Annotated in this window: 62 protein-coding genes, 1 pseudogene and 1 other annotated feature (2 of these 64 running past the window's edge); of the genes and pseudogenes, 16 read left to right on the plus strand and 47 right to left on the minus strand. The window is 37.1% G+C overall.

The genetic code is table 11. The features are described from left to right. Nucleotides 1–699: the beginning of a UDP-N-acetylmuramoyl-L-alanyl-D-glutamate--2,6-diaminopimelate ligase gene (locus tag FC748_RS13545; protein ID WP_024362274.1), read on the minus strand. 768 nt of this gene lie to the left of the window's left edge; only the first 699 of its 1467 coding nucleotides appear in the window; it begins with the start codon at nt 697–699; its stop codon lies off the left edge, out of view. A gap of 278 nt (nt 700–977) precedes the next feature. Here FC748_RS13545 and FC748_RS13550 point away from each other — a divergent pair, with 278 nt between their 5' ends. Beyond that, a complete protein-coding gene (locus FC748_RS13550; protein WP_193768764.1) occupies nt 978–2555 on the plus strand; it encodes a two-component system sensor histidine kinase NtrB in 1578 nt (525 codons plus the stop codon). Nucleotides 2556–2597: 42 nt separating this feature from the next. Here FC748_RS13550 and FC748_RS13555 read toward each other — a convergent pair whose 3' ends face one another. Continuing rightward, the gene (locus tag FC748_RS13555) at nt 2598–3986 is read right to left on the minus strand and encodes an aldehyde dehydrogenase (protein WP_108029454.1); all 1389 of its coding nucleotides are present in this window, start codon (nt 3984–3986) and stop codon (nt 2598–2600) included. Nucleotides 3987–4208: 222 nt separating this feature from the next. On the opposite strand from FC748_RS13555, the gene FC748_RS22115 reads away from it, so the two are divergent. Then, nucleotides 4209–4373, plus strand: a complete 165-nt coding sequence (locus FC748_RS22115; protein WP_162832713.1) for a hypothetical protein — start codon at nt 4209–4211, stop codon at nt 4371–4373. Nucleotides 4374–4435: 62 nt separating this feature from the next. Here FC748_RS22115 and ssuE read toward each other — a convergent pair whose 3' ends face one another. The 6 genes from ssuE to FC748_RS13585 all read right to left on the minus strand — a co-directional run bounded on the left by ssuE (nt 4436) and on the right by FC748_RS13585 (nt 11932). Then, nucleotides 4436–4969, minus strand: a complete 534-nt coding sequence (ssuE, locus tag FC748_RS13560) for an NADPH-dependent FMN reductase (RefSeq protein ID WP_024362277.1) — start codon at nt 4967–4969, stop codon at nt 4436–4438. Between the two features lie 268 nt (nt 4970–5237). Then, entirely contained in the window at nt 5238–6629 is a 1392-nt protein-coding gene (lpdA, locus tag FC748_RS13565) for a dihydrolipoyl dehydrogenase (RefSeq protein ID WP_108029453.1), read from the minus strand. Between the two features lie 111 nt (nt 6630–6740). Further along, nucleotides 6741–7940, minus strand: coding sequence for a polysaccharide deacetylase family protein (locus FC748_RS13570; RefSeq protein ID WP_108029452.1), 1200 nt, complete (start codon nt 7938–7940; stop codon nt 6741–6743). A 176-nt stretch (nt 7941–8116) separates the two neighbouring features. Next, nucleotides 8117–10183 (minus strand): catalase, encoded by a 2067-nt coding sequence (locus FC748_RS13575; RefSeq protein ID WP_108029451.1) that lies wholly within the window; start codon nt 10181–10183, stop codon nt 8117–8119. A gap of 153 nt (nt 10184–10336) precedes the next feature. Next, on the minus strand, nt 10337–11395 hold the full coding sequence (locus FC748_RS13580) for an acyl-CoA dehydrogenase family protein (protein WP_108029450.1): 1059 nt from the start codon (nt 11393–11395) through the stop codon (nt 10337–10339). Nucleotides 11396–11413: 18 nt separating this feature from the next. Continuing rightward, nucleotides 11414–11932 (minus strand): DUF4242 domain-containing protein, encoded by a 519-nt coding sequence (locus FC748_RS13585; RefSeq protein ID WP_108029449.1) that lies wholly within the window; start codon nt 11930–11932, stop codon nt 11414–11416. Nucleotides 11933–12057: 125 nt separating this feature from the next. Between FC748_RS13585 and FC748_RS13590 the strand changes: the two genes are divergently transcribed. Continuing rightward, nucleotides 12058–12498 (plus strand): winged helix-turn-helix transcriptional regulator, encoded by a 441-nt coding sequence (locus FC748_RS13590; protein ID WP_025218694.1) that lies wholly within the window; start codon nt 12058–12060, stop codon nt 12496–12498. 38 nt (nt 12499–12536) lie between these two features. On the opposite strand, the gene FC748_RS13595 is transcribed toward FC748_RS13590, so the two are convergent. The 16 genes and pseudogenes from FC748_RS13595 to FC748_RS22510 all read right to left on the minus strand — a co-directional run. Beyond that, complete coding sequence (locus FC748_RS13595) at nt 12537–13292, minus strand: ABC transporter permease (protein WP_038509438.1); 756 nt, start codon at nt 13290–13292, stop codon at nt 12537–12539. 13 nt (nt 13293–13305) lie between these two features. Beyond that, nucleotides 13306–14259 carry an ABC transporter substrate-binding protein gene (locus tag FC748_RS13600; protein WP_108029448.1) on the minus strand — a complete coding sequence of 318 codons (954 nt, stop codon included), beginning with the start codon at nt 14257–14259 and terminating at the stop codon, nt 13306–13308. 15 nt (nt 14260–14274) lie between these two features. Next, a complete protein-coding gene (locus FC748_RS13605; RefSeq protein ID WP_024362565.1) occupies nt 14275–15045 on the minus strand; it encodes an ABC transporter ATP-binding protein in 771 nt (256 codons plus the stop codon). A 457-nt stretch (nt 15046–15502) separates the two neighbouring features. Further along, nucleotides 15503–16078 carry an RloB family protein gene (locus FC748_RS13610; protein ID WP_024362564.1) on the minus strand — a complete coding sequence of 192 codons (576 nt, stop codon included), beginning with the start codon at nt 16076–16078 and terminating at the stop codon, nt 15503–15505. Continuing rightward, nucleotides 16075–17352, minus strand: coding sequence for an AAA family ATPase (locus FC748_RS13615; RefSeq protein ID WP_024362563.1), 1278 nt, complete (start codon nt 17350–17352; stop codon nt 16075–16077). The genes FC748_RS13610 and FC748_RS13615 overlap by 4 nt, the downstream gene beginning before the upstream one ends. 213 nt (nt 17353–17565) lie before the next feature. Beyond that, complete coding sequence (locus tag FC748_RS13620; RefSeq protein WP_024362562.1) at nt 17566–18492, minus strand: NAD-dependent epimerase/dehydratase family protein; 927 nt, start codon at nt 18490–18492, stop codon at nt 17566–17568. Nucleotides 18493–18807: 315 nt separating this feature from the next. Next, entirely contained in the window at nt 18808–19335 is a 528-nt protein-coding gene (locus FC748_RS13625; RefSeq protein WP_024362561.1) for a YceI family protein, read from the minus strand. 282 nt (nt 19336–19617) lie between these two features. Beyond that, a complete protein-coding gene (srtB, locus tag FC748_RS13630; protein WP_108029447.1) occupies nt 19618–20394 on the minus strand; it encodes a class B sortase in 777 nt (258 codons plus the stop codon). A gap of 12 nt (nt 20395–20406) precedes the next feature. Next, nucleotides 20407–21177 (minus strand): ABC transporter ATP-binding protein, encoded by a 771-nt coding sequence (locus FC748_RS13635; protein WP_108029446.1) that lies wholly within the window; start codon nt 21175–21177, stop codon nt 20407–20409. 6 nt (nt 21178–21183) lie between these two features. After that, nucleotides 21184–22149 (minus strand): FecCD family ABC transporter permease, encoded by a 966-nt coding sequence (locus tag FC748_RS13640; RefSeq protein WP_025218688.1) that lies wholly within the window; start codon nt 22147–22149, stop codon nt 21184–21186. A 153-nt stretch (nt 22150–22302) separates the two neighbouring features. Continuing rightward, nucleotides 22303–23208, minus strand: a complete 906-nt coding sequence (isdE, locus tag FC748_RS13645; RefSeq protein WP_420798344.1) for a heme ABC transporter substrate-binding protein IsdE — start codon at nt 23206–23208, stop codon at nt 22303–22305. Between the two features lie 29 nt (nt 23209–23237). After that, on the minus strand, nt 23238–24485 hold the full coding sequence (locus FC748_RS13650; RefSeq protein WP_167492677.1) for an NEAT domain-containing protein: 1248 nt from the start codon (nt 24483–24485) through the stop codon (nt 23238–23240). An 84-nt stretch (nt 24486–24569) separates the two neighbouring features. Further along, entirely contained in the window at nt 24570–26093 is a 1524-nt protein-coding gene (locus tag FC748_RS13655; protein ID WP_024362555.1) for an NEAT domain-containing protein, read from the minus strand. Next, complete coding sequence (gene isdC, locus FC748_RS13660) at nt 26093–26689, minus strand: heme uptake protein IsdC (protein WP_238600108.1); 597 nt, start codon at nt 26687–26689, stop codon at nt 26093–26095. The genes FC748_RS13655 and isdC overlap by 1 nt, the downstream gene beginning before the upstream one ends. Before the next feature lie 271 nt (nt 26690–26960). Next, complete coding sequence (locus tag FC748_RS22505) at nt 26961–27308, minus strand: manganese efflux pump (RefSeq protein ID WP_304364566.1); 348 nt, start codon at nt 27306–27308, stop codon at nt 26961–26963. Continuing rightward, nucleotides 27306–27539: pseudogene (locus FC748_RS22510) on the minus strand (manganese efflux pump); the annotation flags it as partial. The gene FC748_RS22505 and the pseudogene FC748_RS22510, both read right to left, overlap by 3 nt. Before the next feature lie 51 nt (nt 27540–27590). Here FC748_RS22510 and FC748_RS22120 point away from each other — a divergent pair. Next, on the plus strand, nt 27591–27743 hold the full coding sequence (locus tag FC748_RS22120) for a hypothetical protein (RefSeq protein WP_167492678.1): 153 nt from the start codon (nt 27591–27593) through the stop codon (nt 27741–27743). A 142-nt stretch (nt 27744–27885) separates the two neighbouring features. Here FC748_RS22120 and FC748_RS13670 read toward each other — a convergent pair whose 3' ends face one another. Both FC748_RS13670 and FC748_RS13675 read right to left on the minus strand, forming a co-directional pair. Next, a complete protein-coding gene (locus FC748_RS13670; protein WP_038509431.1) occupies nt 27886–28707 on the minus strand; it encodes a thermonuclease family protein in 822 nt (273 codons plus the stop codon). Between the two features lie 490 nt (nt 28708–29197). After that, nucleotides 29198–29779, minus strand: coding sequence for a phosphatidylglycerophosphatase A family protein (locus FC748_RS13675; protein WP_024362550.1), 582 nt, complete (start codon nt 29777–29779; stop codon nt 29198–29200). A gap of 112 nt (nt 29780–29891) precedes the next feature. Between FC748_RS13675 and FC748_RS13680 the strand changes: the two genes are divergently transcribed. The 3 genes from FC748_RS13680 (at nt 29892) to FC748_RS13690 (ending at nt 31642) form a co-directional block, all read left to right on the plus strand. Next, nucleotides 29892–30611 (plus strand): alpha/beta hydrolase, encoded by a 720-nt coding sequence (locus FC748_RS13680; protein ID WP_025218681.1) that lies wholly within the window; start codon nt 29892–29894, stop codon nt 30609–30611. A gap of 83 nt (nt 30612–30694) precedes the next feature. Then, nucleotides 30695–31210 (plus strand): YjcG family protein, encoded by a 516-nt coding sequence (locus FC748_RS13685; RefSeq protein WP_108029443.1) that lies wholly within the window; start codon nt 30695–30697, stop codon nt 31208–31210. A gap of 3 nt (nt 31211–31213) precedes the next feature. Further along, complete coding sequence (locus tag FC748_RS13690; RefSeq protein WP_024362547.1) at nt 31214–31642, plus strand: GNAT family N-acetyltransferase; 429 nt, start codon at nt 31214–31216, stop codon at nt 31640–31642. Between the two features lie 114 nt (nt 31643–31756). Here the strand turns inward: FC748_RS13690 and FC748_RS13695 are convergent, their stop codons facing one another. The 6 genes from FC748_RS13695 to FC748_RS13715 form a co-directional block, all read right to left on the minus strand. Then, nucleotides 31757–32005, minus strand: a complete 249-nt coding sequence (locus tag FC748_RS13695; protein WP_024362546.1) for a stage VI sporulation protein F — start codon at nt 32003–32005, stop codon at nt 31757–31759. Nucleotides 32006–32195: 190 nt separating this feature from the next. Continuing rightward, on the minus strand, nt 32196–32363 hold the full coding sequence (locus tag FC748_RS22435; protein WP_080653321.1) for a YjcZ family sporulation protein: 168 nt from the start codon (nt 32361–32363) through the stop codon (nt 32196–32198). Nucleotides 32364–32427: 64 nt separating this feature from the next. Then, a complete protein-coding gene (gene spoVAE / locus FC748_RS22125) occupies nt 32428–32787 on the minus strand; it encodes a stage V sporulation protein AE (protein WP_374116275.1) in 360 nt (119 codons plus the stop codon). A gap of 15 nt (nt 32788–32802) precedes the next feature. Beyond that, entirely contained in the window at nt 32803–33798 is a 996-nt protein-coding gene (locus FC748_RS13705) for a stage V sporulation protein AD (RefSeq protein WP_024362544.1), read from the minus strand. Then, on the minus strand, nt 33792–34247 hold the full coding sequence (spoVAC, locus tag FC748_RS13710) for a stage V sporulation protein AC (protein ID WP_024362543.1): 456 nt from the start codon (nt 34245–34247) through the stop codon (nt 33792–33794). The genes FC748_RS13705 and spoVAC overlap by 7 nt, the downstream gene beginning before the upstream one ends. Then, nucleotides 34247–34651: a YhcN/YlaJ family sporulation lipoprotein gene (locus tag FC748_RS13715; RefSeq protein ID WP_227665410.1), complete on the minus strand. Its 405-nt coding sequence runs from the start codon at nt 34649–34651 to the stop codon at nt 34247–34249. The genes spoVAC and FC748_RS13715 overlap by 1 nt, the downstream gene beginning before the upstream one ends. Nucleotides 34652–34786: 135 nt before the next feature. Here FC748_RS13715 and FC748_RS13720 point away from each other — a divergent pair, with 135 nt between their 5' ends. Then, nucleotides 34787–35311: a CotY/CotZ family spore coat protein gene (locus FC748_RS13720; protein WP_024362541.1), complete on the plus strand. Its 525-nt coding sequence runs from the start codon at nt 34787–34789 to the stop codon at nt 35309–35311. 65 nt (nt 35312–35376) lie between these two features. On the opposite strand, the gene FC748_RS13725 is transcribed toward FC748_RS13720, so the two are convergent. From FC748_RS13725 to FC748_RS13750, 6 genes are all read right to left on the minus strand, one after another. Beyond that, nucleotides 35377–35802 (minus strand): hypothetical protein, encoded by a 426-nt coding sequence (locus FC748_RS13725; RefSeq protein WP_108029442.1) that lies wholly within the window; start codon nt 35800–35802, stop codon nt 35377–35379. A gap of 53 nt (nt 35803–35855) precedes the next feature. Beyond that, a complete protein-coding gene (gene mgtE, locus FC748_RS13730; RefSeq protein ID WP_024362539.1) occupies nt 35856–37232 on the minus strand; it encodes a magnesium transporter in 1377 nt (458 codons plus the stop codon). A 226-nt stretch (nt 37233–37458) separates the two neighbouring features. Continuing rightward, nucleotides 37459–38385: an RluA family pseudouridine synthase gene (locus FC748_RS13735; RefSeq protein WP_024362538.1), complete on the minus strand. Its 927-nt coding sequence runs from the start codon at nt 38383–38385 to the stop codon at nt 37459–37461. After that, nucleotides 38360–39154 carry an NAD kinase gene (locus FC748_RS13740; RefSeq protein ID WP_024362537.1) on the minus strand — a complete coding sequence of 265 codons (795 nt, stop codon included), beginning with the start codon at nt 39152–39154 and terminating at the stop codon, nt 38360–38362. The genes FC748_RS13735 and FC748_RS13740 overlap by 26 nt, the downstream gene beginning before the upstream one ends. Continuing rightward, a complete protein-coding gene (gene yjbM / locus FC748_RS13745; protein WP_024362536.1) occupies nt 39151–39822 on the minus strand; it encodes a GTP diphosphokinase in 672 nt (223 codons plus the stop codon). Before yjbM ends, FC748_RS13740 begins: the two co-directional genes overlap by 4 nt. A 63-nt stretch (nt 39823–39885) precedes the next feature. Next, complete coding sequence (locus FC748_RS13750) at nt 39886–40269, minus strand: UPF0738 family protein (RefSeq protein WP_024362535.1); 384 nt, start codon at nt 40267–40269, stop codon at nt 39886–39888. Between the two features lie 294 nt (nt 40270–40563). Between FC748_RS13750 and FC748_RS13755 the strand changes: the two genes are divergently transcribed. The 4 genes from FC748_RS13755 to FC748_RS13770 all read left to right on the plus strand — a co-directional run bounded on the left by FC748_RS13755 (nt 40564) and on the right by FC748_RS13770 (nt 43441). Beyond that, a complete protein-coding gene (locus tag FC748_RS13755; RefSeq protein ID WP_108029441.1) occupies nt 40564–41154 on the plus strand; it encodes a CYTH domain-containing protein in 591 nt (196 codons plus the stop codon). Between the two features lie 33 nt (nt 41155–41187). Then, complete coding sequence (locus FC748_RS13760; protein WP_108029440.1) at nt 41188–41979, plus strand: lytic transglycosylase domain-containing protein; 792 nt, start codon at nt 41188–41190, stop codon at nt 41977–41979. Between the two features lie 252 nt (nt 41980–42231). Beyond that, nucleotides 42232–42639, plus strand: coding sequence for a globin domain-containing protein (locus FC748_RS13765; protein ID WP_024362532.1), 408 nt, complete (start codon nt 42232–42234; stop codon nt 42637–42639). After that, nucleotides 42632–43441, plus strand: coding sequence for a DsbA family protein (locus tag FC748_RS13770; RefSeq protein ID WP_024362531.1), 810 nt, complete (start codon nt 42632–42634; stop codon nt 43439–43441). Before FC748_RS13765 ends, FC748_RS13770 begins: the two co-directional genes overlap by 8 nt. A 615-nt stretch (nt 43442–44056) precedes the next feature. Here the strand turns inward: FC748_RS13770 and pepF are convergent. The 4 genes from pepF to spxA all read right to left on the minus strand — a co-directional run bounded on the left by pepF (nt 44057) and on the right by spxA (nt 48822). Continuing rightward, nucleotides 44057–45874: an oligoendopeptidase F gene (pepF, locus tag FC748_RS13775; RefSeq protein WP_024362530.1), complete on the minus strand. Its 1818-nt coding sequence runs from the start codon at nt 45872–45874 to the stop codon at nt 44057–44059. A 144-nt stretch (nt 45875–46018) separates the two neighbouring features. Next, the gene (locus FC748_RS13780; RefSeq protein WP_108029439.1) at nt 46019–47137 is read right to left on the minus strand and encodes a competence protein CoiA; all 1119 of its coding nucleotides are present in this window, start codon (nt 47135–47137) and stop codon (nt 46019–46021) included. A gap of 188 nt (nt 47138–47325) precedes the next feature. Next, nucleotides 47326–47994 carry an adaptor protein MecA gene (gene mecA / locus FC748_RS13785; RefSeq protein WP_024362528.1) on the minus strand — a complete coding sequence of 223 codons (669 nt, stop codon included), beginning with the start codon at nt 47992–47994 and terminating at the stop codon, nt 47326–47328. Nucleotides 47995–48426: 432 nt separating this feature from the next. Continuing rightward, nucleotides 48427–48822 (minus strand): transcriptional regulator SpxA, encoded by a 396-nt coding sequence (gene spxA / locus FC748_RS13790; RefSeq protein WP_024362527.1) that lies wholly within the window; start codon nt 48820–48822, stop codon nt 48427–48429. Nucleotides 48823–49373: 551 nt separating this feature from the next. After that, nucleotides 49374–49605 (plus strand) — a binding site (T-box leader). Nucleotides 49606–49670: 65 nt separating this feature from the next. Between spxA and trpS the strand changes: the two genes are divergently transcribed. Together trpS and FC748_RS13800 are read left to right on the plus strand one after the other, a co-directional pair. Further along, nucleotides 49671–50660, plus strand: a complete 990-nt coding sequence (gene trpS, locus FC748_RS13795; RefSeq protein WP_024362526.1) for a tryptophan--tRNA ligase — start codon at nt 49671–49673, stop codon at nt 50658–50660. Between the two features lie 15 nt (nt 50661–50675). After that, nucleotides 50676–50984, plus strand: a complete 309-nt coding sequence (locus tag FC748_RS13800) for an immunity protein CdiI family protein (RefSeq protein ID WP_024362525.1) — start codon at nt 50676–50678, stop codon at nt 50982–50984. Here the strand turns inward: FC748_RS13800 and FC748_RS13805 are convergent. From FC748_RS13805 to FC748_RS13815, 3 genes are all read right to left on the minus strand, one after another. Continuing rightward, nucleotides 50968–51198, minus strand: coding sequence for a YuzI family membrane protein (locus FC748_RS13805; protein ID WP_024362524.1), 231 nt, complete (start codon nt 51196–51198; stop codon nt 50968–50970). The two genes, FC748_RS13800 and FC748_RS13805, sit on opposite strands and share 17 nt — an antisense overlap. A 97-nt stretch (nt 51199–51295) precedes the next feature. Further along, the gene (gene fabF / locus FC748_RS13810; protein ID WP_024362523.1) at nt 51296–52537 is read right to left on the minus strand and encodes a beta-ketoacyl-ACP synthase II; all 1242 of its coding nucleotides are present in this window, start codon (nt 52535–52537) and stop codon (nt 51296–51298) included. 30 nt (nt 52538–52567) lie between these two features. Continuing rightward, nucleotides 52568–53506, minus strand: coding sequence for a beta-ketoacyl-ACP synthase III (locus FC748_RS13815; RefSeq protein WP_024362522.1), 939 nt, complete (start codon nt 53504–53506; stop codon nt 52568–52570). Nucleotides 53507–53926: 420 nt separating this feature from the next. Here FC748_RS13815 and FC748_RS13820 point away from each other — a divergent pair, with 420 nt between their 5' ends. Further along, complete coding sequence (locus tag FC748_RS13820) at nt 53927–54121, plus strand: YjzD family protein (protein WP_024362521.1); 195 nt, start codon at nt 53927–53929, stop codon at nt 54119–54121. 54 nt (nt 54122–54175) lie between these two features. Here the strand turns inward: FC748_RS13820 and FC748_RS13825 are convergent, their stop codons facing one another. Next, nucleotides 54176–56302, minus strand: coding sequence for an ATP-dependent Clp protease ATP-binding subunit (locus tag FC748_RS13825; RefSeq protein WP_080653320.1), 2127 nt, complete (start codon nt 56300–56302; stop codon nt 54176–54178). Nucleotides 56303–56558: 256 nt separating this feature from the next. Between FC748_RS13825 and FC748_RS13830 the strand changes: the two genes are divergently transcribed. Next, a complete protein-coding gene (locus tag FC748_RS13830) occupies nt 56559–57254 on the plus strand; it encodes a Crp/Fnr family transcriptional regulator (protein WP_024362520.1) in 696 nt (231 codons plus the stop codon). Between the two features lie 192 nt (nt 57255–57446). On the opposite strand, the gene FC748_RS13835 is transcribed toward FC748_RS13830, so the two are convergent. Next, a protein-coding gene (locus FC748_RS13835; RefSeq protein WP_024362519.1) for a metal-sulfur cluster assembly factor crosses the window boundary here: on the minus strand, nt 57447–57671 show its 3' portion. Its footprint extends 84 nt past the window's final position; only the last 225 of its 309 coding nucleotides appear in the window; its start codon lies beyond the right edge, outside the window; the stop codon is at nt 57447–57449.

Raw genomic sequence — 57671 nt, forward strand, 5'->3', positions numbered from 1 at the left:
ATTTTTTTCTAAATCTTGTCCAAGTTGAGAGAATAATAAGCCTTTTGCATTCCCATATTCCTCCATCGTACCATGGAAATCAAGATGATCATGTGTAAGATTTGTAAAAATAGCAACATCATAATCGACACCTGCCAAACGGCCCAGTGCTAATCCATGTGATGATACCTCCATTGTCATTAAACGACAGCCTTCCATTTTCGCACGAAAAATCATTTGTTGTGTCGATAATGCATCGCTCGTAGTATTTGCAGATTCATATAAAATACCATTTAAATTAAAGCCTATAGTACCTGATAGTGCAGATTTCTCGCCCATGCCGTGCATAATATTTTGAATAATACCTGTTACAGATGTTTTACCATTTGTCCCTGTTACACCAATCATTGTCATATCCTTTGAAGGATAGTCAAAAAACTTAGCAGCCAACAAACCGACTGCACGATCTGTATCCTTCACAATAACTTGTGCAATTGCGTCTGCTAATGGTAGTTCACGTTCCGTAACAACAATTGTTGCACCACCCTCAACAGCTTTTTGTGCATAATTATGGCCATCTACTGTGTAACCTTTAATACAAACAAACATGCTGTTCGGCTGCACACTTCGAGAATCAATCACAATATCCGTCACTTGGTCTGGTAACACGCCAATTATTTTTTTCAAAGGTAATGCACTTAACAATTCCTCTGCATACATTTCATAGTCCTCCAATCAATCTCAACACTCATTCATTATTTCTTGTTTTTTCGACAAAAAATAACAATATGAATACCCCCACTAATCTAATGAATTTATTTTACTACTTATTCGCCTAGAAATGAAATGCCTCCTGTAACGTTTTTTAAATGAAAACGCTATCATTCATAAAATCAAGCTGAATTTTCCCTATCTTATCAAAAATCGGCATTTATCGACAACAATGAATCATGTATTATGAGAATATCCTAAAAATTGAGGTGCTAAATTTGCAACAAATGGAATTATTACGTATGCGTAATGAAATTGTCTTGCTATTTTATGTGACAGCGATTTTTGCCTATGGCGTGCTCATTATGCTAAATATTTATAGTAGCCTCGAGGTACTAATTGGTATAATGCTCCTTTTGCTTTTACCGTTATTAGCCGGAAAAGTTTTTAACATTAAACCAGTAGCTATGCAGTGGGTAATCATCATATCAGGGAATATGGCTATTCTATATCCTAATATCATTAGCTTTTCCTTACCTAATTTTATTTCCTTTATTTTCTTTATATTATTAATGACGATTTATCAATCGATAAAACTAAATACCCTTATTAGTATTATTTCTTTACTGGAAATTATAGCACTATCTTTTTATCACCGTATTTCTACTGATTCCATTGGGCATTTTCAGTATATTGAAACCTTTGTTTTCGTTATAGTGTTACTTACAATTATCGGCTGGATTCAATCGCGACATTTACAACACTTTTGGTATCGACTCAATGAAATAAACTCTCAAAAAAAACAAGAGTTGCTGTCTCAAGAAGCCTATTTGCATTTATTTTTTCAGCATGCAAATGATTGCATCGCGGTTTTTAGTTTAGATAATCGTATTATCGATGTAAACCCTGCCTTTGAAGAAGTATACGGTTGGACAAGAGCCGAATGTGTTGGCAAAACCATCCCACTCGTTCCTCCAGAAAATGTTTTAGAGGCGGAACAACGCTATGCAAGTTTATTAGAAGGAAAAAGCTTTAAGCTGATAGAAACACAGGATATGCGAAAAGATGGTACGGTTTTTGATGTAGAAATTTCACTTTCACCTATTTATGATCGTACAAACAAAATGATTGCGGTCTCTGCTATTTCACGTGATATATCTTATAAAAAGGTCAATGAACAACTTTTACTACAATCCGAAAAGCTAAAACTGGCAGGTGAGATTGCTGCTGGCGTGGCACATGAAATCCGCAATCCAATGGCCGTTATCTCTGGTTTTGTGCAAATGATGAGTACGGAAAAAGACTCCACTTGTTACGCGTATACGGAAATCATTCAATCTGAAATCGAGCGGATTAACTTAATTATTGGTGAATTTTTAGTGTTGTCAAAACCTCATGTCGAACAATTAAAAGTTGTATCAATTGATGAAGTCATCAATAACATTAGCCAATTGTTTCACCTTGAATTTCAAAAACATAACATCACTTTTTCAATGCATATCGTTAGTGATAATAATCGAATACTGGCTAATGAAAATCAGCTGAAACAAGTATTCATCAATATTATTAAAAATGCCATTGAAGCGATTGAGGCACATACAGCAAATGGAGAAATTATTATTTACATTGCCAAAGATGCTGAAGGGTTGAATATGGTGACGATTACAGATAATGGAGTTGGGATGTCAGAGGCATTGATTAAACGTGTATATGAGCCCTTTTATACTACCAAATCCACAGGGACTGGGCTTGGTATGCTCATTACAAACAAGATTATTCAAGAACATGGTGGAACCATTGCAATTGAAAGTAAAATTAACTGTGGAACAACGATTAAAATAAAACTGCCACAAGCAGAAAACTAAAAAGTAGGAGGTGTCTAAAGTCGATAGACACCTCCTACTTTTTTACTTCATGATCGTACGAATAAGCTTAACCTTTTGTTTATATGGCGGAAAAAGAACATTCGTTTCGAGCTTTGATGATTTTTTTAATATTGATTTTGGATGTGTAAAATTTTCAAAACTTGCCTTGCCATGATATGCATTCACCCCCGAAGGACCAACTCCTCCAAATGGCAAATGCTGATTTCCTACATGAGTTACCGTATCATTTATACAGCCTCCTCCAAATGGCAATTCTTCTAAAAAGTATTGAATCGCTTTTTCATGTTCCGAGAAAAAATATGCCGCTAAAGGCTTAGGAAGTTGACGAATTTGATGAATAGCAAGACGCAAATCATCATATACCATAACAGGTAAAATCGGTCCAAAAAGCTCATCTTGCATTGAGGGACTTGACCACTTTACATATTCAATAATGGTTGGCTCAATATATAAGTCATCACGGTCTGTTCGACCACCATATGTAATTGTGTCTCGTTCCTCTACTAAAATTTGTTGAAGTCGATCAAATTGTCTTAAATTCACAATGCGACCGTAATCAGGGCTTTTGAGTGCATTTTTTCCATAGAAAGAACGAATCGTATCCTTGAACAACTTCATAAATCGGTCATAAACGTCTTTATGGACAAGTAAATAGTCTGGCGCTACACAGGTTTGACCAGTATTTGTGAATTTCCCCCATGCTATACGTTTAGCAGCCACTTCCAAATTAGCCGTTTGGTCAACAATTGCTGGGCTTTTGCCCCCAAGTTCAAGCGCAATCGGCGTTAATCGTTCAGCTGCGGCTTTTGCCACTACTTTACCGACAGCTACACTGCCAGTAAAGAATATATAGTCAAATGAAGCGTGAATCAGTGCATTCACTTCGTCTTTCTCTCCTTCTACAACACGAATATAGGAAGGCTCGAATGTTTCTTCAATTATTTTCTTTACAATATTGGCGGTATGCACAGACGTTTCCGATGGTTTTACAATAGCCGTATTGCCGCCAATAATTGCGCCAATGAGCGGCTCTATAACAAGCTGAAATGGGTAATTAAAAGGCCCGATAATTAATGTGACGCCATACGGTTCTCGAACAATAAAACTTTTTCCCATTTGAAGTTGAATCGGTGTTTTAACTGTTTCAGGCTTCATCCATTCTTCCAGATTTTTCACCATATAAGAAATACTTTCAAGGACAATACCTATTTCTGTTGCATATGCCTCAAACTCGCTTTTTCTTAAGTCTAAATACAACGCATTCAAAATATCTTTTTCATACTTTAAAATAGATTTTTTTAGTTTCAATAATTGTTGTTTGCGAAACTTTACATCTTTTGTAGCGCGAGAAAAATAAAATTGGCGCTGCTCTGTAATCATATTTTCAACATCTTGTGGCGTAAAATTCATAAAAAAACACCCCTTTTTTTAAAATGCGATACATAGTTCTGTCTTTTTTGAAACAAACTATCTTTGACTATACGATACAACATTTAAGGTCAAAAATCCTCTTTCTGAAATAGGTGGTGCTGTAAAAAAACAGAAATAGTAACTAAGGATGCCATGTTTTATTTTGAGAATCTCGGGAAATATACAATTACATATTAAACATCGAAACGGGGGCGTAGATAAATGACAACGACAACAGGAACTTGGTGGGAATCCATTTTTTCAGGAGCATTATCGCACGGTATATGTGAAGAGAAATTATTGTTATTACAAGATGAGGCTTTCTTATATCTTTCTACAACACCGGCGGATAAAGACTCGTTATTGGAAGAACCGGAAATAAATTAATAACACAAGGGCATAGCAAAACGTGTTAGATTGATGGCAATCAATCTAACACGTTTTTATTGTTAATTAATCGCAACAATGTTTTGTAATTTATTAAGTTCAGCTTCTAGTCGATTATTTGCATCATCTTCAATGGCAAAGTTCCCATTCTCTAGACGAATAATTTGTTTGTCGACAATATATACGGAATGGGCAATATTAATAGCACCTAATACTGCCAAGATAGGTTTAAGAGCATATTCTAACGCTAGTAAATGGCCAATAGAGCCTCCCACTGCTATTGGTAAAACTGTTTTCCCAACCAATGCTTTTTGTGGCAATAAATCTAAATAGGTTTTTAAGATGCCTGTATAAGATGCTTTATAAATCGGTGTTAAAATGACTACAATATCTGCCTCCTCAACCTTTTTATTTTCTGCTATAATGTCATCGTTTGCATAGTTTGCTGTTATTAACGCATCCGCAGGCAGCTCATGTACATAATTTGTGTGTAGTGCTACACTGTGCGCGGTAAAAAAACGTTCAACCTTTTCTTGAATGGCCGTTACACGTGAATTCCTTGTATTGCTACCATTTATAATCACTACATTTGTCATATAGAACACTCCCTTTATCGTGTTTGTAATCAATTAAATCAAAGCTCCGCAATGGACATTGCACTAAAACAAAGAGGCTTCTATTTACAGTCAACAGGAAAATTGCTGTGTAAATGGAAGCCTCTAGATATCTAGTCAGCATAATTTAATACCGAGTAATCTTATAAATTTAATTTAACATAATATTTTATAAAGTCAATAAACTTTATAGGAATTTAGAAAATAATAAAGAGTTGCCACAACTAACATGTGGCAACTCTTTATTATTTTATTGATGTATCGCTTTGCCAAATACAGCTTTTGCGGCATCACCAATATGCTCTGATACTGTTGGATGAGGAAATATCATGTCTGCCAATACTTTTACTGTACCTCCAGCATTTTTCGTTGCTAAAATGGCGTTGAGCATTTCAGTTGCACCATCAGCTACCACACACGCTCCTAAAATATGTCCATCCTCTTTCGTTGCAATAAGCTTAACAAAACCTTCTTCATTGCCCTCCATCAACGCTTTTGAGTTCGTGTTAATCGGTAGTTTTGTCACTGTATACGCTTGTTCAACTTGATCTTCTAGCAAGCCGAATGTCGCAATTTCAGGCTGTGTATAGACGCAACGAGGAATTAGTGCTTGGTCAATCAACGTGCGTTTTGCCCCTAAAATATGGTCTACAACATAGATACCCTCTGCACTAGCAGCATGAGCTAGCTGGTAGCCTCCAACTAAGTCACCTATGGCATAAATATGTGGTTGACTCGTTTCATAATGTTTATTTACAGCAATTAATCGACCATCAAAACCAAGTCCAAGCTGCTGGGCAATTTCCGTATTTGGGCGACGCCCCGTGGCAAATAATAAGTGCTCGTATGTATAAATGCCTTTAGATGTATGAATTTCATTTCCATTAAAATGCTCAAATTGGAAATCGGTAATAAGTTCAATACCGAGTTTTTTCATCTTTTCTCGAATTATTGGTCGAGCATCAGGTTCTTCTGTCTGTAAAATATCTTCACTATGATTCAACATTCTTACTTTCGTCCCGAGTGGTGCCAAGCTAAATGCCATTTCCACTGCAATAACACCACCACCGATAATCGTTAGCTGTTGTGGAAGTTCTTCTATATCGAAAAAAGTATCCGTTGTATAATAAGTGGCGCTTTCCAACCCTTTAAATGGTGGCACAAATGGCTTACTACCAGTTGCTAAAATAATGTCCTTTGCTAAAAAGGTCTCTTGATTAACCGTTACCGTTAAATCGGCAGCAACCGTCGCCTCACCACGATAAAATGTAATGTGATTGCTCACGATAAAGTGTTCAATATTTTCTAAAAGCTCTTGGATAACAGCATTTTTACGCTGCATTAAGCGTGGGAAATTCACATTCAAAGCTGGCGTTTCAATGCCCCAATCATTGCCTCGTTGTATCTCCTGCACGAGCTTACTATGTTCTAACATAATTTTCGAAGGAATACAGCCAACATTATAGCAAGCTCCTCCCACTTTATGACGCTCTACTAAAGCTACTTTCATCCCACTTTTAGCTGCATGGATGGCTGCAACGTATCCCCCTGGACCTGCACCAATAATTGCAATATCAAATTGTTTCACTTTTTTCACCTCATTTACCACCTTAACATTTACAAAATTTGAATGCAATGACATATAAGGCCACGTGTGTTACCCGCGAAATATGGTGCAATACCCGCGATTCAAGACGGTTTATCCGCGAAATACTGTACTTTACCCGCGATGCAAGGCGAGTTACCCGCGATTCTATTTATTAAAATTAATCCAGAAAACTTCTTTACTTCCGTCTTGCTTTATAAGAATTGTTTTAACAGAATATCCTCCAGCTTCGTAATTTGAAATGTTTTCTTCTGTTGACATTGCTCGTGCATTCGTGCTTGCTGCCACTCTGTAACTGCCAAAGTTACGCTGAAGTTGACGTTCTCCATTTACCATTTTATAAAGCTCAAAACGCGCTTCTTTAGCATGGAGCTTGCCTTTATTCATATCACTTTTCAACCAAGCTTTTAGCATAACTTTATTTGCTGCAACTTTTGCCTCTACTTGAATATCTCGGTGATAATATTGTTGTTCTGCCTGTGATAAATATTTTTGTAAAATCTTTTTTAACTCATTTGCCGATACACGATTGCTAGAGTCAATTCGTTTAATATGGACAGTTCCTTGACCAAATAGATTATAACCACCTTGTGTAGAATAATCGATTGTATAACCCGCTTCTTTTACAGCTTGCTCTGCAATTCGATCATACACACCATATGGGTAAGCAAAGGATTTTGGTGCTTTCCCTGTATATTTTTCGATTAATTGATGCGCCTTTATAACATCCTCTTGAATGTATCGTCGACGCTCGTCATTTGTAAGGGGCTCTCCATTTTTCTTTTGATTAAGTATCATGGCCTCATGTTTTGCTGTGTCATTTTTACCACGCCAATGTAAGTCATATGTATGGTTTCCGATATGAATAATGCCAGAGTCGGACATTTCCTTAATTTGCTGCCAATTCGCCATTGGTACATTTTTTCTGAAGCCTATTTCTACGTCATTGGCAATCACAAATAATGTTGCTTGCATACCCATTTCTTTTAAAATAGGATACGCTATCTTATAAACGCTTTCATAGCCATCGTCTATCGTTAAAAATACAGATTTCTCTGGAATACGACCGTGGCCTTGTAAATAAGCGATAAGCTGATCCTCCGTAATTGTTGTATAGCCGTTATCCTTTAGCATCTTCAGTTGCTCACGAAAGAGCTTTTCTGTAATATTAATATTTGCTATTTCCTTATAATCCCCAAACGAATGATAGTTAATGACCGTAATACCTTTAGCATTACTAGATTCGTAAAATTTTGTCGCCTTTGCTGCAAAAGCCTCATCTGATGTAGCTATGAAGAAGCAGACAAGCACAACAAAAAATATTATTATTTTCCTTATGTACTTCATAATATTGGTCCCTCTCTCAAAATATAGTCCATACAAGTATATACGATATAATGAAAGACTGAAAGAGACTAGGACAAAAGAGAAAAAGTGTTAGATTGACTTCAATCAATCTAACACTTTTTTGCTATGCTGTTGTGGCTCGTTACGAGTAGTGCGTTCCCTAAAATGACTTCAACTCAATAAATATTACGTTGCCAAAAACGTTGCTGGGCAATAGCATCGACAAATTTTTTAGCAAACCCTGCATTTCCAGTTGCTAACACAATACCTGGTCCAACGTTTGCATTCGACATATTAAAAAATGTCGTGCCTGTTGCAGCAATTCCAATTGGTTTGTAATGTCGGTATGCCTCATTAATATAATTGACGATATAGGTGTTAAACTTTGCTTGATTATCTGCTCGAACACCCACAACATACAGGGAGTCAAAAAGTACTGCATCTGTCGTAATAAACGTTTCACTTGCCATTAACTGCACACCATTATTTGCAGTTACGACACCAAGTCTATCCGATATTATGCTATAACGAACCCCTTGCCTTGTTAAATATTTCAGCACTTCCCCAACCTCATTAGCATCAAATCCATCACCAATCAAAACACCAACTTTAAGTGTTTGAGGCAGTTTTACTGTATTTGCCTGACTCAAAGCGGGTGATGATGCCGTAACCTTGGATTGCTCGCCTGTTGGTCGATTGACGCCAACATTATCCGCAATCGTTATTGCCATCGCTTTATCAACATGGACAAACATATCCACAACTTGCTGCCGCACCGATTTACTTTTGACCTTGCCTACCTCGAAACTAAAAGCATCGATGATATGCTGTTTTTCAGGTGGCGACATGCTATTCCAAAATAGTCGAGCTTGTGAGAAATGATCGTCGAAGGATTTACTACGCGCTCTTGTAATTCGTCCCTCAACCTTTTGTTCATAATGCACAAATCCTCCTTCTTTTGCTGTAGAGGTTGAAGGCGTATTGCCTGCGAGCGAATTTTTATGATAACTAACCTTGCCCATATTAATCGTCTGGCGACTGAAGCCATTGCGTTGATTATTATGAATCGGGCAAACGGGTCTATTAATCGGAATCTCAGCAAAGTTCGGTCCACCTAAACGAAGAAGCTGTGTATCAATATATGAAAACAAACGCCCTTGTAGCAGTGGGTCATTCGTAAAATCAATTCCTGGTACTACATTTCCTGGGTGAAAAGCTACTTGCTCTGTTTCCGCAAAAACATTGTCCACATTGCGGTTTAAAGTCATTTTGCCAATTCTTTTTACAGGTACTAGCTCTTCTGGCCATAATTTCGTTGCATCCAAAATATCGAAATCGAATCTAAACTCTTCCTCCGGTTCAATCATCTGGACGCCAAGCTCGAACTCTGGATAATCTCCAATTTCAATTGATTCCCATAAATCTCGTCGTTGAAAATCGGAATCTTTACCACCAATAATTTGTGCTTCGTCCCAAACAAGTGAATGTACACCTAATACAGGTTTCCAATGAAATTTCACAAATCTTGACCGACCTTTATCATTTACAAAACGGAACGTATGCACACCAAAGCCTTCCATCATCCGAAAACTTCTAGGAATTGCTCGATCAGACATAACCCACATAATCATATGGGCAATTTCTTGATTATTAGCGACAAAATCCCAAAACGTATCATGAGCAGATGCTGCTTGAGGCATATCATTATGAGGTTCAGGTTTTACGGCATGAATTAAATCAGGAAACTTAATCGCATCCTGAATAAAAAACACAGGAATATTATTGCCGACTAAATCATAATTGCCTTCCTCAGTATAAAATTTCGTTGCAAATCCTCGCACATCACGCGCAGTATCCATTGAGCCTAAACTCCCTACTACTGTTGAAAAGCGAACAAATACGGGTATCTTTTTTCCAGGCTCTTGTAAAAATTTTGCTCTTGTATACTCTTTCATCGACTCATATAGCTCAAACTCTCCGTGCGCTGCAAAGCCTCTCGCATGCACGACTCTTTCGGGAATCCGCTCGTGGTCAAAATGCGTCATTTTTTCCCGAAAATGAAAATCCTCCATAATGGTCGGCCCACGCACACCAGCTTTTAACGAGTCTTCATCATTGGATACTTTTAATCCCTGATTAGTCGTCATCTTCGTTCCATCATTATTGACACGAAATGCATCTAGTTGTTGATCCTTCACATTTTCGGTTAAATTTTTATTTTGATTTGAATTGGACTTATCCACGCAATCCCCTTTCCTACTATTACTAATTACGCTCTATATTCACTGTATGTTTTTCTGACATAAACATGCTTCGAAATTGATGATAGGTGCAATGCACTAAGCGCAAAGAAAAACCTTGGCTAGCTATAATGCTAGTCAAGGTTGATACATGATCTATTTCGCTACCTTTGCTATCTGCGTCATCTTTTCAAGCTGTCTAACGGTTGGCGTTAAATTCGCTAAGAAATATGCTTCGCGCAGCTTGCGTGATGGTGTACTTCCAGCAATATAGCCCGCAGAACCATTATGTAGCATGTTAGCTTGAACTGCTGCTAATGTTTGATATACGCCTTGCAAGCGAATCTGACAAATCGCTTGTAACGTAACGTCGCCCGATTGTATTAATGCTTGCAGTAATGCTTGTAAATGTTGTAGTTTCTCTTTTAGTTCATCGGCTTGCACCTGCAAATATTCATTGCAGCCATTTTGCTTGGCCTTGACCTTTTCTATGCCTTCAATCGCTGCCGCTACTACTCCAAAGCCAAGTGGAATTTGATACAGTACAAATGTTGGGCGAATACTATCCACGAATATGCTTGCTTCTTGTGCTACTACATAGTCATCCCCAACAAAAACGTTATCAAATTTACATGTATACGTAGCACTACCATTTACGCCTAAGAAGTGATTTTTTTCCTTTAATGTAATACGCTCATGGTCCGTATTTACAAAAACCATCACTTCTTGCTCACCGTTATAAGCAATTGCACCAAACCAATGATTGGCTCCTAAGTTTGAAACAGCAGGTAAAATACCATTTACGACATAGCCTCCATCGATGCGTTGTGCTGTTAAATGTAGTTTTTCTAGACCAGCATAATACTTCATTGGATTCGATAAACCCGTTGCACCAAGCACTTCTCCACGTTCAAGTAATGGTAAAATCTTTGCGCGTAATAGTTCATTGTCTGTTTTACGTAAATAAGTTAAAGCTGCAAGGTGGCACCATAGGCAAAATGCAGTTGTCATACAAACTTTCGCCGTCTCTTGTACAATCGTTAGCTCATCTAGTAGTACTGTTTGCTCGTCCTTTTGTATTGAAGCAAAAAATCCCGCTTTGCCGAGTGCCAATAAAAAATCCTCCGCATAATAAGCTTCCTCATCAATCTTTTTTACAAACGGTTTTAATTTTTCTTCAATCAACGCTTGTAAGACTACTTCATCTACTGCCATGGTTTCCACTCCTATCCTCTACTTATCCGCTAATTCAGTTAACGATGTGATTGGTGTTTGCACTGCCTCACGGGCACGTTTTACAGCGACTTCATCCGGTGCATCATAGAAGCACAAGCATTTCGTCATATCTTCGCATACATATGTGCGAGAAAAATGTACTTCTGGTACTTCTTCATAATGCACTGAATTTTTCTTTTTACGTGCCAAATATTGATCCATTGTAATTTCTGCTGGTATTTCCCATTCAACTAAATAGTTCACGACTTCTTGATTTGTTTTAACCTCATCAAGCTCTTTTCCAACTAGACGAACTTCTTTGACTAAATCTATTTGAATGTTTTGCGCAGTTAGTGCGCTTGTCGCTTGCGCTTCTTCATGCGCTTCCAAGATAAAGTATGCACGGCTAAAATCCTTCGCCACTTGTACTTCAACTACCGTTACCTCTTGTGCTTGCCCTACACGCTCTACTAGTGCTGCAAATTGCTCTTTGTTTGATACTTCACTTACTGTTGATTCTACCAAAAATAAACTCATAGTAAATACCTCCGAATAGTTTGTTTTTTCTTTATGTGAGTTATTTTATTATACTTACTTAATAAAAACAACTGAATTTACTAAAAATTATAATTTGTGCTACACTACTGCTTGGAGGGAACACTATGAAAACACGTTATGATTTACCATGCAATATTGCACAAACTTTAAACATTATCGGTGATCGTTGGACATTGCTCATTTTACATGAGCTATTGATCGGTCAAACAAACTTTAATGACATTAAGTTAAATTTGCCAGGCCTTTCTGCAAATTTATTGTCCGCTCGTTTAAAATCTTTAGAAGAAGCAGGTCTTGTCGCTTCTACACTCTATTCAGCACACCCACCACGCTACGCCTATTCTTTAACGGAATCAGGAAAGGCATTGGAATCCGTTTTTAACGCGATGATTTTATGGGGAAGTGAGCATTTGGATCCTTGCTATAAAGAAATTGTTGATGCCCAATCAGGTGAGCGAGTAGAAATTGGGTACTATTCCAAAACAACGGGCGAACGTATTGACACTATTCAAATACGTGCTATTCAAAACGGAGCTAACCAATGATTCATTGGACTAGCTCTTTTTCTACCCTTTACAGAGATCTAAGCACTTTGCCCACCCCAAATTTTCGCAACCCAACGTTCAAAATAACGAATCGATTTATCGAGTAGTAAGCCGAGTACACCAATCACAATAATCGCTGCCATTACTAAATCAAGACTAAGTGAATTTCGTGCATCCACTATTAAAAAACCTAGCCCGGATTGCGCTCCTACCATTTCCCCAGCAACTAAAAAAATCCACGCACTTCCTAATGCCATATGCAGACCATTTGCAATCATAGGAAATGCCGCCGGAAATACAATTTTTCGCAATAAATTAAAATGGGACATTTCGAAATTGGCTGCAATCCGTAAGTAAGTTGCATCAACTTTTTTCACTGCTGCCACCGTGGATAATAGCACCGGGAAAAATGCAGCAATAAAAATAATAACGATGGCGGGCATATTACCAATGCCGAACCATAGCACGATAAAAGGTGACCAAGCAATGGGTGAAACAGGGCGTAGTACTTGCACAATCGGATCTAGCACAGCCCAAATTCTCCCCAACCTTCCGACAACTAAGCCGATAATAACAGCCACCACAACAGCTAATAAATAGCCACTAAAAAAACGCAACAAACTAATTTGGATATGTTCGAATATTGACCCATCTTTGATGGTCACTAGAAGTGCATTCAAAACAGCCAATGGTGGAGGAAATAATGCGGCATCATGCCCCCCCATAATCGAGACGAGCTGCCAAACTGCTATCAATAATATAAATCCAAGTAAAATAGGTCCTATTTTTTTCATACGTATGCACCTACTATTCTTCCAATAATGTTGTATCAACAAATTCCTCATAGCTTGGTGGGTTTTCGGATAACCCCATCTCAATTAATGAATCTCTTAAAATGGCATACGCATCCGCTTCAATTTTCAAGTTATGATACGAAATCCAATTTAACGATAAATCTAAAACATCCTTGTCAACTTTAATATATTTAGCCACTACCTCATGTGCATGGTCTCCTCCCTCATTCATCAGCTCTCCAGCCTCGGCATAATCCTTGACGAATTGTTGGGCAATATCTTTATTTTCTTTGATAAATGCTTGGCGAAGTACTAATCCGCAATCGATTGAATTTGGCCATAATTCCTCCGATTGAAATAATACCTTGCCTTTTTCAAGCGCCACAGAAATCGCACCAAATGGCTCTGCTACTACATATCCTGCTATACGACCTTCTGCAAGCGCAGCTGGCATTTCTGCAGGCGGTAGTTCTACCACATTGACATCCTCATACTTTAATCCCGCTTGCTGTAACATGCGGTACAACAAAATATTATGTGTAGAGTATTTATTAGGAATTGCAAAACTTTGTCCTTTTAAATCCTCGACTTTTTTGATTGTTGGTGCTGTCACGATAACATTGCCACCTCGATGCCCTAAAGCAACTGCCTTTAAGTCAATCCCCTGTTCCTTGGCCTTCATTGCTAACTGAATCAGCACTGATGCGCCTTCAATTTTACCGGTATTTAAAGCATCCATTAGCTCTGGCCATGACCCAAATTTAACGAGCTCAATGGCATATCCTTTGTAGGTTTTATCTGTTTGCATATATAGCGGTGCTGCATGAGTAATTGGTAAATAGCCAATTTTCACAACTTTTTTATTGCTCTCTGCTTGCGATGCTGTACTTTTGTCATCCGTCCCACATGCCGCAAGCGTTAACAATAGCATGAACACGAATAGCAAGATGCCTAATTTCTTCTTCATTTTTTATCCTCCATTTTAAATGTTATATTCAATCGTATCTTGCGGGTGGGTAAACTGGAATTCATTGAAAATAATCTCACGGAAATACTGAAATTCTGAATCTGAACGATCTCGTGGTTTAGCACTTCGTATATACAGCTCACGATGAATGCGACCAGGATTTGGACTCATAATAAAAATGCGATCCGCCAAGTAAATGGCTTCGTCTATATCGTGGGTTACCAGTAAGATGGTTGTCTGCTCCTTTTTTTGGATGGCAAGAAGCTCGTCCTGTAAGTAATAGCGTGTAAAAGTATCGAGTGCAGCAAATGGTTCATCCATTAAAATAACCTCTGGGCGAATTGCGAGTGCACGTGCTATCGCGACCCGCTGTTGCATACCTCCTGATAATTCACTCGGTAAAGCCGTTAGTCGATTTTCTAAGCCGACAAGCTTCAAATAATACTGTGCCCGTTGCTGTCGTTCAACTTTAGATAACGCTTCTCCTTCTAATGCGAGTTCCACATTTTTTTGTACCGAGCGCCAAGGGAGTAACCCGTAATTTTGCATAAGCATCATACAGCGTTTGCTCGCCTTTGTTACAACCTGACTTTCTAGCAATACTTGTCCCGTAGTTGGCTGTTCAAATCCACCTACTAAATTCAATAACGTACTCTTGCCACAGCCACTTTTTCCTAAGATGGCTATAACCTCTCCCTTTTGTATATCCAATGAAATTTGATGGAGCACTGTCTGCTCAGCAAATGCTTTACTTACCTGTTGAATAGAAATTAACGGTGCTGTCATAATGCTATTGTCACCCCATTTTAATCTTTATAATTTTACTAGGTTTAATATGTTTTAAGTTATTTTATTATACTCAGTTTAAAATTTCAACCTAATTTCAAGAAAAATATTTGAATTCCGACAATTTGCCACCTCACTCTATCAGCTCAATAAAAAAACGGAGCTAAACAAAAGAAAAAAGTGTTAGATTGACTGCAATCTAACACTTTTTCGCTATGTTGTTGATGTCCGCTACGGGCGGTTTGGCGTTTGACGTCTTAGGAGTCGTCTCCCCCCGCTACCCTCAACTAGTTTTCACTCCTAATGATTCTTTTTTGCAAATACAAGAATAACAAATTCTCCTTCATAGAAAAATTTACGAGCACCTTACCTCTGTAATTTTCTAGTTATGTCTTAGCCTCGTCATCATCATCCTATAGAAGATAGCTTCGATTCTATAACAAAAGGGAAACCTCTTTTAAAATATGTATTGAATCATGTCATGTATATTGCAATATGGATTTTCACGATTTTCTGTATTGCGAAATGACATCATTTTTGAACAATTTTGAATTGCTACCTCATGTCGAAGTGCAATTGGAGCAATAATTGACTCGTCCGCCTTATGACGGAAATAATGTGTTACTCCAAGATGCTCTTCCATTTTGTTATTTAAAACCGCACGGGGATATTTTTCTGAAACATCCACTACTTCGAAATGCAACAATAACCATAATTCAAATGCTTCATTCGTATAAGCAATATGGATATCTTTTTCTTCACAGAATACATTGACTTCCTCTAACTGTTTCTCAGTTAAATCATCCTTATCGAAAACAACCCATACTTCATCAAAGTATTGATAGCTGGAATCACGAAAAGCATGTTGTGCTAACTTAATGGCAGAACGCTTAACGTTTTTTATCTTTACACTCACCATTTTAGAGCGTTTTAAAATACGTAATTGCTCAAAATAAATACGCTCCGTTTCTCCCTCACAATAAATTAAAATCGTTTTACGGACTGTCCGATTCCCCTGCTGGCGTACTCTCACTGCTCAGATACCTCCACTTCATGTAGATATTGAGTTGATAAGTATTCATTAATAACTGGTGTTGCTCCGAACTCACCCTTTAAATAGCGTTTCGCATATGAAATATCCGCTCGTTTTTTCTGCAAATCAGCAAAATCAAATAAGGAGTATAATTCAGATTCATTTTTAAAGCTTTTATTGACAAACCAGATTTGGTCCGTACGTAATGGTTCATCAAGTAAATTAATTTCATGGCTTGTTACAACAAATTGATTATTGGTATTGCGCTCACTGTTCATAATGGTCATTAAAAATTCACAAATGGATACATGAAAAGCTGTGTCAAATTCATCTATAAAAATCGTCTTTCCTTTATTGTATGCATCTACTATGACACATGCTAAATGCAGCAATCTAATAGTGCCTTTAGAATCCATTGTCCAATTGATTGACTCTGTGCCTATCGGCGCTCCAGCTTCATTAAACGATAAATAATGTAAATCGATATCCACCTCATGAATAATATCTTGTGTATCGCTATCATAGCCTATTGTATTTTTTTCTCTGCGTTCAACACGGCGTGCTGTCACATCTTGAATAGAAAAGTCAGCAATTTTCAATATTTTCATGACTTCTCTCTTAAAATCGTCCTCTTCCAGTTTGCGAATAAGCGGGTGGCTGGCTAAATGTTGTGCCTCATCTAAAAACAAAATTTTATGTAAAAACCAATCAAAAATTTTTTTAGCATCTGTGTTATTAAAGACATTTAACACTGATAAAAACGCGGTATTATTCCGTGTATAGTTAGTCAGTTCAACTGCTGTACTTTGTGCAGTTTCATACACGTATTCTGTACCGTCCCATTGTCTAACAAAAAGCTCCTCATTTATCGCTTTCGTAGTTTTTGTAAGTCGCTCATAAAGAACTTGCTCGGCGTTATATTGCACCTCATAATCATAAAGTGAGCCTTCTAGAAATAACGAAATCACGAATTCTGTCGGCTTATCATGTTGTCCCCCAAGCTTAAATGGCTGGTAAGGTAATCGCAGTTGCTTGACATTATTCAAATTTTCAAAGTTAAACAACAATGAGCGTAAAATTTTTAGCGTAGCAAATAAATTCGATTTGCCACTGCCATTCGATCCAAATATAAAGGCACTTTTCACAAGTCTTAATGAATCCATCGTCATCGTGTGTGTATCCTTTAATTTTCGAATTCGGCTCCCAGCCACCATTGAAAATAATGTCTCGTCTTTGTAACTTAAGCAATTTTTCACTCTAAAATCTACTAGCATACTCTAGCCCCCGTTCCCATTCCACCACATTTCTTTAAACAATAATTATACTATAGTCAGAATAAAAAGGCTGTTCCCAATTTTAAGCCAAGCACCGGAAAATATCAGAATTGTTTGTCTTTGTTTGAGTGACTGGCACGTAACAAAAAGCCTGTGCTCGAAATTTCGAACACAGACCCAATATAGTTATAGGATATAGTTGAGTAATCCACTTTAGATTTCAACAATTTTTTCATTTTGTAGAGCTTGTATTGTCAGTTCGATGCCTTCTGCAAATGAATGTTTGGGCTTCCAACCAATCGCCTTCGTCAGTTTTTCATTATTTAAAAATGAATGTTCTATATCTCCTTCTCTTGCAGGAGCATACTGTATCTCTAATGGGTGATTTAAATGTTGTAGTAATAATATAACTTGATGGAGTGACCATGCTTCATTGGTAGAAACATTGTAGATACCTTGCAGTCTAGCTTCTACTCCAGCATAAATAGCATCTGCTATATCATCAACATAGATGAAATCTCGCGTCTGTTCTCCATCCCCATAAATCGTAAAGGGCCTACCTTCTAAACTACTTTTTAACATACTAGGGATAACCGCAGCTTCTCCTTGCATACGCTGTCTAGGTCCAAAGACATTGGCAAAACGGTAAATTAATGTTGGTAAACGATAATCACGTTGCCACTTTTCACAATACGTTTCCCCAATACTTTTATTTAAGCCATACATTGAAATAGGCTCACTCACATCTGTTTCCTCTAGCGGAGGATAATGACTATTACCATACACCGCCGCAGAAGAGGCAAAGACAAAATGTTTCACCTTGTATTTTGACGAAAAGAAGAGCATCTGGCTAAGCCCTACAATGTTCGTTAAAATATCCTTCATTGGCTCCTGTATCGAAAGTTGAACACTCGTTTGCGCTGCACAGTGAATCACCACATCGAATGCAACTTCCTTAAAGAAGTGCTCGCAAACTTCATCCTCAACATTTAATAAGTACGATTTATGCTCAAAATCAATGTTTCGTAGATGTCCCGTACTTAAATTATCAATTATATAAATATTGGCGCCTTCCTCAAAAAATCGTCTTGCCACAGCACTGCCAATAAAACCATAGCCACCTGTCACTAATACATTCATCCCATCGCCCCCAAAAACAATATGATGTTTTATATGCATTAATTGCTAAAAATATGCAAGTAACATATTACTGGTTTATTTTAACAGACTATCAATAACAATACATATTCCTTCTACAGAAGTTGTTTGTCCTAATAGACAAACTGCTAGACTCATTCTACTTTTTCGTAAAATTTCATAACAATAACCAACACCTGAAATAAAAAAATCCGCTCAGACTTTCAAGCATGCCATGAGCGCCAAACGGAAGCGTTTAGCTCCGTTACTCATCACTTGCCAATAAAAGTCGAGCAGATGTTTAGTTAAGGGATTAGTTTAAGCTGGGTTCACTTCAAGTTCAACTGAAATTTTAATATCCTTGCCTACAAGGACACCTCCTGTTTCCAAAGCAGCATTCCAAGTTAAACCGAAATCTTCACGGTTAATTGTTGTTTCTGCCTCGAAGCCATATACTTCCTGACCCCATGGATTTGTACCTTTTCCGTTAAATTCAGTATCGAATGTGACTGATTTCGTTACATCCTTAATTGTTAAATCACCAGTTAACGCATACTCATCGGCAGATTTTTTGGTAATGCTTGTTGATTTAAACGTAATATTTGGATAGCTGTCTGTATCAAAGAAATCACCCGCTTTTAAGTGATTATCACGGTCTTCACTACGTGTGTTAATGCTTGCTGCATCAATTGTAATAGTAATGTTTGCTGTTGTTAAATCTGCAAGATCCGCTGCTTCGATATCAGCTGAATAACTATCGAATACGCCTTTTACTTTTGATACCATCATGTGTTTTACTTGAAAGTTAATTGCTGAGTGTCCTAAATCGATATTCCATTTTGCCATTTTAAATTCCTCCAATTGTTTGTTTTATATCTCGAATTCGAGATATATGTTAAAATATGAAGTAACTACTTTAATTATGTTACCCAAAAATTAATGAGCTAAACATATGTAGTTACTTCGAGTACTTCTTAGCTTATTTTACATTACGAAAAGTAATCAATTACTTTATGTAACTTACTATATATTAATAATCAATTTACGTCAAGTAATTTATTTTCATTATTTTCGACATCGTTCTTGTTTTAAAATTTGTCGAAGTAGCGAACTTCTTGCTGAAGCAAGTTATCGTTTTACTAATTTCCCTTGTACAACAAATCGATGGTCATCACTCATGACAGAATCTTTACATGTAGATAGCGTCACAATTTTATCATTTGGTCCAATAGCTACATTCAAATCAATTTGAGAACGATTTTGCACTTCTTCAATAAATTGAATAAAATCCTTATCTGACTTAAATTCGGTTTCAATATAATAAAAATCAATAGTTGTTTCATAAGCTGCAAATACTTCCACATCATAACCTTCATATAAGGTATCCAGATAAATTGTACGATGTGCTTCAGCATAATCTTGTTTCAAGTAATTTTTCAAACTACCAAACATCGTTCCATCTTTCATGGCATGACCATACAAAATCGTATTGCGATTAATATCGAGTGCATCATTACGATAGTCCATAAAGATGCTACCTGCACGACTTTCACGGTTTTTAAAATTATGGGTTAGATAAAAATCATTATCCTCTGCTTGTAAAATTGGATTGTTGAGCTTTGTATCATCTATAGCAATCCAGCCTACAATGCGCTCATTTACAGCTAATAAATCGTGAAATTGAGATCTTATCGTATAGTTTGATTTTATTTCCTCAGTCGTTTTTGCTTTGTCATTAACTTCTTCTTGGATAGTTGCCAATGTTTCGGCATATATCGTTTGTACTTCCTTTAAAGACTTTGCAGACTCATAATAGGTATAGAGATACTTTACAAGAGCAAAACCAGAATATAAAAATATTGCAATATATATAACTGTTAATAGCCTAGATGTCCATTTTTTCATCGTTCCACCAACTTAAATACCTACTGGTACCATATAAAGGCCAAGCTGTTCATCCTCATTGAAGATTGCTTCAACACCATATACTTCTTTTATGACTTCCTTTGTAAGGACATCACGTGGAGCTCCCTCTGCCATAATATGTCCATCCTTCATCAAAATAATGTGATCACTATAACGAATCGCTTGATTAATATCATGAAGCACCATAACAATTGTTAGACCATAATTCTTATTTAAAGCTTTTACCAGTTCCAATAGCTCCATTTGATAATAAATATCTAAATACGTCGTCGGCTCATCCAAGCACAATATTTCAGATTGTTGTGCTAATGCCATTGCAATCCATACGCGCTGTCTTTCCCCGCCCGATAAAGCCACTAAATCATTGTCTCGTTTTTCTAGTAAATTCGTACAAGACAAAGCCCAATCAATCGCTTTCTTATCATCCTCATCATTGCGTTTTAACATTGTATGATGTGGCAGACGCCCAAAACTCACTAACTTTTCAATCGTTAAATCTTTTGGTACATCATTTTGTTGATAAACAATCGCAAGCTTTTTAGCAAACTCTTTAGGCTTATACTGGACTAAATCCTTATTTTCCAAAGAAACATTCCCTGATTTCGGCATATTATTGCGAGACATTACACTAAGTAAAGTCGACTTCCCACAGCCATTTGGACCAATAATCGTCGTAATTTTACCTTTTTGAATCTGCGTTGAGACACCATCTAAATGATTGCGTGTATTATCATGGGAAACGATAATATCTTGTATTTCCATATTTCTTCACTCTTTTCGTAATAGGAATATTAAGAATGGCCCACCGATAATTGCCATAATGGTTGAAGCAGGAATTTCAATGGGCGCCACTATCGTTCGACCAATTGTATCAGCTACTAAAATTAATAAGGCCCCTGCTAGTGCGGTAAATGGTATAAGTACTCGATGATCATGACCAACCAAACGTCTTGCAATATGTGGAACTAATAAACCAACAAATGAAATAACACCTGCTACAACAACTGACACGGCTGATAACAATACAGCAACCGCGGCAATTATTAAACGGGCACGTGCTACGTTAAAGCCTAGACTTTTTGCCGTTTTATCTTGTAAAACAAGTAGATTACACCAGCTATATAACGCAAATGCTGCAACTAAACCTATTGCTCCATATGTCGCAATGGTCGACACATCTTTCCATGTGCGCATCGTTAAATTTGACCCAACCACACTAGTAGCAGATGTATTGAGTGAGCCCCCAAGGCTTAAAAATGCTTCTGTCAGACCAGTAAACATCGCATTAATAGCAATCCCTACTAATATCAATTTTAGTGGACTTAAACCCGATTTCCATGACAAGGCAAACACTAGTGCACAAGCAAATGCCCCACCTATAAACGCTAATACTGGTGTCATAAAAAATAACGCTGGGAAAAACGAGATAATAAATAATTGAACAAAAGCTGCCCCTGAAGAAATACCAATAACGCCCGCGTCTGCTAGCGGATTACGCATAACAGATTGCAGTAGTACCCCCGAAACTGAAAGCGCAGCCCCAGCAAATAAAGCAACAAAAATACGAGGAAAGCGTAAATCACGAATCGCCTCCATCTGGCTATTCCCTTCTTCAAACAATGCCCCTATAAATTCAAAAAAGCCCATTTTAATACTACCCGTCGTTGCTGAATAAATCATTGACACTAGCAACAACGCTATTACAATTGAAAAGCTTATTATTTTTTTCGTCATATCGGACTTCCTTTATTCCGCTAGTATTTGTGTATCTATTGTGCGATGAAAGATTTGTAAGCTGTTATCATAAAACGATAAGGCTACTAGAAATATAAGAAAAGCGCCCTACGGCAAGATACTTGCTATACGAGCGACAATTTCAAATACATATTAACGATAGAAAATTTCCATTAGCTGTCCTAACGCTTGCGGTACTTGTAAGGAAGCTGTAGTGCCAAATAACTCTTCTTCTAAATCATATACTTTGCCATTTTTTACTGCTTCAAAATGCTTCCAAATATCATTTGTTTTAAATTCCTCGTCAAACATTTTAACTACTTCATCAGGCATACCGTGTGAAAGGCGTAAAATAATATCAGGATTGCTATTGTGCAAGTACTCCGTATTGGACGCTAAGTACTCTGCCTCTTGCCCTTCCATGACATTTATTCCACCAGCCCGTTTAACTAGGTCACCTGCATAAGAATTTTCAGTAGCCACTAAGTAACTCCCTGGAATACCAAGTAAAATTAAAACACGAGGTCCTTCCTTATTAGTAGCGACCGTTTGGACGGCATCAATATTTTTTTGTAGACCCGACACTAATTGTTCAGCTTGAGTAGTACGGTCATAACGTTCACCTAGCGTTTTAATTTCCGCCATCATTGCATCCACACTTTGGAAATTTAAAAAATGTACAGGTATTTTCAGTTGCTTGAATTTATCTTGTAAATCATATTCTAATGTTGACACTGATAATACGTCCGTAGGGTTCAATGATTTTACAATTTCCATATCAGGCTCCATTGCATTGCCAATAGTAGGCAGGCCTTTAAAGCGTTCTGCTAAATTTTTTTCAGTCGTCGGTACAGCAATTGCATCCAACTCTAGCTTATCTAAAATTTCAGCTATTACAACTGTGCCAGCAATAATACGATTTTCACTTTTTGCAGTTGTGTCCGTTGAAACTTCAACCTTTTCAGTGGAGTCTTCATTTGCTTGATCGCTTCCACCGCTACAACCAGCGATTAAAAATACGGTCATCAGTGCGAGTAATGCAAACCAGTTCTTTTTTATATTGCACATATCGTCATCTCCTAATTATCTCAGTCTTTTTTTGAATTTCTTAAACGACGAACGACTAACCAGCCTGATAAAATACAAATAAGCACAAGCAATACAATTTTTACTTTATCTAGCTGTGCGAGTTGCTGATTTACTGTCATTTTGTTATTTGTCTGTTCAGTTTTTGCTTTCTGTTCCTCTTGCATTTCAGCAGGTTCTTCAACTGCTTCCTCCGCATTTGCATCAAGTGTTCGATCAAAAGCTAACTGTTCTTCCACCATTGTTGTATCAGTATGCTGTACTGGAGGAAGGGGGAGCGAATTGGGCTTAATTGTAGGCTCAACTGTATTTTTCTTTAAAGGTTGCTCTCTTTTTTCAGTAGCGATAGCAGGAGACTTCCTCATCACGTTTTGCTTAGGAGGCACTGCTTCTATAGGCTTCCCAACAATTTGAGCCACTTGTTGTTCATTAAATTGTAAATCCACAAAATATTGATGATGATACGCTATCTCTGGAATATCTACTTGTACCCACATCCGAAGTGGGCGTTGGAAATCAACGACTGCAAATTCGACAATTCGCACATTGTCATTTATAGAGACAAGTGTTGGTGCTACTTGCTCACCTAGTTGTTCAACGTTTAGACTCGTTACCCAAGATGATTTCAAAATCGTCATCTGAGCAAAATAGCTGCCGTTTTTTTCTATTATTTTAGCCACTGGATTGACATACGTATTCATAATCGATGGTTCTTTTTTTCCATCGACATACAATATGTAGTCGATTGACCATTCTTTTTCAGGCACACTTTCTGCGATTTCAGTATTCTGTTCAATCTCTTCACTTGGCGCTTTCACTCTTATCTGAAACTCTTGTGCAAACGGACGACTTTCCTTTTCTAATTCAGAAGCCACTAAACCCTTTATTCGAATTGGTTCTTTTAAGTCTTTCACATCAAACTGAACTAAATTTTCAGTCCACGTTAAAATAGTAGAAAGCGATTTTTCAGGCTGTTCAATATGTATATCTTGTAAAGTATATGGATGATTGATTGTCAAAGACAATGTATATTGACCATTATTCATGTCCAGTGTCGCTTCTTCATTAAAAAATCGGTTTTGTTCTATTCCATCGTGAGTTGAAAAACTTAGTTCAACTTGATAGCTTCCATTTCCTAGTGAACTATCTTCTTCAGCTTGCACATACAGCCATTTAAAATGAGGGGCAAATAAGAAAAACATTGCACTAAGTGCTAGTAATACGATGACTTTTCTTTTGCATGTTTTCATGAAAATTCCCCCTATTTCTCTAAAAGCAACAGTAACTTCCTTCCTCATTTATGTGAGAAAGGAAGTTGCTATTGTTAAACCTTATTATTCTTCAAATTCGTAGAAGAATTCTAAAGAGTTATTTAAAATTTTTGCCATTTGACCACGTGTTAATGGTTTGTTTGCATTGATGTATGTTTTACCATCTTTCGCAACAGATCCAGTCATAATGCCTTCTTTGTAAAGTAATGAGAATGCTTCTTTCGCTTCATCATTAGCAATTGACGCTTGGTCTGCATATGGTAATGAAATTTCAACATTTAAGTCGCCTTCCGTTACTGCTTGGATAGCACGGTAAATCATTAGCGCACCTTGTTGACGAGTTAAAATGCCATTTGGATTGAATTTATCACGAGATTCAACAATACCATATTCAGCTAGCGCGTTAATCGCTTGTTCCGCTTCAATTCCTTTAATATCTTGGAAGCCCGCAACTTCAGTAGCTTCTAATTCTAAAGTACGTGCAATCATTAATGCAAATTGTGCACGTGTTAAATTGTTATTTGGATTGAATTTATCTTGTGGCATGATAATCTCATAAGCTAGTAAGTTAAGGATGGCTTCTTTATTTTCGTTATCATCGATATCTTTAAATGGATTTTCAATTGTTGTTTCTTCAGTATCTGTAACTGGTTTACTTAAATCTACATCAAAGCTAAATTGTACAGTATGAACAGAATCATATTTTACGCCTGCTTTAGGCTCATCTACGATAATATGAATTTCAGCGTTTGTAAGTGCTTTTAAATCTTTTACTTCGAAAGTATAAATACGTTCATTTGTTTCTTTATCTTCCTCTGCTAATACAGCGTCCTTACCATCTACTTTAAATGATTGAACATACTGACCTTTAGGGAAATGCATGCCGACTACATATGTGCCATCTGCATCACCAACTGCTACAGTTGGACTAATATAGTCTTTCATAATAGATTCTTCTTTAGTGCCATTTTTATAAACTGTTACAGTACCTTCATAAACATTTACGTCTTCAGTTTCATCTGTAACTGTTGTTGTTTCTTCTTTTACAGGTTGCTCTTCTTTTACTTCATCAACTGGCTTTACTTCTTCTGCTGTTACTGGTTGGAAGTCGAATTCATACCATTTATCCATGTTAGCTGGAGCTGGAACAACTACGTGTACTTTTGCCGCAGTTTTCACTTTTGGATCTACTGGGAATGACACGATGCTTGAACCATCTTGTTGCTTTTCAAATGTTGCATCGACATATTTATCGCCTTGTTTTACTTGGAAACCAGTGATTGTTGGAGCGAATTGAGCTGGAACAGTTAGTTTCACTGTGTATGTACCATCTTTTTCGATAAGTAAGCCTGTACCTGTAAAGTATTTATCCATGTATCCCGCTTCATCTGTACCTGGTTTAAATGTTTGGAATTTTACAGCTGTACCTTCAGCTGTTCCTGCTTTTTCTTCCACTTTCACATCTGTAGTAACTGTTGTTGTTGTGTCCGCTACCTTTGCTGATGCAAATGATGGTACTGAAAGTGATGCTGCTAATAATGAGGCAAGTACGATTTTTGTTGCGCGAGATTGACGTTTTTTAGTCATTAATGACCCTCCATTTTTGTTTTGTTTTTTGTTCTATAAAGTAAAAATGCTGATCCTGCAAATGCAACAAGTAACAAATAGGGCGTCGCATCGCTTGTTTGTGGATTAGGCACTTGACTTCCAGATGTTGTTGGCGTTGTCGTATCATTTTGTGCTGCTGTAGCTGCTGAACTTCCAGTTGCTGGTGCATCAAATACTAAGGAAACGCTATATTCATGGTGATAATTAATATCATCGATATCAATTTTCATAGATGTTACAACTGGCTTTGATAAATCTTTCACTGTGAATTGTACAACACGTGTATCAGCTGCCTTATCTTCGCTAACAACCGAAGCTCCTCCTGGTGGTTGAAATTTCGTAATCCAAGCACTATTTTTTAATGTAAGTTGTACAGTAGCTGTGCCACCTTTTACTGTCACCGTTGCAGGCTTTACGAAATAATCGTTTGCTATTGATGCAGAGCTACTATCTGGTTTATTGACCTGATATTTTACAGAATAAGTACCATCAGCAAGTTGAGCAGATGCATGTGGTAATGCTAAATTAAAAATAACCATACTGACTAGCATGACCAACATCACTATTTTCTTCATGTGTTGCACGCCTCCTCTAATTATTATGGAAAATTTTTATCCATTTTCCATTAATCATTATAATTGATACGAATAATATTCTCAATATTTCCATGAAAGCAATATTATGAAAATGTAAACGAAAATTATTCTCAATTACACTCTCTAACCAAAGGATAATCTTTGCTACCAATGTATGTCAACTAGCAATCTAAAAACGTCTTTAATATGTCAAAATTCCCTAAAAAAAAAGAATATTACTGAATCAAACAGTAATATCCTATTATTTTTATTATTTAGCAAAAACTTCAAAAACTCCAATAACAATTAACAACCATCCTGATATAGCGGTAGAGTATTTCCCTATAAATGTTTTACTTAGCAGGACACCAAAATGACTTCCTAAACCCACTGTGATAAAAGAAAATGTGCCTATCGAGATGACCGTCCAAATTGCGGATATACCATTTGCACCGATAGCAATTCCGCCTGCTAAACAGTTTGCCGATAACACGAACCCCAGTGTCATTGCCTCTCTCATAGAAATAATATGATTTTTATCTTCGTCAAATATTTCAGGATTTTTAGCAATGCTATGCTTGGAAAAACGATTAGAGAAAAGTGTAAATATCCCAATCACACATAGCAGAAGGCTCCCTAAAAGATTGGCTGTATGTGGCGAAATATACTCTATTACTGTACTACCAGCCGTTACTGCCACAAAAGTGACAATCATTGACAGTACAGCAATTACTGCATTCGATAAGATGGGAATCTTCACTCGCTTAACACCATAGGCCAAACCAATCCCCAAATTATCTAGATTGGCTGCTATACCAATAAAAATAATGGTGATCCAATGCATGATTTCCCTCCTTTTAAACGATTCTCCATTTTCTCATCATATGAGAAGGAAAATTTTATGTTCAATTGGGCGTTTACCGGAAAATGCAATGGAATTAATGAAGTGCGGGGATTTATCCGCGATTGGCACGGCTTTACCCGCGATATAACATGGCTTACCCGCGATTTATTCAACATTACCCGCGATTTGAGCGAAGTTACCCCCCGATAATAAAACAAAAGCGCGATACAATCACTTTAAGCCCATAAAACCATTGTAAACAATGAGGGATTATCAGGAACATGACTGATTGTTGTAAATTCATATTATCCCGACAATCCCCTAAGTAAAAAATTTAACTTTTCCTACGACATTATTGCCTAGCGGGAATAAACCCCTCTGCTTCTGCTTCTTCTTTCGTACAGAACATGGCTTCTGCTACAGTATTGTCATAATCACGTTGTCCAGGCATGTGATAAATTTTGTTACCTTTTGAATTAATATTTCCTTTAATAGTACAATTCTTTTTACTGCTAGTATTATTCGACTCATCTTTACTTGCTTTAGATGGATTTTCTTCTTTCACAGCATTAGTATAGGCCTCTTTATCGTAACCACGATTTGTTACGTAGTCTTCAACTGACCAAATACCAATGGCAGATTGTTGCGCAGTTTTTTGAATGGACTTAAACCAATCTACATGTTTCGTATTTGGCTCATAAATATAGGCCACGCGTGCTAACCCATTTTTCAATAGTTGCTCTTGTACACTAATACCATCTTTCGTATAAACATAAGCTAATAACCTTTTATATTTATCCCGATAGGAAACGTCGAATTCTAAATAAACGGTATCTTGTCCAGCTAGTAACTGTTTTGTAAATTCTTTCGCTTCTGGCCCAAAAGGTTGCACCCCTAACGTTTTGTGATTCGTTTCAGGCGTATCTACAAGAAGAAAACGTATTTTTTCGGAACTGCCGTTATATTTTATTCTGATTGTGTCCCCGTCAATTATTTCCTGTAGTTCAAATTCTTCAAATTTACTCACATCATGCTTTTCAGCAGATTCCTTTGTTGAAGCTACAATCCCTTGTATATCTTCAGTTTTACCATTGCCAGTGCTAGCCTCTTCTGTACATCCACTAATCAGCAATGTTGAAAACAATAAAGCTAAAAATAATTTTTTCAAATTCATATCCTACTTCCTTAAAGTTAAATCTAGAAAATATCCATTACTAATTTAGAATCGTCCGGACAAAAATAAAAAATGATACATAATAATGATCCCCTTATTAATTCCTTACGCATATCGCCAAAATCAAAAATCTCCAGCTATATTATAAACTGAAGACCTGATAATTTATCTAAATATTAAATACAATACAACGGCAAAAATAATTGTTCCACTAGTGATTAACGTTTTAATATCTTTATCACTCATTTTCAGTACCTCTTTTCTTACTTCATACAATACTTTATTTAATTCTATTATCAATAAAGTCGACTAATATCACAATGGATTTGATTAGTTTTCTTCTGAAATTTTTAAGTATGCTTAAAATATTTCCTATTATACAAAAAAATTCAGAACGCCCGTTACAAAATAAAGAGTCGACAAACTTGAAAAATACGAGTTTGTCGACTCCCTTATTCCCTCAATTGAAGGCATTTATGCTATTACACTATTAAATTTCATTATGTGGTTTTGGCTTTGGACCGAGCTCTTCTGGCTCAATATCAGCAAATGTTTCGCCTTCTTCTTCTAAATCACGCATGCGGTGAGCAATACGTGATGCTGCCGAAGCTGCAATGCTGGCAACTAAATCATCTAAAAATGTATTAACATGATGTCCAGGCTCTGTATCGAGTTTTTTTATAATACCGATTTTTTGTTTATCTAAATGTCCAAATGTTGTTACAGCTATACTTCCATATGTAAACACAGACCCCAATGCAATCGTTTCATCTACTCCGAATAAGCCTTCATCGGATTCGATAATTTGTTGTAGAGGTGACGATAATAACCCTTTTTCAGCTAATTCATCCAACTCTATTCCAACTAATACTGCATGTTGGACTTCTCGTTTACGTAATACACGTTCAACCGAATGAATACAATGCTCTAATGTTAAGCCTACATTGTAGGATTTTTGCATTTCATAAACAATCTCAGCAATGTCTTCTAACTCTACACCACGGCGAATTAGTGCAGCTTGGGCTGCTTTCGCCACTTCTTCTGACTGTACGCGAATACTTTTATCATGCATAACTAACCCTCATTTCAGTTTTTTTGCTAACATAACGCTAGCCCAACCTATTATACCTTTACTTTCGTAATATGGTACAATTTTGTCACAAACACATGAAGGAGTGTCATCATTGGATAAGGGAACTGTACAAGATTTAAAGTTCTATAGTGAAGCATTGCAGGAGGAATTACAGCTATATATTTACGTCCCTGCTAATTATTCTCCACTATACAAATATAATATTCTCATCGCTTCGGATGGTAAAGATTATTTCCAACTTGGAGGTATTACAAAACTAGCCGATGAACTTATCGATGACTATGAAATCGAAAATTTAATCATTGCATTTGTACCATACAAAGATATTAAAGATCGCCGTACTAAATATATTCCAAGTGGTGAGCAACATGAAGCTTACTTACGCTTTTTAGCACATGAACTTGTTCCCTATTTAGATGCTGAATATGCAACGTACCAAATGGGTATGAGCCGAGGAGTTATCGGTGATTCTATGGCTGCAACCGCTTCCTTAATGGCTGCATTAAAGTATCCGAGTATTTTTGGCAAGGTTATTTTACAATCACCTTATGTTGACGAAGATGTACTGAAAGCGGTTGAACAGTTTAAAGATCCAGGAGCTATTTCTATTTATCATATCGTCGGAAAAAATGAAGATAAAGTTGTGACAATGGATAAAACCGTTAAAGATTTTTTAACGCCAAATCGACAGTTGCATAATCTAATGTTAAGTAAAGGCTTCTCTACATTTTATGAAGAGTTTGATGGCAATCATACATGGAAATATTGGAAACCTGATTTAAGACGTGCGTTAATTGAAAATTTCAATTAATGTTAGGCGATTCAAATTACGTATTTTGAAATTTCTGTTATACTTAGATAGAAAAATCGTTTATTTTCGGGAGGTAATGGACTATGAAGTACGGAATTGTGGCATTTCCATCAAAAAAATTGCAAGATTTAGCAAACACGTATCGCAAGCGTTACGATCCTCATTATGCGAAGATTACACCGCATATGACGTTAAAAGACAGCTTTGATGCAACAGAAGACGATATTCAATCTATTGTTAAGCAATTAGATGATATTGCTGCTAAACACGCGCCTTTAAATATTCATGCATCACGCATTAGTTCGTTTTTCCCAACAACAAATGCGATTTATTTCCGCATCGAACCAACTGAACAATTACAAGCATTCCATCGTGTATTGGAAGATCAAATTCCTTTTGGGGACTCTAAGCATGTTTTTGTTCCACACATCACGATTGCACAAAAAATGACGGACTCAGAACATGATGATATTTTTGGGCAACTCCGCATGACTGGGGTTGATGAACATGATAGTATCGATCGTATTCATCTTTTATACCAATTGGAAGATGGGTCATGGACAACATATGAAACATTCCGATTGACTGGAGCTGAATGACTTTTGTATAACGTTAAGATTGTCGAAACAGAGAAAGAACATGCTGATGCATTTGCTGTTCGTAAAAAAGTATTTGTAGAGGAACAAGGTGTTCCGCTTCATTTAGAATGTGATGCTTTAGATGCAACAGCAACACATTTTATTATGTATGAAGGCAATGAACCTGTTGGTGCTGCTCGTCTACGTAGCATTGAAGATCATACTGCAAAAATTGAACGCGTATGTATTTTACAAAGTCAGCGGGGCAAAAAACTTGGCGTTTTAATTATGCAAGAAATGGAGAAATTCGCAATTTCCATTCAACAAAAGAAATTAAAACTCCATGCTCAAAGCTACGCAGTTCCTTTTTACGAAAAGCTTGGTTACACGGTAACATCTCCTGAATTTATGGATGCTGGAATACCTCATCGAGCAATGGAAAAAGAGATATAATGAACAGGTGTTACGATATGCTAAAAGCATAGTCGTAACACCTTTTTTTATGCCTTTGTAGCGTGTTCTCTATTTGGAGCTCTTTCTCACACCAAAATAGACAAACGTTCATCATTATTTCATCATTCTAGCAAGCTTTTCGAAATCTAGTGAAGCGCCATCTTGAATAATAGAGTTTACGATTTTATCTTCAAGCTCTTGTGTAATTTGTCTATTAGACACTTTGCCTACACGGCGTACTATTTTTCTTACTTGTTTCTCATTGGTGAAATCAGCATGTTGAATTGCATTAGCTAATGCAAAGATTTCATCCATTGATACGCCTGTCTTTTGTTCAATCGAATTAAAAAACGAGCGATGCATGTTCCCCCTCCTATCAATTCCACCTCAACGTTATTGTCGCGAATGATTCATAAACGGTAACTAATCGTACACAAAACATCAATGACAACTGTTGGAGGCTCTAACCTTATTCAGTAAGTTTTTTATATACTCACAGAAAAAAGCTAAAGCCTATATATCTAAAACTCTCTAGAGCTTTTAGCTAGACTAATTAACTTACGAAAGTAGCGCCAACAATAATTAGGAGAATGAATAGGACAACAATTAAGACAAATGTTGAGCCCATTCCATTATTGTTATTGCCTCCGCAATAGTTCCAGCTATTTGCACCAGCAACATTATTACCATAAGGTTGTGCACACCAGCCTTGATATCCCATAAAAGCACCCCTCCCTTCTACAACCTATAATATGTAAAGTTGCAGGCAAGAGAGGGGTATTCGTCTAGTCAATATTCCCTTTTGGTTTAAAAATTAATGCGCCAATAAAGCCAAAAACAATTGCAGCACTGATTCCCGAACTTGTTACTTCAAACATGCCAGTCAATACGCCTACTAATCCATGCTTTTCCGCTTCAGCCATTGCACCATGTGTTAAGGAGTTACCAAATGATGTAATAGGTACAGTAGCACCTGCACCTGCAAAATGAATGAGTGGCTCATACAAGCCCATTCCATCTAGAATTGCACCAACAACGACTAACGTACTTAATGTATGTGCTGGCGTTAATTTACCAACATCCATTAATAATTGACCGATAACGCAGAAAATGCCTCCTACAATAAATGCAAATATAAAAGTCATAACCATGCTGTTGCCTCATTTCATTGTAATTTCTATCGCATGTGCGGTACATGGGATCGTCTCTTTCTGTTGGAACGAAAGTGGAGATAGCAATGCACCTGTCGCCACAAGGAGCACTCGTTTATATGTCCCTGCACGAAGCTCTTGCATTACATAACTAAAAAAAACAGCCGCTGAACAGCCTGCTCCACTCGCCCCCGATTGAAAGGATTCATCTTGACCGTAAAATTCCGCTCCAGCATCGCGTAAAAGTGTTAACTCCTCATTTTTTATGCCACTCTCGACAAGCATGCCTTTAAGCAGTTTTAAGCCAAGCTGTCCTAAATCGCCCGTTAAAATTAAATCATAATGATATATTTCTTGTTTACGTTCCTCTAAATGAGACTTAATCGTTTGGAAGGCAGCAGGAGCCATGGCAGCACCCATATGAAATGGATCATCCATTCCATAATCAATGACCTTACCTATCGTGGCTGCTTCAATAGAAGGAGCATCTTCACGATGTTTACCAACCAGCGCATAACCTGCTGCTGTTACAGTCCATTGCGCCGTTTGTGGTTTCTGTGCACCATAATTAATCGGATAACGAAATTGACGTTCAATCGCATTGTGTTGACTTGATGCCCCAGCAATTGAATAATTTGCAGCTCCGAGCTCCGTTAAAAGGCTGGCTACAATTACAGCTGAAACAGAGGTAGCACAAGCTGAAAATAATCCGATAAAGGGAATAGCTAATTCCCTTGCCGCAAAATTGGTAGGCGTCATTTGGTTAACTAAATCGCCACCTAATAAATAATCAACTTCTGCAGTTGTAATACCACCTTTTTTCATAACAAATTCACAAGCTTCTTCAACCATTTTTCGATGGCCTTGTTCATTTGTTTCCATTTGCCAGCGCTCATCGTCGTAGACCGTATCAAAATATTGTTTGAAAGTACTGCGGTCCTCTAACGGTCCTGCTACTACGCCTCCTGCTAACAACGATGGTTTTGACGGAAAGATGATTACCATGAAACCACCCCTATCGTCACAAGAATATATTTAATAAGTGCAACAAAAAATGCAGATACTACACCAAATAACACAACAGATCCCGCTAATTTGAATAAATTACCGCCAACACCGAGGACTAAACCTTCAGATCTATGTTCAATTGCAGCAGAAATTACCGCATTCCCAAACCCTGTAACAGGCACTGCTGAACCTGCTCCTGCAAATTGACCAATTCTTTTGTATAAACCAAAGCCTGTTAAAATCATTGCGAAAAATACCATCGTTGCAACGGTTGGGTTTCCGGCTGTTGCTTCTGTGAAATTAAAGAAAACGATATAAAAAAGAGAAACCGCCTGCCCAATTGTACAAATGAGACCACCTACCACAAATGCTTTAACGGCATTCTTTAAGTAAGGGGTAGGCGGTGTTATGTTTTGTTCTAGCTGTTGATATTGCTCTTTTTCCATTATGTTTCCTCCTTTGCAAGCTTCTGCAGCTCCGTAATTTTCTTGCTTAGTTTATTATCTTCAAGTTGGTCCTTTTTTATTTTATTGGCTTCATAAAATATTTTATAATCGGCTGAAACAAAAACCTCTTTGCTGGGATACTTTTCATCAAACTTTTTTTGGAGTTTCTTCTCTATTTTAGTCGTATTCCATTTTTTCAATGGTTTAATTTGCACAGCCACAAGCATTTTATCGTCATATTGAATGACAGTTGATTTTTCAACCGATTTTTCTTCTTTTAATACCGATTCAAGCTCTGCTTCATTTTGTGGAGAACCATAGACAATAAATTTTTCTTTTTCCGTGCATCCAATAAGCAATGTCATACAGACGAATAGAGGCAACATCATTCCTAATAACCTCAAGGTATTTACCCTCCTTTTCCTAACAGTTTCTCCACACATAAAAAAACTATTCATTTGAATAAGTAAACGAAAGCCCGAGTCCATTTTTCAAAAGCACATATTGTAGAAGTAGTTAGAAAGAAAGGAGGTGACAATATGGGTTGTGGTAAACCAACAAATCCTATTGGACCTATCCATTCAGCAGGCTGCGTATGTGACGTGGTGCGTGCAATTTTAGATATTCAAAATCAAGCGGTGCGAGATGAGTGTTCTCCATGTACAGCAAACTGTTTCTTAGAACCACTAGGCGGGATCGTAAGTCCTGCACGCTCAACAGCAGATACACGCGTATTCATGCTTATTACAAAAGACGGTACTCCATTTAAAGCATTCTTTAGCTCACCATCAGCAGATCCTTGTAAATGTACATCAGTATTTTTCCGTGTCGAAGATATGTTTGATGAATGCTGTGCTACTTTACGCGTTTTAGAACCATTATGTACTTATGATTCTACTGAAAGCACTGTAGACTTATTAAGTCGTGATGGCTGCTGCGTAAATATGAAGAAAATTTGTAAAGTAGATGATTGGAACTCTACTGATAGCTGTATCACTGTGGATTTATCTTGTTTCTGCGCTGTTCAATGTATCGCTGATGTTGACTTAGGGATTTGTAATTAAGTCTTTCTCCTTTGACACACTACACATAAAAAAAAGTGTACAGCATCCTCTGCTGTACACTTTTTTTATAATATCGGCAATTGTTTCCCCCGCCATAATATTTGTTCAATATCCTCGAAGTAAATAATTTCTTGTGTATTGAACTCCTTGGACGTCAACAATAGGGAATCCATTTGCATATCTGAAGCAGTTCCACTTAGTCTTCTACCATCCTTTAAAGTGATTAATAATGGTTGATAAGCTTTTTGACGAAACGGTTTTTCTAAAAACTGTAGCTGCTTTATAATATATTCGTCCATTTCTTCGTTTACTTCTTCATTTACTTGTTCTTTCACGAATTTAGGTACCGCTTCATCTAGACTCGACTCACTGTCGTATTGATCTCTTACATAGACAGACGTACTTTCATCCAAATCCAATTCATGTAGCATTTTAGAAATGTTTAAGAAATAAGTTGGTGACTTTATATATAGGCGTGGCTCTCGCTCCACAATTATCACTTCCCTTTTTTCCCTACAATATGCAAAAGTGAAGAAATTGGTTCTTAGCCTATTTGACTTAAAAACACGGTCGCTAGTCCTAAATAAATTAAAATACTCGTAATATCATTTAATGTTGTAATAAACGGACCCGATGCAACAGCCGGATCAATTTTCATACGATGCATTAATAATGGGATAAATGAGCCAGCAAGTGTTGCCACTAAAATCGAACCACAAATTGCTGCACCAACAAGCATCCCTAAAATTAATTCACTTTTCCATATATATACAATACCAATAACAATCAGGCCACAAACAATTCCCGTTAAGATGCCAGTACCTGCTTCTCGAAGTAACAGCTTCATTTTGCTATGTTCTTCGACATCACCTGTCGCAATGCCTCGAATGGCAACAGCAAGTGCTTGTGTGCCACTATTCCCCGAAGTACCTGAAATAAGCGGAATAAAGACAGCAAGCAACGCTACTTTATCTAATGTATCTTCAAACTGCCCCATTAAATTCGCTGTTAGCATACCTAAAAACAATAAAATAACAAGCCAAGGCAAACGTTTTTTTGCTGCTTGCCAAGGATTAGTATCAAACTTATCCATATCGGAAATACCCGCTAATTTCGAGTAGTCTTCCGATGCTTCCTCATCAATAACGTCGATAATATCATCGACAGTAATAATTCCCAAAAGCTCACCTTGATCACCAATAACAGGTGTTGCTAGGAAATTATAATCCTTCATAATTTGTGCTACTTCCTCTTGGTCATCACCCACATGCACCATTACAACTCGTTCATTCATAATGGAGCGAATAAGTGTATCCTCATCAGCAATGATTAAATCGCGGAGTGAAATAACCCCTGTTAGTCGATGTGCCTCATCCACAACAAATATATAATAAATCGTTTCGGCATTTGGTGCCTCTTTACGCAATATCGCCATTGCAGAACGAACAGTTGAATTTTCAGGAATAGCTACGTATTCAGTTGTCATAATAGAACCAGCTGTATATTCATCATAACTTAAAAGCTCATTAATCTCTTCAGCTGTTTCTACATCCATCATGCCTAAATAGCTTTCTCGTTGCTTTGTATCCAACTCATTTAAAACGTCTGCAGCATCATCAGCATACATATGGGACAGCATTTCTGCACCGTATGCTGGATCCATCTCAGCTAAATACGCTGTATATTCGTCATCATCTATTTCGATTGCCTCAAAAATATCAGCCATTTCCGTCGGAGACAAGTACGAATAGATGATCTTCCTTATATCAGGCTCCACCTTTTCATAAAACGTTGCCTGATCATATGGATGAAGTTCTAAAAACTCATCACGGAATGCGTTAATTTCATTGTTTTCTAGCATACCACGTAAATGTGCCTCGTCGAATTGCACATCATCCTTTTCATTTCTTTCCTCTATCATGCTTGTCCCCTCCTTCCGAGCGTTGAAATTATTTTACGTTCATTGACGCAAATCTACCTTTTATATAATAGTGTGCATGCACTGTTTGTGCAAACTCTTTTTTTAGATAAAAACAACTTTCTTCTTTACTATACCCTACAATTGCTTATTTTTCTGTTAACATGCTATTAAGATACTATTTAATAATAAAAATGATAAGGAGATGCTCGATTTCGCGAACACCTCCTCAAATATTTAATATTTGTTGCATATCATCCTTTAACATACTTGTGAAAGAGTACTTCTCATTTGTTAATGGATGCTGCAAAGACAACGATACACAATGTAGTGCTTGCCGATCTATCAGATTACGGCTTCCCCCATATAATTCATCGCCTATAAGTGGGTGACCTACATAAGCCATATGCACGCGGATTTGATGTGTTCGTCCTGTATGCAATTTTAAGCGAATATGCGTCATCGGCTCTCCTTGAACAGTAAAACGCTGTAAGACGGTCACATCCGTATGCGCAAATTGGCCATCCTCCCGTACCTCACGTTCAATAATACTAGATTCTTTTCGACCAATAGGCGCAATGATAGACTGCCTATCCTCTATTAAATGTCCGTGTACAATTGCTTCATATTCACGCGACACATTACCACTGCGTTGGGCTAAACCCATTAAGTGATGGATATGTGCATGCTTAGCGATGCATAACAAGCCTGATGTATCACGATCGAGCCTTGTCACAACATGGACGGTGGAGGCTAAGCGTTGTTGTTCAAAATAGCCACAAACAAAATTAGCTACACTTTTTGACGGATGCTCACGGGATGGAATTGTACTTTGATGTGCTGGTTTATCAAGCACTAACAAAGCCTCATCCTCGTAAATAATAGACAGCGCTCCATATTCAATTGTGAGTCCATCACTTTTCTCTTCTGGTGGAAATTTTATTTCTACCTGATCCCCCATGTGAAGGGGGTAACGTACATTTTGCTCGATACCATTGACCGATAGTAAGCCCCCATCAAACTTAATAGCTGTTAAAGCACGTTTCGATATTTGCCATTGTGCTAAAGCCTCACGGAGCAATTGACCATCCTTTTCAGCTTGAAATTGAAGTGTAAAACGTGTATCGCTATTACTCATTTGCAACGAATGACTCATGCACACGTTCCCAAAACGGAAACGGTCTGAAGCGTGCAAAGCGGACCCTTTCATTTGCTACATTGAAAGCAATGGATTTCACATCACCTTGTGTGACTTGTAGATGATCAACTGTCATATTGAAGTTTTGATCGTTCACTGGGCGTAAAATACAGTGATGATGAGCTGGTAAAATTAGTGGCGAGCCTACTGTTCGGAAGACGCGATTATTTATAGAGGCAATTTCAGTAATTTGAAGTGCCGCTAAAGTAGGGTGGATAATGGCTCCTCCTAAAGCTTTGTTATAGGCTGTACTACCTGATGGGGTCGAAACACAAAGGCCATCCCCACGGAAACGCTCAAACTGATTACCATTTAACTCAACATCCATTACAAGGGTAACATCAGGCGATTTCACGGTCGCTTCATTTAGTGCCAAATAAGTGTTTGATTCTGCATTATGATGTTCCACTTTTACTTCTAATAAGGGATACTCCACAACATTAAAATCTTTTTTCGCAATAGATAGCACTAATTTCTCTAGTTCGGAAGGTTTCCAATCCGCATAAAATCCTAAATGGCCTGTATGAATACCGACGAATGCAACTTGATCTAGCAAATGTGAGTAGCGATGGAAAGCATGTAATAGCGTGCCGTCCCCACCTATCGATACGACAATTTCAGGTGTCTCTTCATCGTATGTTAATCCAAAATCTTGCAAATATGTTTTTGCTAGCTCCATTAATTCATTTGATTGTGCATCTCTACGTGATTGAATAGAAAATTTCATTGTGAGTCACGCTCCTTCTCTGATAGTAAACTAGGATTCGATGCCTCTTTAAATTCACTAAAATAGGCCTGTGCTTCTTGAATTTCACTACGAATCGAAGACATTTCTTCATCTAACCGGAAGGCTGCTTCTGCTGCACTTTGTAGACGATTTTTTATTTCCTCTGGAAACATGCCCTTATATTTATAATTTAGTGAATGTTCTATTGATGCCCAAAAATTCATAGCTAATGTACGAATTTGAATCTCTGCTAGCACTACTTTTTTTCCTTGTATGGTCTCAACGGGGTATTCTACAATCATATGATATGAACGATAACCGCTTGGCTTATTATGGGTAATATAATCTCGCTCTTCCACTACGCGCATATCCTTACGTTGTCGAATTAGCTCTGTCACCGTCGAAATATCATCTACAAATTGACACATAATACGAACACCTGCAATATCGCCAAGCTCGTCGCCAAGTTGCTTCGACGGTTCAAAGGCTAGTCCTTTTTCTAGCGTTTTATCGTAAATGCTTGCCAGTGGCTTTACTCGTCCTGTCACAAATTCAATTGGTGAATTTGCATTGACAATGCCAAACTGAGATCGCATACCTTTTAATTTTATTTTTAACTCATCTACTGCTTGTTTATAAGGACTTAAAAAAATCTCCCATTGTCCCATCGCTAAAACCTCCCGACATTCGGTATCGGACAAAACCAACACCGTCTGTTCGTTTTGTCTTTTTTAATCAGCGAGAACTGCCTTGAAGTGTTGTTCCACTGCTTGAACAAATTCTGCTCCGTAATTGTAATTTCCTTCAATATTATACACGAGCATTTCCAATTCCTCGTAAAAGTTTGTCAGTTCAATTACTTCCCCATCTACTTTTAACATTGGGTTTTGTTTGGCTTGTAAAATATGTACAAGATTGTCCCAACTGTTTTGTGGAAAACGCAAGTAATGATAGTCCTCTCCTGCATCCAGTAAATAGATAAATGCAAAATCATCTGAATCTGCAATTACTTGAGCAGCAGGCTTTAGCTGTAAATTTTTATGATTGTCGTTTAAACTAAAATGAGGTTGCTGATTTTCAAAATAAAATGATTCTATAGTATATATTTTACGCAAATGTGGGTCCCCTTTTCGTCGTTCTCTTCCTCTTATTTTAGCATATGGGGTAAATAGTTGCAGTGTGTAATTGCAAAACAACAAGCAAACTTCGGCTAAAAACCGATTACAACATTCGCTTAATTGCGTCCCGAGCTTTTTCATTTCTGCTTGAAAAAAGCTCCAGTTAAATATCGATGACAACAGTAGGGGTAGAAGCCCCTCCCAATCAAATTATAGTTTGGCAACACACACTTATTAGAAGTAGCGGACTTCCGTTGACGCAAGTAAATTAATAAAAAAGGATGAACATCTATGGCACAACAACTTGAAATTGAGTTTAAAAATATTTTAACTAAACAACAATATGAGCATTTGCTAGAAGAATTCCAAATCCCAAAAAATGCTATTCATCGTCAAACAAATCATTATTTCGACACACCTACTAATGCTATTCGAAATTTGCAAAGTGGGTTACGTATCCGCATTATTAATAATTATTATGAATGTACATTAAAAGAGAAAACTTCAAATCATACACATTTAGAAACAACCGATGAATTGACCGCTGCACAAGCAGAGAAAATGCTTGCAGGCCAAGGTTTTTATGCACCAGAAGTCGCAAAAAGACTAGCGTCACACAACATTGCATTAGAACAATTAGCCGTTTTTGGTTCCCTTACAACGGACCGTGTCGAAATTCCTTATAAAGACGGACTTCTTGTATTTGATCATTCTTTCTATTTGCAGTGTGACGATTATGAGGTAGAATATGAATCAAAAGATGAAATAAAAGGAAAAGCAATCTTCGACGAATTTCTACAGCAATACGATATAAAAAAACAAATTGCTGAAAAAAAAATTGCACGCTTTATGAAAGCTTTACAATCAACTAAACAACAATAATGCTTATTACAATACGAAAGGGTGACCAGCTCATTGGATATCCAATCTTTGAGAACAATGCTTGAAATCCAAGCACTACAAACATTAGGTTCTACGGGAAATACTTCACCAAATTCTTTCACAAACAGCAATTCTATCTTTTCTGATATGATTGAAGAAATGTTAGGCGATGCGACAACAACGAACAACGCAAAATTATCTAGCCTCCTTGGCATGAGTTCTTCGGGCTCCGCCAACTTTATGGACCAGCTTAGTAGCTTAACAGGTATGACTGGTGGAAATACAAATAGTTCGCTCCAATCATTGCTCTATAATGGAACGAAATCTGTGTATATTCCCGCCTCTCTCCAAGCGACATTATCAAACATGCAAGCCAGCACTAAGCTAGATTCCTATGTATCAGACGATGTGATTGGCTCGACTGCCTATGCCAATTCACTTGCTGGAGCTAACCAATATGCCGCAATTATCGATAAGGCTGCGGCTACTTATAATGTACCAGCTAAGCTTATTGCTGCCGTTATCAAGCAAGAGTCCAACTTTAACACATTCGCTGTCAGTCATGCAGGCGCTCAAGGCTTAATGCAATTAATGCCTAAGACAGCTCAATATTTAGGTGTAACGAATTCATTTGATCCCGAGCAAAATATTATGGCTGGAGCCAAATATTTACGCCAAATGCTTGATAAATTTGATAATGATCCAACACTGGCTTTGGCCGCTTATAACGCTGGAGCTTCTCGCGTAACAAAATATAATGGCATTCCACCATTTAAAGAAACGCAGAATTATGTCAAAAAAGTGATGAATTATTACACTGTTTAAATCGCATAAAGCCTGTAATTACAGTCTTTTTCAGCAAATTTCACCCTCGTTGGTGAAATTTGTGCTTTTCTATCGAAAACATTTTCAAAGTGCTCTTTGTTTGTGTAAACGAATGGACGTTGATAGAATGAAGGTAGTCACAAGATATTCACATTTTTCAATTCAACAAAGTATTAGATAAAATGGTACATGAACATATTGATTTGTACTTTACGATATACTTCTTATAAAGAATAAAAGGAGCATTTACTTATGAGTCGAAAATACACTGTTCCTTATGAGGAGCTTGGAGCTGAAAAACTTTCTGAACTCATACATGCGTTCTATAAAAGAGTTGCACAGCATCCTGATCTTATGCCAATCTTTCCTAAAGATTTGACAGAGACAGCCCGCAAGCAAATTCAATTTCAAACACAATATTTAGGGGGTCCAAATCTTTTTACAGAAGAGCATGGACATCCAATGATGCGTGCGCGTCATATGAATTTTCCAATCACACCTGATCGTGCCCAGGCTTGGCTAGAGTGTATGGCTGAAGCGATGGATGAGGTTGGTTTGGAAGGGAAGTTCCGTGAAACCTACTACCAACGTTTAGTTTTAACAGCTCATCACATGATTAATACACCTAATGACGATGAGGGGGAATTATTACGTGAATAATATTCAAATGTTGCAAGAACCAACACCGACGATTTCTACTGCCAATAAGCCAATTGAATTGTATATTTTCGTAGATCCACTTTGTCCTGAAGCTTTTAGTATGCAATCCATCATTCGTAAACTACAACTAGAGTATAATCATTATTTTTCATGGCGCTTTGTGTTAAGCACAGAGCTCTCTTCACTTAATTGTTTGAGTAAGCGCATGAAGGGCTGTGAATCAGGGATTGAACTGGATATTAATCACCCTGTGTTACCCTCTATTGCCATAAAGGCGGCAGAATTACAGGGTAAACGTTCAGGCGCTCGTTATTTGTCAAAATTACAAGAATATGTTTTGCTGAATTATCAGGATGTTAATTCCTATGCAACGCTGTTAAAAATTGCAGAGGAAGTACAGTTAGATATGAATGAATTCACTGTCGATTTCGGTTCAAAAGAAGCCGCACGTGCATTCCAATGCGACCTTTATATAAAAAGAGAAATGGAAGTTGATGAAGTACCTAGTATTGTATTTTTCAATGAGTGCATTGAGGATGAAGGGTTAAAAGTGAGCGGTAGCTATGACTATGAAGTTTATGAACATATTTTACAAGAAATGATGAATGAACAGTTAATTCGCCAACCGTTACCCACTATCGAAGAATTATTTTTAAAGTACCATACACTTTCTACAAATGACATAGCATTTATTTATTCCTTAACAGAACAAGCAGCAGAACGTGAGTTAAAAAAACGTATGCTTCAACAAAAGATTGAACGTATTCAAACAGATCACGCTACACTGTGGCGTATTAAATAATGCAATTATACTTTTATTCCAAAAGGATAGGAACTCAACTATTTTATAACTGAGTCCTATTCTTTTTTTTATTTCATAACGTCATAATCTTTCATTATAGGAAGTGCCTATTGTAGGTCAAAGGCAGTGATACTAAAACCTTATATGAAAGCAACATAATTCCATCTTTCGGCTTAACATTAAGTTAAAACCAATCTATTCACCTTAGTTAAAGAGACGCTAAGAAAAAAACTACAAAAGACATGGAACGTATAAAGAATTAGCAGGAAAGAACTATAATAAAAGAGGCGCCACTATCCTCGACAGATAGAGACGCCTCTTTTTCACAAAGGGGATGGGAGAAATGTTCACGTTCAAACAAAGGGGTGTATGTTTGTTTTGTGATTTATTTCACAAGATTCACTTTATCATGGAATAATAAATTTAGCAATGAATCCTGCTTTAGATTCACAAATTTGTCATATAGAAAGCGATTACAGTACAGTATTTTTTCAAGATGGAAACTTTTAATCATTTGTAAATCAAAGAAAAACATTATTATTTACTTTTTTCTTGAAAGCCAATTTCTACATAAAATAGAAAATGGCTGTAGTAATGTTACTACAGCCATACCTATTAATTATTCAACAATAATTTTTCCAATTCATTTAAGCGTTGTTCAAATACTTTACAAGCATCATCAATTGGTTTAGCTACATTCATATCAACACCTGCAGCCTTAAGCACTTCAATCGGGAAATCTGAGCATCCAGCTTTCAAGAAGTTATTAATATAACGTTCTACAGCAGGAGCACCCTCCTCTAATATTTGCTTACTTAATGCCGTAGCTGCGGATTTACCAGTAGCGTATTGATAGACGTAGTAATTGTAATAGAAATGCGGAATGCGAGCCCATTCCAGACCAATTTCCTCATCAACTACCATATCCTCACCGAAATATTGCTTATTCAAGTTATAATACACTTCCGTTAAACGTTCCGCTGTTAACGATTCTCCGTTTTTATCCATCTGATGAATTAAATGTTCAAATTCTGCAAACATTGTTTGACGGAATACTGTGCTACGGAAACCGTCTAGCCAATGGTTTAATAAATATATTTTTTGCTGCGGATCTTCTATTGTTTTCAACAGATAATCATTCAATAATTCCTCATTGCATGTAGACGCCACTTCGGCCACGAAAATGGAATAATCTCCATAAACAAAAGGCTGATTATTACGAGTATAATAACTATGGACACTATGCCCAAACTCATGCGCCAATGTAAATAAGTTATCCACATTGTCTTGCCAGTTCATTAAAATATAAGGATTCGTACCGTAAGCACCTGATGAATACGCGCCACTACGTTTACCTTTATTTTCCTTAACATCAACCCAACGATTATCGAAACCACTTTGGACAATGTCTTGATATTCTTTTCCGAGTGGGGCTAACGCTTTCACTAAAATGTCTTTAGCTTCCTCATAAGGAACTTTCATATCTACTTCTTGCACTAGTGGTGTAAATAAATCCCACATATGCAACTCATCTACACCTAATAACTTTTTACGTAATGCAATATAACGTTGCATAGTTGGTAGATGTTTATGAATAGTCTCTACTAACTGATCGTAGACACTTTCTGGGATAAAGTTATTGGACAATGCCGCATGTCGTGCCGATTCATAATGACGCACTCGTGCACTCACATTATGTTTTTTTACATTACCTGTCAATGTAGCAGCGAATGTGTTTTTAAAATGACCATACGTTTCATACATCGCTTTAAATGCTGCTTCACGTACAGATCGATTTTTACTTTCTAAAAACTTAATGTAATTACCATGTGTTAGTTGAACTTCTTCCCCATCCTCGTTTTTAACTGTAGGGAAAACTAAGTCCGCATTATTTAACATACTAAATGTATTCGAAGCAGTGCCTGTCACCTCTGCCATTTGTGCAAGTAATGCTTCTTGTTCTGCTGGTAGAACATGTGGACGGGTCATTGAAATTTCTTTTAATGATTGCTTATATAATTGTAAATCCTGATTATCAGCTAAATAGGATTCAATTGTTTCTTCGCTTAGTGATAAAATTTCAGGTGTTAAAAATGAAAGTGCTGCTGAAATATTTGTCGCTAACGTTTGAATTCGACTATTCATATCTTGATAAAAGCTATTCGTTGTATCTTGATCATATCGCATATGCGCATACGTATAGAGTCTCATTGTACGTTGATAAATTTTATCGTAATAAGTTAGTACAGCTAATAAGGCATCTGCACCATTTTTTAAAGTACCTGCATAGCTAGATGCTTCTTTCGAAAGTTCTGCGACTTTTTTAAATTCCTCTTCCCATAGTGTATCCGTTGCAAAAATATCTTCCAATCGCCAAGTTAACTCTACCGGTATTTCATTTCTCATTAAAACTCGATTACTGTTACTAGCCATGGGCCAGCCCCCTTTATATATGACTTTCCTGTACTCTCATATTTTCTCAATATATTGCGACAATTGCAAATAATACCCTGTAGCTCAACTCATCAAAATCCCAGTTTGATTATCCACAGCGATACATTAGCTCCATGAAGGGATTTAAACAAACGGTTGATTATACATATAGGTATATACTCGCTTCCATATCGCACTAGCGCAATCCATTTGATAAAAACGATGGCCTAACAAGTTTCCATAGTTTTCAACAGCTTGCACGCCCATTTCAGTTGGCTCCATATTAAGAAGCTTTAGAAACAGTCGAATATCTTCTTGCCTTAACTCATACGGTAGCAATTGTAATTCCCTGCAATAATTTAATAAAATTGCTTGCCATTCAATTGAGAACATCGGAATAGCCCTTGCATTTTTAACAGGTATACCAATGTATTGAGGCAGTGCATTCAACGAAAAATTTTGTTCATAGCAACTCCGTAGAAAACGATCTTGAACTCCCTTTCGACTTCGCAATAATTTTTGCATTACATACCGTTGACACAATCTTATATATATATCCTTGTATATAGTAAATGATTCGTGTGTAATCGGCTTAGGCTCATAGAATGGGAATTGCTGTTTGCTGAGTGGAATCGAGAGTACTTTCGCTATAAAAGTATGCCCGTGAACATAAAGTAGATTCGTCCAATAATTAAATTTTGCTGCTCTCGCATCATATGTAACTAAATACGGCACATTGTTGGATGAATAAGCAATTGCATTTTGATGGATAGGGGAAATTCTAATTTTTTGAATTGCATTTGTAGTATATTTTTTCTGTGGTGTTTGAAAAAGCCATAATGCTTGAATGTTATGCTTTTCATAACCTGCTGTACGTCGTTGCCAGTTTTCTTTTGTTATCGCACTACATTGATATTCAATGGCAATCTGCTGATGCTCACCTTGCAGTAGTAAATCGGGCCTTTGCGATAGTGTCCTTAAAAATGGCTCCAGCTTTACTCTATGCCCACGTGCCTGCAACCATTCAAATAATTGAATTTTCCCTTGTAAATGGAGCTCTGATTCCCCTTCCGCAAATTGATGATGACAATCGTTAGTAATATGTGCAAAATGCGGGATATTCAGCTTACCAATTTTTAATTGTACAGGCTGTTGACACTGTGGACAAAAAAATTGTAATTGCTGGCGAAGTTGTCGTAAAGCTTGTCTTGAATGTTGATAGGAAATAAATAATTGCTGTTTGTCTGTATAGGCAATAAGCATGTTATTCTTCTCCTTTTTGCCTCATTGTAGTAAAAGTTTTTCTATACGCCAACTAATGATGTGCTTTTCTTTGAAATTTGAGTTATCTTTAGCTCCTTTATCTGAAAACGTAAAAAAAGACTGTAGTCCTACTCATTTTGAGTGTGTCTACAGTCTGAAAGCCTCTGATAATCAGAAGCATGAAGATGTTAACTAAAATATTTTCGTACAGTTTCAAAGCAATCGTATTCCATAATTTTTTCGCCATATTCCTCAAGGCGATGAATTGTGAAATTAGAAGGGCTTAAAAACTCTTTAATAATCGCGTTTTTATCATGACGATTTAAATCATCATCTGCATTCGCAAAGTCTACTACAAGATAGTAACTACCTTCATATTTGAATAATGAGGAATCCACTAAGTCATCTGTCATCCGTTTTGCAACGGGGATTAACTCATCAATATCTTTAAATTTATAAACATAAATGTCTGTATCCATAAATAACTCTGATTCATCCATGTCACCAAATTGAGTTAATTGACTAAGTAGATCCTCTCCAACTTCGTCAAATGGGGCAAACATACTTTTTTGTTCATCAAAATGTGAATGACCATCTAATGTTTCACCGTCTTTTAAAATATGTGCACGTGTGACAATGATTTCTAAGCCTACTTCTGACGCATTGATATGAATCCAAATCGGACCTTCTACATCAAAATAATCTTCAGTGTTCACTTCATCAATCATATCCCAAAAAAGTTGTTCACCCTTTGCTCGGTTGTACCAAATTTCTTCACGACTATAGCCGCGATCCTCTATATCATTGTACGTAATAAAGAGCTTGAGTGTATTCTCATTTACACGTTCGATGTCCACTAGACCTCATCTCCCTTCACTGTCATTTGTCGAAAAACAGTATTATTTCATTAGTATGCTTTGATTCATTGTTTTTAACCTTCATACTCCTTTGTTTTTCAACCTTTGACCACACCACAGAAAATCATCGAGCAACCGTAATCGTAATTTTTTTGGTCACAGTTGTCTCTAATTCTATTGTATGCTGTTCTTTCATAAAATGAAAAGGATATACACCGTTTCAAAGAAGATATTTGAATAATTGAAATTGTAGTAAACTATTTGTATTAAATCAAGTTTAACATACTTTTACGGAAATATATGACTTTTACCTATTAAATATTAGTTTTAAATGAAGGTTTTTACATAAGTAAAACATAAAAAAATAGATGTCACAACATGCTTTTGCATTTGTAACACCTACTACATCATTCTATGCAGTCTAAGTGGGTTTTAGTTCACCATACGCTGTGCTTCTTGTAATTGATAAGCTCTAACCTTACGCGGTAAAAATCGTCGAATTTCATCTTCGTTATAGCCTACTTGCAGTCTTTTCTCATCTAAAATTATTGGTCGGCGTAATAATCCAGGATATTCTTGAATTAATTCATATAAGCGTTGTAAAGGTAAGCTCTCAACATCTACATTCAATTTTTGGAATATCTTAGAACGAGTAGAAATAATTTCGTCTGTTCCATCCTCCGTCATTCGTAAAATCTCTTTGATTTCACTAATGCTTAACGGTTCAGAAAAAATATTACGTTCTGTATAAGGAATTTCATGCTCCTCTAACCATGCTTTTGCTTTACGACAAGACGTACAACTTGGTGATGTAAATAAAGTAACTATCATACTGACACATCCTTTCTATTTGTATTCGTTATCTATAAACCAATTTCTTAAATTAGAATTAATGTAATGTAAATCTACAGTTCCATTATACAGCACTCTGCTGTATTTGAATATAGTTCCAAGGAAAAAAAGAATACAGGATATATGACTTTGTTACAAAATATTCTGTCTATTAATACTACCTTAATGTATTCAATTAAGTATTCACTTTCTTGGTATGTCCAATGAACTAATAATAATATTCCCAGTAACAAGTCATTTTAAACATGAATTTCTCGAAACTAGTTGTTCTCAATTAAAAAACACAAACGAGAATAATGTCATGTAGACGTGTACAATTAAGACGTACTTTAGATAATATTGGTTTCCTTTTTTTACAACACAAAAAAAATTCAGTCATAAGACTGAATTTACAGGCTTGCATTTAACTAAGTCTTTATACTATAATTTTGTGCAACAAGAGAAGCGCATTTGCGCCAGTCTGGATGGTCAACAGTTTTTTGATTGTTGTTCTCGAAAAGACACTCTCTACACATTAAATAGTGTAGTTAAAAACGCTGACGAAGAGTAGTACATTTGCAATATACATGTATAGAGAGTCTGTGGTTGCTGGAAACAGACCATGTATGCATTTGGAATGGACTTCCGAGTTAGCTTTGTGAACGTTCAAGTCTTCACTTGACCCTATTAGCAAAGCTCGTCCCTTCACGTTACGAAGCAAAGTGGCCTTTTAAGGCAAGCAGGGTGGTACCGCGGATTCGAACATCATTCGTCCCTTCATTAGTTTATTCTAATGAGGACGCATGATGTTTTTTTATTTTTCGAACCCCGAGGAGGAACTAATTATGACAACTATTTTTTCAGGCGTACAGCCAACAGGTATTGTAACATTAGGCAATTATCTTGGTGCATTCAAGCAATTCCCAGCACTACAGCATGAAGGGAATGCTATTTACTGTATTGTTGACCAACATGCCATTACTGTTGCGCAAGATCCAAAAGAGTTACGTCAAAACATCCGTAATTTAGCAGCTACTTATATTGCGACTGGAATTGACCCTCAAAAGTCAACGTTATTCATTCAATCTGAAGTACCAGCACATGCACAAGCGGGATGGATGCTACAATGTGTCGCTTCTATTGGTGAACTAGAGCGTATGACACAGTTTAAAGATAAATCACATGGTAAAGAAACTGTTTCAGCAGCTCTTTTAACCTATCCACCATTAATGGCGGCTGATATTTTATTATATAACACGAATATTGTTCCTGTAGGGGATGATCAAAAACAGCATATTGAGCTAACACGTGACCTTGCAGAGCGCTTTAACAAACGTTATGGTGAAGTGTTAACGATTCCTGAAATCCAATTACCAAAAGCTGGAGCTCGTATTAAATCATTACAAGAACCTACAAAAAAAATGAGCAAATCTGATCCAAATACAAAAGCAACGATTAAACTTTTAGATACAGCAAAAGATATCGAGAAAAAAATCAAATCTGCTGTCACTGACTCTGATGGTATTGTGGCATTTGATGTTGAAAATAAACCAGGTGTTTCAAACTTACTAACGATTGAATCCGCTATTTCAGGTGTAGCAATTGAAGATTTGGTGAAAAAGTATGAAGGCATCGGATACGGTGGCTTCAAACAAGGTGTCGCTTCAGCAGTAATCGACCACCTAACACCAATTCAAGAAAGATTTTATAACCTTGTAGAGTCATCTGAACTGGACATTATTTTGGATGAAGGTGCAGAAAAAGCAAATGCTATTGCAAGCGCAACTTTAAAGCGTATGGAACAAGCAATGGGCTTAGGCCGCACAAACCGCTAAGAAAGGAATTAACATATGCTCTGTGAACATTGTCATCAAACAATCAAAACCCTTCTATTAGAAGGTGACTTTGGTGCAGATCCATTATGGTGTGGCCATTGTCACGCCAATTTAGAATTAGAGCAACTGCCTTTAGACGAGTCCCTATTAACGGAGCTGACAACATGGATGTGTAACTTCGGCGAATGGATTGACCTTGAAACAGATTCATTTATTGATGGTATGGATACTTTAGCGAAAAGCCATGATGTACAAGGTGAAGACTTGGCCAAAAAAGTAGCAGAAGCATTCGCCATGCCTGTGATATTCAAGCCTTATCTTTAAGATTCGCTGTTTTATCGAAACCAAAGTCGAGCACAACACTACAAAGAACAATACAAGCTCCAATGGCGATATAAAACTCAGTTGTATGCATGATAAATTTTAAGACTACTGACCAAGAATAACCAAGTGTCCGATAGTTCAAATATAAAATTAAATTGCCGATAGAAAGTATCATTAAGCCATAGCTCATTAAAAATATAAAAAGACGAAACAAATAAACGGCATCCTTTCTATTTCTTCTTACTTTCTTTTCTATTCGCTAACTTTAAAAAAAAGACGTCAGCCTTGTAAATTAGGCTGACGTTTTTTCATTATTCCTCTATTTTTTTGAATAATAGACTTGCGTTATGACCACCAAAACCAAGAGAATTACTCATTGCATATTCAATGTTCGCCTTACGCGCTTCATTTGGTACATAATCTAAATCGCACTCAGGGTCTGGCTCTGTTAGGTTAATTGTTGGAGGTAAAATGCCCTCTTTCAATGCTAGTGCTGTAAAAATCGCTTCAACACCACCAGCAGCACCTAATAAGTGACCTGTCATCGATTTAGTAGAACTCATTGCTAATTTATAAGCATGTTCACCAAAGGCAGTTTTTACAGCTTGTGTTTCAAATAAATCGTTGTACGGTGTACTTGTTCCGTGTGCATTAATGTAGCCTACTTGTGAAGGGTCAACGCCACCATCTTGTAATGCTTGCGTCATTGCACGTGCAGCACCTTCACCTTCTGGGGCTGGTGCAGTAATATGATGCGCATCGCCAGTTGAACCGTAGCCAAGAACTTCAGCATAAATTTTTGCGCCACGCGCTTTTGCATGTTCATATTCTTCTAAAATAACAATTCCGGCACCTTCACCAATAATAAAGCCGTCACGGTTTTTATCAAATGGTCGAGAAGCTGTTTGAGGATCCGTATTTAAAGATAATGCTGTATTTGCACAGAAGCCTGCCACTGCCATCGTCACGATTGGTGATTCGGCTCCACCAGAAATCATCACATCTGCATCTCCACGCTCAATTACTTTAAATGCATCACCGATTGAGTTCGTACCTGATGCACAAGCTGTTACTGAACAAGAGTTGATTCCTTTCGCACCAAAATGAATAGACACTTGACCTGAAGCCATATCTGGAATCATCATTGGAATAAAGAATGGACTAACACGACGTGCGCCACGCTCTTGGAATGTTAGAAATTGTTGTTCATATGTTTCCATACCACCGATACCAGAGCCAATCCATACACCTGCACGCGGTGCTAACTCTTCATCAATTGTAAGCTGTGCATCTTCCATCGCCATAATTGACGCAGCTAGTGCATAGTGCGTGAAACGATCCATTTTACGAGCTTCTTTACGTTCAATATACTTTTCAATATCAAAGTCTTTTACTTCAGCCGCGATTTTTGCAGCGAATAGGTCTTTATTTAAGCGTGTTAATTCACCAACGCCTGATTTACCAGCTTTAATGTTTGCCCATGTTTCTTCGATGCTATTACCTAGTGGTGTTACTGCGCCAATTCCTGTAATTACTACTCGTCGTTTACTCATTGTCTTACTCCTCTCAAGCAATTATCGTTTTTATTTTCCCCATCTTAATGCAACGGCACCCCATGTTAAGCCACCGCCAAAACCGACAAGTACTAATAGATCATCATCTTTTATCTTACCTGCTTCAAGCTCTTCTACTAAAGAAATACCAATAGAAGCAGCCGATGTATTGCCATATTTGTGAATCGTTTTTGACATTTTTTCCGCTGGTAATGCTAAACGTTCACGTGCCGATTCCATAATTCGAATATTCGCTTGATGCGGAATTAGAAAATCAACTTCTTCTTTTGTTAAACCTGCTTTATCTAATACATTTACTGCTGATTCACCCATTTGGCGTACAGCAAACTTAAATACTTCGCGACCGTTCATCGCAATTGTATCCTGTTGCGTTAAATATAGATGTTTGCCGCCTGTACCGTCTGCCCCAAGCTCAAATGATAAAATCCCTCTACCTTCTGATACTGGGCCAACAATGGCAGCACTAGCACCATCACCAAATAAAACAGCCGTATTACGATCTTCCCAATTAATGACTTTTGACAGCTTTTCAACACCTACTACTAAGACATATTTATAAGCATTTGATTCTACAAATTGTTTTGCTGTCACTAAGCTATATATAAATCCTGCACAAGCCGCTGCTTGGTCCATTGCTGCTGCATTTACCGCACCAATTTGCTCTTGAACCATACATGCTACACTAGGAAATGTTTGATCTTGCGTTACAGTTGCTACAAGTATTAATCCTATTTCTTCAGGCGTAATACCTGCTTTGGCTATAGCATCTTTCGCAGCAGCTACTGCTAAATCTGAAGTTTCTTGATTATCTGCAGCAAAATGACGTTCTTCAATTCCAGTACGAGTTCGAATCCATTCATCCGACGTATCCATAATTTTTTCTAAGTCAAAATTCGTCACGACCTTTTCAGGAACGTATCTGCCTAAACCTATAATACCTGCGTTCATATAGCAACCCCTCTGCTTTCTTACTATCAATTATTAGTAACTGGTCATAATTATAACTCATAATTAAGGAATGGTGCAAGATGATTTAAAATTAGTATAGCAAATGCTTGTACTTCACATAGCTTTCGATAGTTCAATTCACGTTTTCGTTGGTGACACTTCTGTTCTGTACAGCAGGGACTTTGTGAATCGCTGGTAAAACTGTGCAAATCGCTACGAACACTTTGCGTTGCACCACTAAAACCATGCAAATCGCCGCAAACACTTTGCGTTGCGCACTCTACTACTTTGTTGTGACAAAATTGCCATAAATCACAAAACACAATACATCACTTTTTGATAAAAGGTTCTTTTTTTTTCGACTTATGTTATGATATGATAATGTATATGTAATAAAATAGTTCGGTTGAGGTGAAATTAATGCAATATATCGTAACGTTCATATGGTCATTCTTACTAGTTTCCATGTTAAACTACGTAGTAAGTGCTGTAATCGGAGTACCATTTGATTTCCAAACTGGTGCGATTCTTTCAGTTGTATTCTCTGTACTAATTTTTGTTATTGGCGCAATCATTCCAAACGAGCCAACTCCAGAAGCTGCAGACCATCATTAATCAAATTATAAAAAACCTGTCTCGCCTAGTGCGAGACAGGTTTTTTTCTATTTATTATTTTTCCACTACACACTGACCATCACACATTTTAATATGCAAAGTTTCTCCTGGCAGTACTTCACCACGTAATAACTCCTTGGCAACCGCTGTTTCAATATAACGTTGCACAAATCGTTTTAACGGACGAGCCCCAAACTGTGGATCTGCACCTTGCTCGACAACCCAATCTATGACGTCTTGTGCGACATCTAACGTAATTTCCTGTTCAGCTACACGTTTTACAAGCTGCTCAACATATTTCCAAGCAATCGCTGTAAAATGTTCTTCTGATAACGCATGGAACAGAATAATATCATCCATTCGGTTTAATAACTCTGGTTTAAAGTGTTGACGTAATGCTGCCATCACTAAATCTTCTACTGCCGGATCATCTTTTTGTGCCTCCATTAAATAGCTAGAACCAATATTAGATGTTAAAATTACAACGGTATTTGTAAAGTTAACCATTCGTCCTTGACTATCTGTAATGCGACCATCATCTAAAATTTGCAATAATATGTTCGCTACATCTGGATGCGCCTTTTCAATTTCATCGAGTAAAACGACAGAATATGGATTACGGCGAACAGCTTCTGTTAATTGACCGCCTTCTTCATAGCCAATATAACCTGGAGGTGCACCTACGAGACGTGATACACTATGTTTCTCCATATATTCACTCATATCAATACGAATAAAATGCTCCTCTGAATCAAATAGCTGTGCAGCAAGTGCTTTAGCTAGCTCTGTTTTACCAACACCCGTTGGCCCTAGGAATAAGAAGCTACCAATTGGACGATGTGGGTCTTTAATGCCTGCTCTTGCACGCCAAACCGCTTCTGTAACAAGTTGAACAGCATTATCTTGCCCTACCACCCGTTCATGTAACGTATCTTTTAAACGCAATAATTTCTCACGTTCCCCTTCAACTAACTTTGTAACAGGGATACCTGTCCAACGAGATACAATAGAAGCAATCTCTTCCGAAGTCACTTCTTCACGTAAAATACGTGTCTCACTACCGTTTTCTAATTGCTTTTCCATTTCTTGAATTTCTTTTTCAAGTGCAGGAATTTTCCCATGTCGTAATTCCGCTGCTTTATTTAAATCATATTTACTTTCCGCTTCGTCTAAATCACGACGGTACTTATCTAGTGACTCACGTTTTTTCTGGATACCTTGCAGTGTTTCTTTCTCTGCTTCCCATTGTTGACGCATGCCTTCTGATGAACTTTTAAGCTTTGTTAACTCTTCTTGTAATTGTTCAAGACGTTTTTTACTCGCCTCGTCCTTTTCCTTACGCAATGCTTGTTCTTCAATTTCTAACTGCATAATACGACGAGTCACCGCATCTAGCTCTTGTGGCATCGAATCAATTTCTGTTCGAATCATCGCACATGCCTCATCGATTAAATCAATCGCTTTATCTGGTAAAAAACGTTCCGTAATATAGCGATTTGAAAGCTCAGCAGCAGCTACAATTGCTCGGTCATGAATGCGCACTGCATGATGTAGTTCAAAACGTTCTTTTAAACCACGTAAAATCGAAACGGTATCTTCAATAGATGGTTCACGTACAAGCACTTGTTGGAAGCGACGTTCTAAAGCAGGATCTTTTTCAATATACATACGATATTCGTCTAATGTAGTCGCTCCTATACAATGAAGTTCACCACGTGCAAGCATTGGCTTTAACATATTACCTGCATCCATTGCACCATCCGTTTTACCCGCACCAACAATTGTATGAATTTCATCGATAAATAAAATAATGCGCCCTTCAGATTCTTTCACTTCTTTTAGCACACCTTTTAATCGTTCTTCAAATTGCCCACGATAACTTGCACCAGCTATTAATGCACTCATATCCAGCTCATATAGCACGCACTCTTTTAAACCTTCTGGCACATCACCTTTAACAATACGTTGTGCCAAGCCTTCTACGATGGCTGTTTTACCAACCCCAGGTTCACCAATTAACACAGGGTTATTTTTTGTTTTACGTGTTAAAATTCGAATGACATTACGAATTTCTTCATCACGCCCAATGACGGGATCCATTTTGCCGTTTTTTACTTCTTCGACTAAGTTACGACCAAATTGCTCTAATGGTTTTTTATCATCTGTTTGTTGAAATTGCATAATAGCACTCCTCTTCCCTTTTCATATTTTTATCCTAATTTTGTTTTATGAAAGTTTGACCTTTTTTGACTAACTTTATTTTACAACAATCGACAAAGCCAAGCAAAAAAAAAGCTCAAAAATTTTACACTGGCCAATGGGAAATTACGCTATAATAGTGGTATGTTTCGTTGTTTTAGTATATCGAAATGATTATCATCATCCTTTTGTAATACAGGTAATTTTTATTACAAAAAGAAAGAGATGTGTTTGATATATGGTACTAAAGGATAGTACACAAGAGAAAATAAAGGCTCTTTTTCAAAATAATGGCGTTTTCATCAAAGTGAATAAGGATAGTAAAATTTTCTTAGAAGGAGAACGTGCTAAAGAAATATATTATATTAAAACAGGCGCTATTTCGATTAGTCAGGAAACCGAGAGCGGCAAAGAATTAACCGTTCGAATTTGCGGTCCTGATAGTATAATTGGCGAGGGTTCATTATTTTGTAACCTCACGTATTTTTCGATGACGGCAAAAGTTTTAGAATCTTCCACGTTATATGTTTTAAGTCGTAAATCATTAGAGCACCTATTAGTTGAGCAACCGCAATTAATGGTAGAGTATATGAAGTGGTTGCAAACAGAAAATTTAAAATACCAAAGTCGTCTACGCGATTTAGTATTAAACGGTAAAAAAGGTGCTTTATTTTCAACGCTTATTCGCCTTTCGAATACGTACGGTAAGCCATTAGAAGATGGGTCAATTTTTATTGATTTTCCATTAACAAACTCTGAGATTGCGAATTTGTGTGCAACAAGTAGAGAAATGATTAACCGTATGTTGAACGATTTAAAAAAGCATCATATTCTATCCTTCGAAAAAGGCTATATTACGATTATAGATTTGCAATATTTAAAAGATGAAATTGCTTGTGAAAATTGTCCATTGCAAATTTGCCGTATTGATTGATTTAACAATTAGCCTTTTATTGCATCTTGGTTTTTTCTTCATATATTCACAGGGGGCTTGAACTAATTCCCTTCAGAATGCCCGTGTATATCCGACATTCCGCCTGTTAACAAAAAATGAAGGAAGCTAAATATAAAATCCCCGCTTACAGTTATGTGCAAGCAGGGATTTTTTATTCACTAGAAGAAACCACTAACGAACGCCTAACGCCATTTTCGCATAGCGAGACATCTTATCTTTTGACCAAGGTGGATTCCATACAATATTGACATTTGTACTTTTCACTTCTGGTAGTTCACTTAAAGCTGTATTCACTTGATCAACAATCACTGGTCCCATTGGGCATCCCATTGAAGTCAGTGTCATTGTAACGGTCGCTAAACCTTCGTCATCTAACTCTACATCATATACTAAACC

The organism is Lysinibacillus sphaericus, from assembly GCF_005217585.1.
Classification (GTDB): Bacteria; Bacillota; Bacilli; order Bacillales_A; family Planococcaceae; genus Lysinibacillus; species Lysinibacillus sphaericus.

Excerpts from the sequence above, each read along its gene's own strand:
- FC748_RS22435 (WP_080653321.1), bottom strand. The coding sequence starts at position 32,363 with ATGGGATATCAAGGCTGGTGTGCACAACCTTATGGTAATAATGTTGCT.
- srtB (WP_108029447.1), bottom strand. The coding sequence starts at position 20,394 with ATGAAAAAATGGACATCTAGGCTATTAACAGTTATATATATTGCAATA.
- FC748_RS13615 (WP_024362563.1), bottom strand. The coding sequence starts at position 17,352 with ATGCTAGTAGATTTTAGAGTGAAAAATTGCTTAAGTTACAAAGACGAG.
- FC748_RS13650 (WP_167492677.1), bottom strand. The coding sequence starts at position 24,485 with ATGAAAACATGCAAAAGAAAAGTCATCGTATTACTAGCACTTAGTGCA.
- trpS (WP_024362526.1), top strand. The coding sequence starts at position 49,671 with ATGACAACTATTTTTTCAGGCGTACAGCCAACAGGTATTGTAACATTA.
- FC748_RS22120 (WP_167492678.1), top strand. The coding sequence starts at position 27,591 with ATGTTCAATTGGGCGTTTACCGGAAAATGCAATGGAATTAATGAAGTG.
- FC748_RS13765 (WP_024362532.1), top strand. The coding sequence starts at position 42,232 with ATGAGTCGAAAATACACTGTTCCTTATGAGGAGCTTGGAGCTGAAAAA.
- mgtE (WP_024362539.1), bottom strand. The coding sequence starts at position 37,232 with ATGATAGAGGAAAGAAATGAAAAGGATGATGTGCAATTCGACGAGGCA.
- FC748_RS13570 (WP_108029452.1), bottom strand. The coding sequence starts at position 7,940 with ATGAAGTACATAAGGAAAATAATAATATTTTTTGTTGTGCTTGTCTGC.
- fabF (WP_024362523.1), bottom strand. The coding sequence starts at position 52,537 with ATGAGTAAACGACGAGTAGTAATTACAGGAATTGGCGCAGTAACACCA.
- FC748_RS13605 (WP_024362565.1), bottom strand. The coding sequence starts at position 15,045 with ATGACAGCACCGTTAATTTCTATTCAACAGGTAAGTAAAGCATTTGCT.
- FC748_RS13800 (WP_024362525.1), top strand. The coding sequence starts at position 50,676 with ATGCTCTGTGAACATTGTCATCAAACAATCAAAACCCTTCTATTAGAA.
- FC748_RS13685 (WP_108029443.1), top strand. The coding sequence starts at position 30,695 with ATGAAGTACGGAATTGTGGCATTTCCATCAAAAAAATTGCAAGATTTA.
- FC748_RS13580 (WP_108029450.1), bottom strand. The coding sequence starts at position 11,395 with ATGGCAGTAGATGAAGTAGTCTTACAAGCGTTGATTGAAGAAAAATTA.
- FC748_RS13820 (WP_024362521.1), top strand. The coding sequence starts at position 53,927 with ATGCAATATATCGTAACGTTCATATGGTCATTCTTACTAGTTTCCATG.
- FC748_RS13815 (WP_024362522.1), bottom strand. The coding sequence starts at position 53,506 with ATGAACGCAGGTATTATAGGTTTAGGCAGATACGTTCCTGAAAAGGTC.
- FC748_RS13590 (WP_025218694.1), top strand. The coding sequence starts at position 12,058 with ATGAAAACACGTTATGATTTACCATGCAATATTGCACAAACTTTAAAC.
- yjbM (WP_024362536.1), bottom strand. The coding sequence starts at position 39,822 with ATGGGACAATGGGAGATTTTTTTAAGTCCTTATAAACAAGCAGTAGAT.
- FC748_RS13550 (WP_193768764.1), top strand. The coding sequence starts at position 978 with ATGGAATTATTACGTATGCGTAATGAAATTGTCTTGCTATTTTATGTG.
- FC748_RS13555 (WP_108029454.1), bottom strand. The coding sequence starts at position 3,986 with ATGAATTTTACGCCACAAGATGTTGAAAATATGATTACAGAGCAGCGC.
- FC748_RS22115 (WP_162832713.1), top strand. The coding sequence starts at position 4,209 with ATGACAACGACAACAGGAACTTGGTGGGAATCCATTTTTTCAGGAGCA.
- FC748_RS13735 (WP_024362538.1), bottom strand. The coding sequence starts at position 38,385 with ATGAGTCATTCGTTGCAAATGAGTAATAGCGATACACGTTTTACACTT.
- FC748_RS13825 (WP_080653320.1), bottom strand. The coding sequence starts at position 56,302 with ATGCAATTTCAACAAACAGATGATAAAAAACCATTAGAGCAATTTGGT.
- lpdA (WP_108029453.1), bottom strand. The coding sequence starts at position 6,629 with ATGTCATTGCATTCAAATTTTGTAAATGTTAAGGTGGTAAATGAGGTG.
- FC748_RS13620 (WP_024362562.1), bottom strand. The coding sequence starts at position 18,492 with ATGAATGTATTAGTGACAGGTGGCTATGGTTTTATTGGCAGTGCTGTG.
- FC748_RS13755 (WP_108029441.1), top strand. The coding sequence starts at position 40,564 with ATGGCACAACAACTTGAAATTGAGTTTAAAAATATTTTAACTAAACAA.
- pepF (WP_024362530.1), bottom strand. The coding sequence starts at position 45,874 with ATGGCTAGTAACAGTAATCGAGTTTTAATGAGAAATGAAATACCGGTA.
- isdC (WP_238600108.1), bottom strand. The coding sequence starts at position 26,689 with ATGAAGAAAATAGTGATGTTGGTCATGCTAGTCAGTATGGTTATTTTT.
- FC748_RS13720 (WP_024362541.1), top strand. The coding sequence starts at position 34,787 with ATGGGTTGTGGTAAACCAACAAATCCTATTGGACCTATCCATTCAGCA.
- spoVAC (WP_024362543.1), bottom strand. The coding sequence starts at position 34,247 with ATGGAAAAAGAGCAATATCAACAGCTAGAACAAAACATAACACCGCCT.
- FC748_RS13600 (WP_108029448.1), bottom strand. The coding sequence starts at position 14,259 with ATGAAGAAGAAATTAGGCATCTTGCTATTCGTGTTCATGCTATTGTTA.
- FC748_RS13595 (WP_038509438.1), bottom strand. The coding sequence starts at position 13,292 with ATGAAAAAAATAGGACCTATTTTACTTGGATTTATATTATTGATAGCA.
- FC748_RS13705 (WP_024362544.1), bottom strand. The coding sequence starts at position 33,798 with ATGGTAATCATCTTTCCGTCAAAACCATCGTTGTTAGCAGGAGGCGTA.
- FC748_RS13830 (WP_024362520.1), top strand. The coding sequence starts at position 56,559 with ATGGTACTAAAGGATAGTACACAAGAGAAAATAAAGGCTCTTTTTCAA.
- FC748_RS13740 (WP_024362537.1), bottom strand. The coding sequence starts at position 39,154 with ATGAAATTTTCTATTCAATCACGTAGAGATGCACAATCAAATGAATTA.
- FC748_RS13655 (WP_024362555.1), bottom strand. The coding sequence starts at position 26,093 with ATGACTAAAAAACGTCAATCTCGCGCAACAAAAATCGTACTTGCCTCA.
- ssuE (WP_024362277.1), bottom strand. The coding sequence starts at position 4,969 with ATGACAAATGTAGTGATTATAAATGGTAGCAATACAAGGAATTCACGT.
- FC748_RS13780 (WP_108029439.1), bottom strand. The coding sequence starts at position 47,137 with ATGCTTATTGCCTATACAGACAAACAGCAATTATTTATTTCCTATCAA.
- spoVAE (WP_374116275.1), bottom strand. The coding sequence starts at position 32,787 with ATGACTTTTATATTTGCATTTATTGTAGGAGGCATTTTCTGCGTTATC.
- FC748_RS13640 (WP_025218688.1), bottom strand. The coding sequence starts at position 22,149 with ATGACGAAAAAAATAATAAGCTTTTCAATTGTAATAGCGTTGTTGCTA.
- FC748_RS13675 (WP_024362550.1), bottom strand. The coding sequence starts at position 29,779 with ATGCATGATAAAAGTATTCGCGTACAGTCAGAAGAAGTGGCGAAAGCA.
- FC748_RS13625 (WP_024362561.1), bottom strand. The coding sequence starts at position 19,335 with ATGGCAAAATGGAATATCGATTTAGGACACTCAGCAATTAACTTTCAA.
- FC748_RS13670 (WP_038509431.1), bottom strand. The coding sequence starts at position 28,707 with ATGAATTTGAAAAAATTATTTTTAGCTTTATTGTTTTCAACATTGCTG.
- FC748_RS13585 (WP_108029449.1), bottom strand. The coding sequence starts at position 11,932 with ATGAGTTTATTTTTGGTAGAATCAACAGTAAGTGAAGTATCAAACAAA.
- FC748_RS13635 (WP_108029446.1), bottom strand. The coding sequence starts at position 21,177 with ATGGAAATACAAGATATTATCGTTTCCCATGATAATACACGCAATCAT.
- FC748_RS13695 (WP_024362546.1), bottom strand. The coding sequence starts at position 32,005 with ATGCATCGCTCGTTTTTTAATTCGATTGAACAAAAGACAGGCGTATCA.